Source organism: Methylomonas sp. AM2-LC (assembly GCF_039904985.1).
GTDB lineage: Bacteria > Pseudomonadota > Gammaproteobacteria > Methylococcales > Methylomonadaceae > Methylomonas.
Genome location: NZ_CP157005.1, coordinates 3,691,884 through 3,749,554, shown reverse-complemented (window position 1 = coordinate 3,749,554; position 57,671 = coordinate 3,691,884). Strand labels below are relative to the sequence as shown.

The window sequence follows — 57,671 nt, the reverse complement described above, 5'->3', positions numbered from 1 at the left end:
CGATATCGCCATGGGCTCAACCCTAACAGGCGCGCCTTTTGTTGTTAAAGACAAAGTGATTATTGGTAGTGCAGGCGCAGAGCTAGGCGTACGTGGCTATGCGACGGCCTACGATATTAAAGACGGTAAACAAGCTTGGCGCGTTTATGCAACAGGTCCAGATGAAGATTTAAAGCTAGCCAAAAACTTTAATAGTGCAAACCCGCATTATGGTCAATTTGGGCTGGGTCAGAAAACCTGGGAAGGTGATGCCTGGAAAATAGGCGGAGGTACCAACTGGGGTTGGTATGCCTATGATAGCGATTTGGAAATGCTCTACTACGGTTCTGGCAATCCTGCGCCATGGAACGAGACCATGCGTCCTGGCGATAATAAATGGACCATGACCATCTGGGGACGTGATGTTAATACTGGCGAAGCTAAATTCGGCTATCAAAAAACCCCGCATGATGAGTGGGATTATGCCGGTGTTAACTATATGGGGCTGTCCGAACAATTAGTTAACGGTAAATTGACCAAGTTATTGACTCACCCTGATCGTAATGGTTTGGTCTATACCTTAAATCGCGAAGACGGTACCCTGGTTAATGCCTTTAAGATTGATGATACGGTCAACTGGGTGAAAAAAGTCGATCTAAAAACGGGTCTACCCATACGCGATCCTGAGTATTCGACACACATGGATCATCAAGCAACCGGCATTTGTCCATCAGCTATGGGATATCACAATCAGGGTATCGAATCTTATGATCCTGAGAAAAAACTGTTCTTTATGGGAACCAACCATATCTGTATGGACTGGGAACCTTTCATGCTGCCTTATCGTGCCGGTCAGTTTTTTGTTGGCGCTACTCTAAATATGTATCCAGGGCCAAAAGGCACACTGGGTCAAGTTAAAGCCATGAATTCGGTCACTGGACAGATAGAGTGGGAAGTTCAGGAAAAATTTGCGGTATGGGGTGGAACCACAGCCACTGCCGGAGATTTGTTGTTCTATGGAACGCTGGATGGATATATCAAGGCGCGTAATACCCGCACTGGAGAGGAACTATGGAAATTTAAACTGCCTTCCGGTGTGATTGGTCACCCCATTACCTATAAACACAATAATAAGCAATATGTTGCTATTTATTATGGTGTCGGTGGCTGGCCGGGTGTCGGTCTGGTGTTCGATTTGGCCGATCCAACAGCGGGTTTGGGTGCAGTAGGTGCCTTTAAAGAGCTGGCACATTATACGCAAATGGGTGGTGGTGTGATGGTGTTCGCCCTTTAAAACGGTTAGTGGGTTTTAGCCTGCTTTTTCTAGAACCTAATGCGGCGGGTACTCGCTACTCGCCTTACGCTGGATGATCAATCAATGAAAAAACAAACAACTAGTTACTTGGCTCTGTTATGTCTGGTTATGGCCGGATTTAATCAAGCTCAGGCCGAAGATAAACCACTGAAAGTTTGCAGTGCCGAAAATGAAATGCCCTATTCCAATAAGGATGGGGAGGGCTTTGAAAATAAATTGGCAAAATTTATTGCTCAGCAATTGGGTAGAAAACTGGAAGAGGTTTCCTGGAAAGATCCACGTTATTTTATTCGCGACTTTGTGGATAAAGGACTGTGCGATGTGGTAATGGGTGTCGATCAAGGTGATCCACGCGTATTAACCACAGAGCCGTATTATCGTTCCGGGTATGTGTTTATCAGTCGCAGTAATGATAGTTTTGATCTGCAAAATTGGGATAGCGAGGTATTGCGCAAAGCACAAAAGATAGCGTTTGTGCCAGCAACACCCGCAGAAACCATGTTGCGGGCAATAGGCCGATACAACGATATGTTTAACTATCAGCAGGAATTGGTTGGCTATAAATCTAAGCGAAATGAGTATGTTAAATACGAGACCGATAAGCTGGTAAATGAAGTGGCTTCCGGTAAGGCTCAACTGGCTATTCTTTGGGGACCTGCTGCGGCACGCTATGTCAAGGCTGCTTCGACACCGTTAACCATGACGGTAATTCCTGATAACAATAAGCGGGCTGATGGTGAAAAAGTCGGCTTTCATTACAGCACTTCGATTGGCGTGCGTAAGGGCGAAACAGCCTTGTTGGCGGAATTGAACAAAATCATAAAAAACAAGCAGAGTGAGATTGGCGAACTGTTGGCGGCGGAAGGTATTCCGTTACTAAATGAGTCAGGCGACACTTTGTCCATGAACTAATAGGAATCTTTGAATAATGAAATTTACGACCTTTGTGACTAGTGCCGTAATGATGCTATGCGTAGCGTTCATTCCACAAGCTCAAGCGGATATTACCCTGCGGAACGCATTGACCGGCGAAGTATTGGATTTAAGTTTTGCCAAAAAAGGCGGTGCCGTCGAACCTTTCAAACATTTTTTGCAAAGTGGTAAAAACCCTTACAACACTGATGATGCAGCGATCAAAAAAGGTGAAAGCCTGTATATGACCGGTTGTTCTGGCTGCCATGGGCATGAAGCCGAAGGCAAATTGGGGCCTGGTTTAGCTGACGATTATTGGACTTATCCAAGAGCAGCAACTGATCAGGGCTTATTTGAAATATTGTTTGGCGGTGCCAACGGCATGATGGGGCCACAGTATGTCAATTTTACCTCTGACGATTTACTGCACATCATGGCATTTATACGGCACATTTATAAAGGCGATCCTAAGAAAGCCGAATGGTTGAAACACTAACGAGGACATCAGCATGAAAAAAATATTGATTTTAAGTATGGCATTGCTAGCGGCCGGTTTATCGGTTTCTGCCTCTGCTTACGATGGCACAAAATGTAAAGAACCCGGTAATTGCTGGGAACCCAAGCCCGGCTATCCTGACAAAGTTGCGGGAAGCAAATACGATCCAAAACATGATCCGAACGAATTAAATAAACAAGCTCAAGCCATTAAAGAAATGGAGGCACGCAATCAAAAACGTTGGGAAACATTAAGTAAAACCGGCAAATTTGTATATGACGTCGAGTCTAATTAAAGGCCCACTACTCGTTTTGACTTAAGCGTAGGAATGCAGAAGTCAAAGATAGGTCATACCCCTTTGGCCTATGCTCTTTCAGGGGTCTGTAACAACGGATCTTGTTACGGTCACCGACCCAGTTAAGACTATTAAAACTCATACTCCGGTAAATCGATGAGGATACGCCGGAGTTTTTTATAAGAGCATGAACACAGAACATCAACTTAGTGATTGGCGCCATAAAGCGTTGCAATTCGAACAACAAATTAACCGAACCGTTATCGGTCAGCACTTGGCTGTAAGGGATTTGGTAACGGCTGTTTTTGCCCGCGGTCACGTTTTACTGGAAGGTCAGGTTGGCGTGGGTAAAACGACGCTGCTACGAGCCATGGCGCAAGGTTTAGGAGGACAGTATCAACGCGTCGAAGGTACCATCGATCTGATGCCGTCGGATTTGATCTATTACACCTATTTAAAGAGTGATGGCAGGCCCTGTGTCGATCCGGGACCCTTGCTTAAACAGGGGGAGCAACTGTCTGTTTTTTTCTTTAACGAAATTAATCGCGCTCGTCCACAGGTACATTCCTTGCTGTTGCGGGTGATGGCAGAACGTAGCGTCAGCGCTTTCAATCGAGAATATAGCATGCCACATGTGCAGGTATTTGCAGATCGCAATCGTGTGGAAAAAGAGGAAACCTTTGAGCTGCCAGCTGCCGCTAGAGATCGTTTTATGATGGAAGTGGCTATCGACAGACCTGATGACGACGCAGTGCTTGACGAGCTGATGTTTAATCCGCGTTATCACGATGTCGAAACTTTGGTGACAGGTGTCGACAATACTATTATCGCTTATTACATACTGAATGAGTTGGCGATTCAGATTCAACACTATGTGCAAACCAGTCCAACCTTACGTCGTTATGCGCTGGCACTGTGGAAAGCAACGACTCATCCACAACAATACGGTATCCATTTTAGCGATGTTGATATGCCGCAATTAATAAAAGCCGGAGCAAGTCCTAGAGGCATGAGCTTTTTAATTCGTGCCGCCAAAGTTAGAGCTTGGTTAGAAAATCGAAATATGCTGCTACCGGAAGACATGCAAGCCGTATTTGAAGTGACTATGGCACATCGAATTTTTCTAAATCCGATTTATGAATACCGCAAGGAGCAATTAATGCCGGACTTGATTAACGGGATTTTGAATGGAGTTGCAGCTCCATAATTTTTTTGTCCAGTGACAAGATAACTGTGTGCCCGTCATCGGTACCTTAATTAATAAGCTGGCTTGCAACAAGTAGACTAATAACAACAATGAACACAAGCAACTTGATTAAAAATGCCATTCCTCAATCCGGTCTGGGTCACTGGGCCGAAACTTATTTGACTTGGTCCGGTGTTGGCTTAATAGGCTCGTTTATCGCCAATATTCTGGATAAAGAAGCAAATTTATCCTATGCCGCTTTTTATACGAGTGCCGTCAATGATGCCATAGGTTATAACTTTTGGGTTTTGTTGTCGGTGATTGGTGTATTACTGTTCCTCATTACACTACCCATGATTTATTTAAGTACTTTTTTTCCGAAAATACTTGGCGTTACTGATCATGCTCGTCGGCTAACCTATACTTTTTTTTTGGTAGCCTTTGATGAGGGTTGTTTAATGATAGGTATCTTGACAGCCAATTTTTTACATACCAGCGAACGAATCAGCTTGCTGGCGACAAAATCTTTCTTGTTCAGTAACGTGGGATTTTTTTCGATTTTAGTGCTGGCGTTTATTAATTCACTACTCTGGCTATTAGGCGAGTCTATCTATAACCGTAATGATAAAGCGTATTCTGGCATCGTCAATATTATACTCAATTCACCCGTTAGATATTTAGCTCCACTTTATCTGATGGTGGCTGGCGTGGCTCTTTATCTGATTATTAAGCAATAAAATCCAATGACTCACCGCATTGACACATTCCAGTATCGGCTAGCGCATCCCGGTTATAGTGTATTTCCAGGTGCGCATCCTGGGCAGTTGGCAGGTAGCGGTCAATTATTCAAACGTCATGAACCACTTTTAGCGGTTCCTGATCCGCGTCGTATTGATCTTAGAGCGAGCTTACTAGATCCGTTCAACCGCTATCGGGTGCGGGTGTTTCAGCAATATAGCAAGTTAAGCGTGTATGTGATTGCCGACTTATCGGCTTCGATGGCTTATTCTGACAAACAAGGTAAATTAAAGGTTTTCGCTGATTTTGTACTCTCAACGGCACAGTCGGCGCTACAAATGGGGGATGGTTTTGGCTTTATTGGTTGTGGGCAAAACTTAGAGCATCGTTGGTTGTTGCCAGCCGGATCTTCGTTGGTGCAGGTGCAAAAACTGACGAGTCAATTTGAGACGCTACCAATCTATACCAATGCCGACAGTTTATTGCAATTAGCACCTTATTTGCCGAGTAGGCGTTCATTATTATTTTTGGTCTCCGATTGTCATTTTTCTTTGGCGCGCTTGCGGCAAATATTGCAACCCTTGACGTCGCATGCTGTGGTGCCGTTGGTATTTTGGGATGAACGAGAATACACCTCCTTACCCAATTGGGGACTGGTGAAGTTTAAGGATAGGGAAAATAAAGAGTTACGAACCTTGTTTATACGTCCTGCATTAAAACAACGCATCATTCAAGCGTTTGAAAAACGTCGAAAATTATTACAACACACTTTCCGGTCGTATGGGATGGAAGCCATGTTTCTCAGTGGAGCTTATAGCCCGGAAATGCTGACACACTATTTTCAACAGCATAATTTATGAAGACGTTAAGATTAATGGTGATGATTTGTAGTTTGCTGACGGGATGCTCTGGCTTGCTACAAGCGCCTATCAGCCATTTCGAATTGCAAACGCCCAGACCGTTTGGGTATCTGATCGGTGATGAAATTAAGCATAGAGTCATTCTAGAAACTCGCCAAGACCTGAGTTTGAACTTCAATAGCGTTCCTGCTCAAGGCGAAGTTAATCGCTGGTTACATCTTAATAAAGTGACGGTTAGTCGACAAAATGAGGGTCGGGAAACGGTTATCGATTTGAGTTATCAAGTATTTTACGCGCCAGCAGAAGTTAAAATGCTAACCATTCCTGGCTATATCCTGCAATTTAATCAGGCCGGTAAAATTGTCGAACAGCAGATACCCGAATGGCATTTTACATTGTCGCCACTAAAAGAGTTGGCGGTGAGAAAGGATAATGATGGTTATCAATATATGCGACCAGACGCCCCTCCAAGGTATTTGGCAACGCAAAGTCTGTGGATGGGCGTGTATATCAGTCTGGTTTGCGGGTGTAGCACGGCAGTTTATCTGGCTTATTTGTACGGTTATCTGCCGATACTATCGAGACAGCGTATTTTTAAACGCGCTTGCCGCCAACTTGCCAATTTGTCGGAAAGGGAAATGGGTCGGTCGCTGGCTGTGGTTCATCACGCGTTGAATACACTGAATGGGCAACCCTTATTTCCACATCAGCTCAAAGAGTTTTACCAACGACATCCTGAATATCTGAGCATTAAGCCTAAAATAGACTGGTTTTTCAATCTCTCCAATCAAGTCTTGTTTGCGGGTTGGCAGAAATTTGATGCTGGCGAATGGTTGGAATTGAAAGACTTATGTCGTTTATGCCGGGAAATAGAACGGGGTAGCCGTTGAGTAATCTGGCTTTTGAAACCCCCTGGGCATTGGCGGGTTTGTTGTTGATGCTGATTCCCTGGTTTCGATCAGGTATACAGGCGACATCTTATAGCTGGTTGGAAATGCTGCCGAACGATGCTGTGTCGCAAGTTTTGGCAATTCTGCTGCGGCTGATTGGCATGTTGGCGATAGCCGCAACAGTGCTGGGTTTATCGGGCTTGTATCTAAAAGAGCAGAAAATTGAGCGCATTGGTCATGGAGCGCATATCGTGTTGCTGTTAGATCGCAGTAATAGTATGGACAATACCTTTGCCGGCAAAACGCCCAGTGGTTCTGAACAGTCGAAATCTACGGCCGCCCGCCATCTGCTCACTGAATTTGTCGATCATCGGCAGCACGATAGGATAGGTATTGCCGAATACAGTACCTCGCCATTGTTTGTGATGCCATTAACCGAAAACAAACAGGCAATTCATGCAGCCATTGATGCCACATCAGCAGCGGCTTTGGCGTATACCAATATCAGTAAAGGCTTAAGTTTAGGTCTATCGATTTTCGATCAGCAACCGCTCACGGGTTCGCGCATTATTTTATTGGTGTCGGATGGAGCGGCCGTGATTGATCCAGATAGCGAAGTTGCACTGAGAATACTCTTTAAACAACAGCAAGTTCGCTTGTACTGGTTGTTTCTGCGTACTGAGAACAGCCCTGGAATTTTTGCTGAACCAGAAGATAGCCGCGACGACAATGCTCAATCTATGCCGGAAAGGTATTTGCATCTGTTTTTTTCTAGTTTGAATATTCCTTATCAGGCTTACGAAGCTGAGAATCCGGATGCCATGCAAAAAGCCATAGCAGATATCAATCGACTGGAGCAATTGCCTTTGCATTATCAGGAGTCTATTCCCAAAAAAGATTTGACTGGGTTGTGTTACGAATGGCTTGCGGTATTGCTGTTGTTTTTACTAGGCTTGAAATTGTGTGAGGTAAGGATGTGATTAGAGCGTTAAAGCATAAATTGATTTGGGTGTTTTTGTTGGGAAGTTTGATGATGACTGCTGTTCAGTTGTGGGGTGTGTGTCGACTGCATCGTCAAAACCAGTGGATAGCCGAACTGACTAGTGGTCACGACATTGCCGTCGATAATCTGGTTACCGCCGCCCCTGAAGTGCGTTTGGCTCGTTCGATGTTTTTGCGGCAAAAGCAACGCTATAACGAAGCACTGGATACGCTGAGTCTCATCGTTTCACAGGGGGACACAGAATTGCAGTCACTCACTCGCTACAACCTAGGTAATGTCTATTTGGCCCAAGCAATGGTGGAAGTTGAAGCTGGTCGCGTTAATCAGGCTCTCCCGTTACTGACTTTATCCAAGCAGGCATATCGCCAGGCCCTGACTTTGAATAGCCATTTTTGGGATGCTAAATTCAATCTGGAATTGGCGATGCGTTTGCTACCTGAGTTTGATCGAATTAGCAATGGTCAGCCCGATGATAAGCAAGCACAACCCTCGCAGTTATGGACGACGCTACCTGGATTTCCCAGAGGCTTGCCCTGACAGATGCGCTTTTCAGTTTAGTCTGTCTTGCGTTTAGATTATTAACCAAATAACGCTTTGCAATTTTAGGATACTTATATCAATGATTAACTGGATTAAAAATACAGTCGTTCCTATTTTTCTTGTACTACAGGGTACTGCAATTGCCGATACTGTTTATGTTACATTGGAAAAAGACAATTCCATAGCAGTAGTGGATGGTGTTACTGGCAAACTGAGTCAAGTTGTCGAGGTTGGCTTACGGCCGCGTGGCATAGTACTCAGCAAGGATAAGACGCAACTTTATGTTGCTGTTAGTGAAGAACATACCATTAAGCGCATTGATATAGCATCGATGACAATCGTTGGTGCATTCCCAGTCGATAAAGATCCGAAAACCTTCGCCATGTCGCCGAATGGTGATCGACTATATGTCACGAATGATGACGATAACCAGCTTACCGTGATTGATATCCCGCAAAATAAGATTATTAAACGCATACCCATAGCAAAGGAACCCGAAGGTGTTTCAGTCAGTCCAGATGGACACTGGATCATCACTACCAGCGAGTCCGACAATGTTGCGCAGTGGATAGATGCAAATAAGCTCGATATTGTTGATAGTTCTAAGGTAGAAATGCGTCCTCGTTCATCATTATTTACCCCTGACGGTCAGCAATTATGGGTGACATCTGAGAGGGCGGCCGATCTGACCGTGTTTGATGTTGCAACCAGACGAAAAGTCAAAACGATACGCTTTGAAATTCCTGGGATAACATCTGAAACAGTCAAGCCGGTGGGTATACGCATCGATAGCAAACAGCGCTTCGCATATGTTGCCCTGGGGCGTGCAAATCGTGTGGCGGTAATCGATGCCGACACTCTGCAAACACGGGCATACATACCGGTAGGACAACGGGTGTGGAATCTGGAATTTTCAAACGACCAGAAGAGGCTTTATACCGCAAATGGACTCAGTGGTGATATTTCCATTATTAATCTGGAAAATCAACAGGATGTTAAATCCATTGCAGTCGGTCAGTACCCTTGGGGTATTGCTGTTAAACCCTAAGATATGCATCTTAATGTCGGTATGCTATAAATTCAACCAAGCAGAGTACCTTACCTTGAAAGCAATCCTTAAAGATTTTCGCATTGGCTGTGTTGTGTTGTCAATGTTGGTTTTATTGGTTATGACGCTATATCCCAGTCACTCACAAAAGAGTCCGATATATAAGGTGATGTTTATTGTTGATATCACCCGCAGCATGAATGCGGAGGATTATCAAATGGATGATAAGCGTATCAGTCGCTTAGAATTTGTCAAACGTAGTCTTAGTAACTTGTTGGTACGTTTGCCTTGTCAATCACAGGTAGGCTTGGGTATCTTTACCGAACGACGTTCAGCTATTCTGTTTGAGCCAGTGGAAGTTTGTACTGGTTTTAATGAACTTAACAAAAGTATTGCTGCTTTGGATTGGCGCATGGCATGGGCGGCAGATAGCCGTATTGCCAGTGGCTTGCTGAATACCTTACAGCAACTGTCCAATAAGGAAACGACGCTGGTATTTATTAGCGATGGTCAGGAAGCGCCACCAGTCAATTTACGCTATCGTACCGATTTTGCCGAAGTTAAAGGTAAAGTGAAGGGTATCATTGTGGGGGCAGGTGGCTTACAACCAGTCACCATACCTAAATTCAATCATAAAGGTCAGCCTAGCGGCGTTTATGGTGCAGATGATGTTCCCCAGCGCTCTTCATTTGGCGAACCTGATCTCAATCCGGAGAAAATTGAAGGCTACGATGCTAGAAATGCACCTTTCGGTCGGGCTGCTGCCAAGGGAATTGAGCATCTTAGTGCATTGCATGAAAGTTATTTGCTTCAACTTGCCGCCGAAACGGGGTTGCAGTATCACCGCTTACAGGATAGCGACGAATTATGGCATGCCTTGCAAATACCAGAGTTTGCATTACCGACACCCGTTGAGGCAGATATTCGTGGCTATTATGCGGCGGCAGTGCTGATCTTGTTAATCGTGTTTCATTTCTAAATAGCCTCGCATTTGCTTAATCCAAAAATTAAAGCATTTAACCTTCCGCATTTTGCTTATAAAAATGCCGTGTTTCCTTAGGTAACTCCACGTCAAACAGTAGCTGTATTGTTCTGCTGTAATTCTGCGTTTTACAACTAAGACTTTTGCTCTCTATAAGAAATTTTCTATTTTTACGTGGTGAATTTAATGCCTTGATACTGGGGGTATCAGTGGCTGAATGGCTATTGTGACGAGTCTGTTTGCTACGCTAAATTGAACAAGAATTAATTAAACTATGTTATTTAACCTAAAAAAATAAGAAAAAATAGGTGATATCACCTATTTTTTTCTAAGAAAAAATTACAAAATTTTAATTTTCGTGTTTTTTAAAGAAAAAATCTAGATTTTAAAGTTAAATAAAATTAAATATCAATAACTTAAGTTTTTTTGGTGTAAAGGTGGCATGGAGCATGCTTTGCATTTAATGACTTTGATAGAAGCGGGGGGCTTTGAGCTTAATTGGAAGGCGCCAAGGTCATTAAATTGAAAACAATAAAAATCTATATATGGAGTTCATTAATGAAATTAAGTTCCAAAAACCTTAAATTTACCCAATTGAGTCTGGGTATGGCCTTGCTGTTGGGTGCTGGTCAGGCCGCATTGGCTCACACAGGTATTTCCAATACCATTATGAGTGAAGCAAATGGTTATAGTAATACCATTACCACTCATGGCTGTACAGTAATCGGAGCATCTAATCCAACCGTATCTCCTGTTGTTGCACAAAGCGTGGTGATTCCTACGCAAAATCCGATTGTTAGAAGCAGTCTGGATACAAAAACCCCCATCAATCTGGGCGACTATACCAATAAAACCAGTTTGAAAAACTTGTTTCAACTAATCCAAAGTCACGATGTTTATACTCAACAAGTCGAACAAAATGATGCGCCAAATTCTGGTGGTAACGTTATTGGATGGGTTTCCACTAAAGGTACTTTAGGTCAGTATTTGTATGGTCTGACACCCTTCCGCGTTTCTGCAATTGCTATTAATCAAGCGTCTTGCGTGAAATCCATAAAAGTTAATTTCGCCATTGCAGAAATCTGTAATAAAAATAGCTGGCCAGCTGGTCAAGCAGCACCTTCGGTGCCGGGTGTAAATCTGTGGTTTGATAACGATCCAACCAGTGATTTGTATTCTGGTGGTTTGTTTGGTGCGTCCACTGATCAAGGTGCAGATAATACCATTGCGGCTGCTTCTGCAACTTTAACTATCAATCGTGATACCACGCTGAAACCTTATCCATCAAACTGTGCTGGTGCAGGTGGTACCGATCCATTATTTGATATTTTAGTTTATCCAGGTTCACAAGACATCAAAAAACTGCAATTCCCAGGTTGGGGTACTGCTGATCCAACGTACTTCTATTAATTGAAGTAATGGCTTAATAGCTACTCATACTTGTAATGTGTTGAGTCGGTTCAGTACTGATAAGTTCTTAGCCGACTCACATATGAAGAAAGTTTTTAAAGTCTAATGACCAATTTATATGGATGAATCCCCAATGAAAAAACACCACCCTATTTTATTTTTAGCAGCAGGCTTGTATGCCATGTTGTCCAGTTCGGCCCAAGCTGCGATTGCCGTTGATTTAGGTTCGCTGGCAATGAATGGCTATACGTCGTATACCGGCGAGATTGATACAGCTAATCAGATTGATAATTATACCTTTACTATTTCCAGCCCTGAAACAGTGGAGTTATACACATCCTCAGCCTCACCTTTTAATCCATTTTTGACTTTGTGGAAGGTCAACTCAGATGGAACGGATGCGACTTTACTGACAAGCAATGATGACCGGGCTACTGCTAATTTTTTTGAAACCAATAATGGTAAAGATGCGCAAATTTTTAGCAATTTAGTCGCAGGTACCTATGAAATTTCTGTTACAGAATCAGGTAACTTTGCAGCCGGCACACTTTTATCTGCGGGCTTTACCAATGGTGGACAACAAAGTGCCAATTTTTATAGCTACGATATTAATTTGCAAGCCAGTGCAGCAGTGCCGTTGCCTACTACGGTTTGGATGTTCGGCTCTGCTTTGATGGGTTTATTAGGTGTTTCAAGAAAAAAACGCTTCATTTAAATAGCACTGTTTTTGAAATCATTAGCTGTTTTATTTGTATACAAAACAGGGAAGCAGGGGTCAGTTTAAATTTTAAAAATAAACAAACTAATTAACCGTGAGCTGGTAATTAAGCCACCTCACGGTTTTTGCAGTTTTTGGTATGTGTGTAAACGCTTAAGAAAAACAGCAAGTAATCTACTTGCATCCTTTAATATAACGAGTGAAGAGGAATATATGAAAACTAAATTAGGCGCTCTGGTTTTACTTGGGCTTTCTAGCGGTGTAGCTCAGGCGGATATAACCGCCAATGGTACGCATGTTTCTACAAATGTTAATCAACGCGAAGAGTTTTTTGTAACTGCCAGTACTACGGCCACCGACAATATTTATATTCAGTCGCAAGCTTCAACGACAACTACTCCCGCTGATTGGAGTGGTACTTATATGGATGGCTACCTGAGTGTGTGGCAAGAAACGGGGTCAAATTGGACATTGGTGGCATCAAATGATAATGCTCCCAGACAGGTGGCCTTTGGTCCTACCACTATTTATAATCAGTCAGTATTGGGATGGTCGTCATACGATAACTTCGGACAGGGGCAAGCCGATCCGGGCTTGTCAACATCTCTGGTTGCAGGCAATACCTATATGATTGTGCAATCTAATGCAAACGATACACCACTAGGTACCATAATTCCATTAGGACAATCCTTGACCAATTACTTTAGTGGAAAAGACGATGCAACCGGTGGCGGCGGTGGTACTTATACTTTTACGAATAACTATACACTGACTGTTACAGGTACAAATGCTGCCTTTACCACCGCACCCACTAGTGCAGTACCGGTGCCAGGGGCTATCTGGTTGTTTGCTTCTGGCATAGCAGGCTTAGGTGTGTTTAGAAAAAAACAGTCCATCTAATGGTTGCAATTTAACCTTGTTTCAAAGCTGATAACAGTTGTCTAAGAGAGTAAGTTTTGATTAATTGGATACTCGCGGCATGTGGTTTTTTTCTGGTTTCTGCTGCTGTTAATGCTGACCAGGAAAAAACCACCAGTATTCGGTTTTTTTCTACTCAAGTGACGGGTGCAGAGTTGAATCTGATTGTTTATGATTCAAATTTAGCCGATGTGCTGGTTGTGATTTCCGCAAAAATCGGAATTGCCGTTCATTATTCAGTGTTGCCTGCTGAGTTGATAACTGCTAGCTGTCATGCCAGTGAATTGAAACAATTGTTGAATTGTTTGCTAGGTGATCAAGCCAGTATTGTTATGCGTTATCAACAGGATACTGGATCTGTTATTACTCCTGCAGTAACCAGGGAAATCTGGTTACTGCAAACGCCTGTTGTATTAGGAGTCGCTAAGCAAGTGCCTGAGTCTATTTCAAATTTACCCAGAGTGATTGATAGCAATACAGCAATCAATCACTTGTTGGAACAGGCAAAACAACCCGAACAAAAAGCACAGGCCATAAGCGGGTTGGCACTGGCGGGTGAAAAGAATGATGTGCGTGTCCGGCAATTATTAAAAGAGGCCATGACAGATGAAAAGCCCGAAGTTAGAGCGCAGGCTGTGTTTGCACTGGCAAAACGAGAAGGGGATGCTGTGCAGGCTGAACTTAGTCAGGCATTGCTGGATGACAGTGTTGATGTGCGTTTAATGGTGGTTGATAGTGTAGGTAACAACACCACTCTATTACAGCAAGCGGCACAAGATACTGATCCGAATGTACGGCAACTGGCAAACATGAAATTACAGTCGTTCGCAAATGCAAATTAATACACAAGAAAATTACAAATAGTGACTATGCGCAGCATCGCTCAGTTTGTTGGTGGTGAGCTCAGTCGAACCATGAATGGACTGAGCGATCCGATAGAGGGATTTATACTGACTGTTTGCTAAGTGCTTAACTTGTCATTTTAATTTTATTTAAATTAACAAATTAAAAGTGGAAATAATAATGAAAAATATAAAAATACTTGCTTCACTCGTTTTGGCGCTAAGTAGTGTTAGTGGTCAAACTTTTGCGCATAACATAACGGGTGGTCTTGGTATTGCACCATATAATGGTAATAACGGCGCAAGCGATACCGATTTATATCAAATTAGCTGTTTTACTGATACTACCGAGCCCTCACAACAACCAACGCATAAATTATACGTAAATATTATCAATAATAGCGCTACCGCCGGTGCTTTAAGTGCGCAAGCATTTCAAATTAATAGTGTGCAACCTTATTCAGTTAACACTACAGATCTTATCGGTGGTGATCTAACAGGTAGCCCAGATACTTATTTGGTTAATCCGCCTAGTGTTGGTGATGGCGATAAAACTTATTATATAGCAGTAAACCATACCAATAAAGTGGCGTCTAATTACCTATTAACTTTCCATTGTTTGGACGCTAGTGGGGTGCATACCGGAACCGATATTCAAAGTATACAAAATCAATAATCATAAACCTTAGCACACCCGATTATTAAATGTAATTGGGTGTGCTGAGTGTCTGGGTTTATTTAAACTATTTATATGCATAATATCGTTGCCTTATATGCCTAATAAGAAATTACCCTTAGCAAGGATTTTTGGATTGCTCTGTATCCTGTTAATAAATTTAACGGGCTGTACACCTATTCAGCCTTGGGAGCGAGGTAATCTAGCCAAACCACAAATGGCACTTGATCCTGATCCACTTCTTAATGGCATGCGTGCCCATAATTACAGTAGTCGTGAAGCAGCACCTGGCGCTAGTTTTGGTAGCGGTGGTGGTGGTTGTGGCTGTAATTAATCTATAAATTTGCATTAACTGAGTTCATGAATAATTCTCTGCGGCTGGGGCCATTATTGGCTAAACCCGTGTTAGCCAATCACAAAACTTTAAAAAAATTTACTGCGTCGGCATTGGCTTTACCCGGCATATTTATGGCAGTTTCTTGTCTTGCCGATGATGAAACAGAGTTTCAATACAGTCATTATCAGGAAACTAAACGAAATTTATACGGCCAAGCAGCCAATAATAGCAATCCTATTGAAGTGGATAGTTTGAATGGGGCTGCTAAATTTAATTTGAATGATCGTACTCGCTTTGGTTTTAATTTTACTCAGGATACTTGGGGCGGTGCTACGCCAATCAGTACAGCGCCATTTAGTGTGGGGCTTAATCATGTAGCAATCACTAATCATATTGCTGCAGGGGCTTCACCGTACATACAGGCATTGGGTGGTGCGCATATCGACCTAAATACGGGTAAGGTTGTTAAAGCCTTTGGCGATCCGAATCCAGATACCGGCATACAACCGTATATTAAAGATACGCAACTGGTGCAGACCATTGCTTCTGCATCGCCTGAAACACGCAAACAAGGCGATTTTAAACTCAGTTACGACTGGGATGAATCGCAACTGGATATCGGTGGCGGTATCTCTCTGGAGCGCGATTATACATCGCGTTATGGCAATATTGGTGGACGTTGGGATGTTAATCAAAAATTAACCAGCCTTAATTATGGTCTTAGTTATACCAATAGCGATACCAATGCCTTAATGAATCATGATAGTCAATCGTATATCTTTTCCGATTATTATCAGGGTACGGGGCAAATGAAATCCATATCCACTGCGGCCGGTACCGAACAGCGCCTGCAAAGTAATCGCCAGGATTTTGCTGGCAATCTAGGTTTTTCACAAATTCTGAATAAAGATGCCGTTTTCCAGACAAATTTGGGATTTAGTCAGTCCAGTGGCTACTTGGCAAACCCATATAAAGTTGTGGAAACATTTTTCATCGATAGAGGGGCTATTCATCCACCTGGATATTGTGATTTTAATCTATGTGATACCCCGCCCAATGTTGTAGCGGCGGTTGGTTACGCTTATCTGGAAAAGCGCCCTGATGTGCGCAATCAGTGGACAGTTAGTAGCCGTTATGTGCAATATATTAAGCCGCTGGATGCTGCTTTGCATTTTGAATATAGTTTTTCCAGTGATGATTGGGGTATTAAAGCCCATACCTTTTCTTCTGATTGGGTGCAGCCTTTAGGGGGTGGGTGGAGTGTCACACCTAAGGTGCGATATTACTCTCAGGATGCAGCCAGCTTTTATACCCCTTATCTATTTGTAAATCAGGTTGATGCTGGTGAGAAAGCAAACAGTCTTAAATTGCCTGCAAATTACTCCAGTGATCAGAGGCTTTCAGCATTTGGTACTTTAAGTGGTGGTATATCAGTAAGTAAACAATTTGCTAAAGGCATAACTTTCGAGACAGGATTTGAATATTACACCCATGCTGGGTCTCTAAAACTGGGTGGCGGTGGAGAGGGTGATTATGCCAATTATCGTTATTATGTCGCCAATGCTTCTTTAAAGTTAAATATGTCCGCAATTGCCTCAGCAGCCAAGGCGGTGAGCTCTATGGCAGAAGGTTCAATTCCGGATATGGCAGAAGACAGGTCGCAAAACGAAATAGATGTGCTTGATCCACATCGCTACCATCGCTCATCGGGCCATCAGCATGGAGCGCCTATCCCGGCAGGGGTGATGTTTGGGCATATGCTGCATAAGCCCGGTGAGTTTATGCTGGGCTATCGTTACATGTATAGCACTGAAGCGGGCAATATGCTGCATGGCACAAATACTATTCCAGATAGCACCATAGTCAGCCAGGCTTGTGGGGCGGTGCGTAGTGCAAATTGTTACCTGACGCCTAATAATATGAATATGCATATGCATATGCTGGATTTAATGTATGCTCCAACCGACTGGTTGAACCTGATGCTGATGCCACAGTTCGTCGATATGAATATGGGCATGCGTGGTTTGGCAGGTGCCCCCACACCAACCAGTTTATTGGAAAATCACATCGAACATCATATACAGGCCGGTCACAGTACCGGTGGCGTTGGCGATACGGGATTATATTCGCTATTCAAGCTATACAGCGGTCAAGGCCAACATATCAATCTGACATTGGGCGCTACCGCCCCAACTGGCGATGTTGGCATCAAATTGTTGCGTAATCATCAAGCTGATAGTGGCTATATACACTATGGCATGCAATTGGGTAGTGGTACCTGGGATTTTAAACCCAGTCTTACTTATACCGGGCAACTGGATGATTGGTCCTGGGGTGCGCAAATTTCAGGCACCAAACGTTTACAAAGTATGAATTCCTCTGGATTTGCGTTTGGTGATATTTTTCAATCCACAGCTTGGGGCAGTTATTCCTTATTCGATTGGCTTTCGGCGTCGGTACGCGGCGTATATACCTCTCAGGGTGCGGTTAGAAATCAGTTTAACGGTTTAAGTGATCAACTGGGGCCTATGGACTTTCCCAGAAATTACGGTGGCAGATATTGGGATTTGGGTCTGGGTATCAATGCTAGTGTAATCGGTGGTTCGCTGGCGGGAAATAAATTGTCTTTTGAATGGTTGCAACCGATAAGCACCGATGTTAATGGCTATCAATTAGATCGAAATGGGGCGCTGTCTGCCACTTGGGGATATGCGTTTTGATGGTTTATTTATTGATGGGACTAGCGTTTTAACGTTGATCCCATCAAAAAGGGCAATGGTTTACTCGTTTTGTAAAGATTGAATATCTGTACCGGTATGCTGATTATTACTATCCTGGCAATGATATTGCAATAAATAGGTGAGGGGGGTGTCAGAATTGTGATGAACAAATACCAAGTAATCACCGTTACCTCCCGGTAATAGGAGTCCTGGACTGGGAGTGTAATCACCGCCAATCGCATCACTAACTGATTTACTCAGTCCATTGCTATCGCCTTTTTTATACACCACTACACTTAAGGGATCATTAGATTTAACATTATTTCTGATGGTTACATACAGATGATGAGTGGTTTCCGTGGCGTTTTCTTCGGCATTGGAACAGCTGATGGAGAATAAATCAGTGGCACCGGCTCCCGCTTGTGCAGTTAGATTGCCTTCAAAATCATGTGCATAACAGAGTGTAGTGTAGGTTAGGGTACATAAAAGTATAGTCAGGGTAAGTATTTGAAATGGAATACTAAGTTTAGTCATCGATTTTCCTTCTAGTGGGGGGCAAAAGTAATGTTGATTTAAATGGGTTTAGTTTAGTCAATGGCTAGTAAGCGAAAACCATGCTCCATGCTGTTCCAGCTAAGGTAGATTTTGTGTCCATCATCAAGCAATGCCGGGTAACTTGATAGCGATTCAGTTTCTGCCAGCTGTGTTGGTGCTGACCAGTTTAAGCCTTGGTTTTCAGAATGCATTGCCATAATCTGCGTTTTTATGCCGTCAAACTCTTTCCAGATTAACGCGACTTTTTTACCTATTGCCAGTACCTCTGCTCTGGCGGGTAATTTGTCTGGGTTGCCAAAGCTTAAGGGATTAGAGAAGGTTTTGCCCTGATCGTCAGACCAAGCATAAAACAAGCCTTGCCGTCGGCTGCCCAGCGTAAACCATGCCATGTGATAGCGCCCTGTTTTGCTTATGGATAAGGCGGGGCCTTGTGTAGGGCATCCTTCAAGTTTCCAATTGTCAAAACTGACCCGCCAGGTTTCAGCTGTTTCGATTTTTGCATCGGGTTTAATTAATCCCAGATCGCGGATTTGGTCTGGAAAAACAAAACGCGCCAATATTAAAGCTTGATCATGGTTGTCCAAGACCATAGCGGTTCGACAGCATGAACAGATATTTTTAGCAATTCGAAATTCTGAAAGAAAATCGATATTTTTATGGGTATTGGCTGAGGTGTAATAAATAGACAGATCGCCACCTCCTTGTTGTTTATATTCGTTTCGGTCACGCACATCGTGCCAAAGAAAATGCACTTTACCCTGTTTGGCAACTAGCATTTCTGCTTGGTAATGATAATTTAAATCAGCTTGCAAACTGATTTTTATGGGATCACTAAAGTGTTTGCCGTCATTTGACTGACTGAAAAATACTGTGCTTTTCTGTTTGTCGTCGGCGGAATATAAAACATAAACTTTTCCCTGTTTATCAACAGAAATGGAGGGTGTATTTTCATCCCATACATTAATATTTTGCGGCTCAGAATTTACCCGGACAGGATGGCTAAATGTCAGGCCTTTATTAGTTGAATAATCCACAACCATATAATTTTGTTGAGGTGATATTCGCCAAAGTTGATTGTGCCTACCAAATGCAGCAGCAGTATAGATACTTTGTTCTCTATGCGCTTGGTCCGCATTAGCCAAGTTTGTAATACAACTGAGAAAAACACTAAAACTAAGCTTTAGTAATAAATTTTTCATAATGGAAGATGCTGCGTAGGTGTGTGGTTTGAACTGTTTGTGCATTTATTATGCAAAGGTTAAAAAAATCATAAAAATAATGGAAATTAAGGCGGTAGTGGATATTTAAATTAATACTAAACTAAGCAGTCGTTATAAAGTAATGGTCTGTGTTTTTATGCGTAGTTTAATTGGCAAATTATCGCTTGCAAATGCGGCAAATCGCCACAGTAAGAATTGTATGAAATTTATGTATTTTATTGCTATTTTAAAGTAAAATATACAAATAAATTTAATGTTTTTATTAGAGCATAATTTTTGATTTTTTAATTTATTTATTTGCTTAAAATAAATTTTTTACGTATTGATTGTTATGTGTCGTTGGGCATTTTTTTGAATATATTTAATTTTTTTACGTAAAGATTAGTTTGCGTGGTATGTGTCGATTCAATAAGGCTAATTATCCCAGATTAATGCGTTTTTATTTGGTTATAAAATATTTTAAATTATTGATTTTTAATATAAAAAACAATGTTTCATGGTTAACTATTTTAAATAAATTTTAAGAATTTAATGGTATTTTTTATTCAATATTAAATTCATTGTTACTAGCCGTTTTTTACTCGCTAGCATCTATTTTCAGACCATTAAAATAATAAGAGGTAAATATGAGTCCTTCATCGGCATCAAATTTTGGGCGTAGCAGTTTGTTTGTGACGGTCTTTCTCACCGGGGCTTCGGTAATGGTTATCGAATTGTTAGGCACACGCATGCTTGCGCCTTTTTATGGAACCAGTCTGTACGTCTGGTCGTCACTGATTTCTGTAACCATGATTGCACTTGCCTTAGGTTATTACATAGGTGGCAGGTGGGCTGATAGTGCAAAACGGACTGGCTTGGCTTTAATTATTGCTATGGCAGGCTTGTTAACCTTAATGATACCTTGGTTAACCCGGCCCATTTTATTAGCGACCGATCCACTCGGTTTGCGCGCCGGTGCCTTTGCCAGTGCGCTTATCCTATTTTCGCCAAGTCTTACCTTGTTGGGCATGGTCGGCCCTTTTGCTATCAAAATTGCTACTTCACGTATTGAAAATATTGGTAATAGTGTGGGGTCGTTTTATGCGATCAGTACCTTGGGTAGTGTGGTTGGTACTATGTTATTGGGTTTTTTCCTGTTTCCCATGTTAGGTTCGCGAGAAATTTTAGTGGGTACCGGTATTTTGTTGTTTGTTCTGGCTTTTATCGTGGCCCTGTTAGAGCGCAACAAATTAGGCACCTCTGTGGCAATTACCCCCATTGCTATATTGATTGCGCTTGGCTTGAGTATCATGCCAAAAATTGTCGGTGCCGGCCATGTATTTAAAGGCGGCAGTAACTTTCAAATACAGTCAGAACACGAAAGTTTGTACGGGTGGGTGCGTGTTATTGATCAACCCGCAAAAGACTTGCGTTTATTAACCTCTGATGCTTCGGCTATTGGCGCAACCAGTATCGCCACGGGTGGGAACCGTTTAACTTATCAGGATATCGTGGGTTTGATTCCGGCCATTAAACCTAATATGAAACGCGCTTTAGTTATTGGCTTGGGAGTAGGTCACATGGCGAAAGTTTTGTATGAACGTTACGGTATTGTGACCGATACCTTAGAAATCGATCCTGCTGTTTCAGATGCGGCAACCCAATATTTTGGCTTTAAGCCAACCGGAAAAGCCATCATTGGCGATGCTCGCTATGAAATACGCCATTTAAGTGGTCCTTATGACTTAATTATTCACGATTGTTTTACCGGTGGTTCAGAACCCAGTCATTTACTTACCGTCGAAACTTTAAAACAATTACAGTCACTGTTAACAGAGCAAGGCATCTTGTCACTTAATTTTGTGGCATTTTCACAGGGCGATAAACAAGCTTCACTGGCATCAGTGGCAAAAACCATTGCGGCCGTTTACCCCCATCAAACCACTTTTATTTCAGAACCGGGCAAAGATTTTAACGATTTTATTTTTCTGGCTTCTGATCAAGTATTAGATTTGGAAGCAAAATCCTTGCAACCGGCACAAGTTAATTGGCTGAAAGATAGGGTTTTTGCAGTTGATCAATCTAAGGGTATGGTTTTAACCGATAACTTTAATCCGTTGGAACATATGCAAACCCAAAAAGCCGAGCATTACCGGAATATGATCGTTGAACTATTAGGTCCACGGCTTTTGGTGCGTTAAGAAAATGGGGTAACGCGATAACTGGTAACTGCCAATGTGACAGCCTCATGAGGCACATTAGCTTCAGAGTAATGTGCCTCATGATCGAAGGCAAAAGGGGGGCAATACGGCTTTGCCTATTACCACCTATTCCAGCATGTCGCGTGGATTATTCCTTTTACAGTAAATCTAAAATAGCCTTTTTCTTTTCCGCATATTCTTCCTCTGTGATAAGTTCTGCGGCAAACAATTTTTTAAGCTGAGCTAGTTTTTCCATAGGATCAGCCGCAACGGTTACAGGAGAAGGAGCGGCGGGTGCTGGTGTAGTGGCGGCTGCTTGGGCGGGTGGCGCATTAAATGCCTGAGCCAGATTCTGGCCGAAACTGATGCCCGCGCCCAAACCCATACCCATGCCAGCACCGCCGCCTTCGTTTCTGGCTGCCTCGCGCATGGCTTCCAGTTGTTGCACATGTGCGTAATCCAGTCCCACTTCTTTGGCGGCCTGGGCTTCGGCGGTCATATCGGCAATACGGTTAATGCGTTTTAAGGTATCTTCATCAAAGTCGGTACCCTCTATACGAAAATCGGTAATGCTAAAACCCAGTTCCGCAAAGACCAGCTCCAGTTTTTCTTTTACACCTGCTGCAATCTCTTCACGATTGGCATCTATCTCTAGATAACCAAAATGACTGGTGGCCAGAAAGTCCGTTAATGGCTGGCTAAGCCGGGCCACTATGACCTTGCGCAGATCATCAGTGGTAAATGCGGCTTGGCTGCCGACCACATTAACAAAAAAACTAGCCGCAGACTGGATACGATAACTATAATTACCAAAAGCGCGTAAACCAACAGGAAATTTATAGGTAGGATCCAGGTATTTGATCATGGAGGTAGTACCCCATTTTTGATCAAGTATCACGGTTTTTCTGTAAAAATAAATACCGACTTTATGTTCGCTTTCAAAGAATTGCATTACTTTTGTAATGGTGGTCCAGAAAGGAATGTTATCGGTTTTGAGATTATAGGAACCTTCGGTGTCGAAAACGGCTTGAACTTTACCCTGATAGACAAAAATACAGCCTTGTCCGGGCCCCACTATCAGGGTTGAAGCATTTTTGATTTCGTCGCCGTTGTCTGTCCATTGTTCAAACAAGGCGTTGGCTGCTGGGTTTTGCCATTCAATAACTGATCGAAACTGGCGTTTTAAACCGTCAAAAAGTCCCATGATTTACCTCTCAGTATCGTTTTTTTAATACGCTTGATTATATAACACAGTACTTAAAAACAATGAAAAATCAATTGACAACAGAGTTTCAAACGCGCTTATGGCATGCAGTTAAAGCCATAGAGCAGGATTCTCAAGCAGAAGTGGTGGTGGTGTTAAGGTCCAGTTCCGATAGTTACGCGTCTATTCCTCTGGTTTGGGGGCTTTTTGCCGCTTGGCTCGCCCATACCTATATGATTTACGCGCCTGATTTTTTCGAAAACTGGTTGGTTTACTATATACCAATTTTTGCCTTTGCTAGTAGTTATGCATTTGCACATTTACCGTGGATAAAACGCATTTGTAGCAAAAAAAAGACCTTGCAAAAAAAAGTAGAAATTATGGCTCGCGCGCTTTTTCAAAAAGGCGGCATACAGCATACTCGCTCTAAAATAGGCGTGTTGATTTATTGTTCTTTTTTGGAACAAACTGTGACTATATTGCCTGATCGAGGTTTGGAAATGGCCATTCCGGCTGAGGAATGGCAAGTATTACGTCACCAGTTTAATCAGATTTTTAGCGAGAAAAATCCTATGCTTGCGCTATTGTCCGCGTTACAGCATACCCAGACACTGTTTGCAAGCTATTTGCCTGTGCAGGCCGGTGATATTAACGAATTGCCTGATGTAATGGAAATAGATTTATGAGACTGATACTGCTAATACTGTTGATTGCAATTGGCAGCTGTGGCTGGTTGGACATAGCACAAGCACGGCCCGGTGGTGGACATTCCAGTAGTTCCTCTAGCTCTTCGCATAGCTCTTCAGGATCTGGTTTTTCTTGGGGTAGCCATAGTGGCAGTAATACTAGCGGCTTTAGTAGTGGTAGCAGTAATAGTGAGGAAATTACTCATCCCATGTCATCTTTACTGGCTTTGGTGATTGTTATCATTATTGTCGTTGCCATTGTCATCGTATTAAAAAATATGAGTCGATCGCAAACGTTTGTTGTTATGCCAACTTTAGAAAATCGCAGCAGACAACAATTGGGTGTTGCTCAACAATTAACCTTGCTTAAACAAAGCGATGCTAATTTTTCCGGCATCCTGTTTCTGGATTTTGTGCATTCTTTATATAGTAAGTTTTATAGTTATTCCACCCATCCCGAATTTAGCTATCTTAGCCCTTTTCTCAGTGTAGACTTGCAACAACATTTTCAGCAAAATGCGCCATGGCAAATTAATGAAGTGGTCATCAATGGTATAAAATGGCTTGAATACACTAAGCAAGGAACCGAAATGGAAAGCCTTAGTGTGCATATCGATGCCAACTATACACTGCACCTCCAAGGCAAACACACCCGCTATGCAGTGCAAGAGCGCTGGCAGTTTCTTCGCCAACAAGGGGTGCTTTCTGCGGAACCGGAAAAAATGCAAACCCTGTGCTGTCCACACTGTGGTGCACCTGCACATTTTACCGATGCGGGTAGTTGTGAATACTGTGGTAAACAAGTACAAAAAGGCGGTATGCAGTGGTATTTAGGTAAACGTGTCGTGCTTAGCACCACTGCATTAAGTAGTAACGAGTTGGTTGCCTATGCGCAAGAACAAGGCACGCAATTGTCCACGATCAAACAGTTGGATTTAAGTGAACAAATGCAGCGCTTTCAGGAATTACATGCATATGGCGATTGGCCGGCGTTCTGGCAATCTTTTGAAACGGAGATAGTCAGAGCATATTTTTTGACTATTTATCAACATTGGAGTCAACGAAACTGGCAAGCCGCTCGGCATTTATTATCAGACCGACTGTACGAAGCGAATGTGTTTTGGCAGAATTTATACGCAGAACACGATTGGTATAACCGTTTGGACAATCTGCAAATTGAACGCGTGGTATTGGTAAAAATTGAAACGGATAAGTATTACGAGGCTATTACAGTACGAATTTTTGCAGCATGTAACGATTATACCGAAGATGCTCAAGGCAAACTGTTAGGCGGAAATAAAAAAGAGTTACGCCATTATTCTGAATATTGGACACTGGTGCGGCGGGCAGGCATAGTACAGCATAGCAAGCCTTATAGTCTTAGCCAATGTCCGCAATGCGGTGCACCTGCTGATAATATGGGGCAGACTGCAGAGTGTGGCTATTGTGGTAGTAAAATTAGTACGGGCCAATTTTCTTGGGTATTATTTCTGATCACGCAGGATGAGGTGTATGAGGGGTAAGCACCATTAATGGCTGGGGCGGCCAGCAAAAGCCAAAATAATTAGAAGTAGGCTTGCTATCTTTGTCATTACCAAAAAGATACCAAAATAATAAACTGTGCTTTACAATGAATGTCAAAAAGACTTCGGCTGATAAAGGCATCACTTGATATGAAGAATTTCATGCTGCAAAAACTACTATCAACTCCCCATTTAAAACTGATTGCAGCCATCTGTTTACTATTGCTGGGTTTGATCGTTTTTGCCACACCCTTCAAAATACCCGGCGGATTTCCTTTTGCTGCCAAAGCAATTCCATCTTCTGAATTGCCAAAAAATCAAGCTCTCTTACCGGTAACTTTTATAGACAAAACCTTAGAAAAGGGCTTGAACTTCATTCAACAACAAGGCGATGAAGTATTGGCCGGTATCGACGAATCACTGGGTTCTGGCGCTTGTGCGGCCGATTTTAACCAGGATGGCTGGGTCGATCTTTTTTTGGTTAATGGTTCTGGACATACCCGTTATTATGGTAGACCTTACTGGTGGCAAAAGCCGCAAGGTAATGCGCTGTATTTAAATCAGGGTGGCGTCAAATTTATCGATGCAACTGCTGCTAGTGGTTTGGAAAAAATGATCTGGGGTATGGGCTGTTTAGCCGCAGATTTTGATAATGATGGCGATTCTGATCTGTTAGTGACAGGCAAAGAAGCCAGATTGCTATATAAAAATAACGGTGATGGCACTTTTACTGATGTGAGTGCTGATAGCGGTATGATGGGTCAAAGCTGGTCAACCTCTGCCGCAGCTGTTGATTTTAATCAGGATGGTTTGCTGGATATCTATCTGGGAAATTTTATCGACTTTAAAAAGGGCAAAAAAACTTTCGAAGCAAACAGTCAGTTTGCTACCACCAAAAACCGCACATTTGATGCTAGTCTGTACGAGGCACAAGCCAATCAACTCTATCTAAATACCGGGAGTTTTAAGTTTAAGGAAATGGCGCTTGCCGCAGGCGTAGCTGATGCAGATGGGCGCACATTGGATGTGAGTTGGCAGGATATTAATAACGATGGTTTGCCCGATATTTTGGTCAGCAATGATAAAGGTACTGGCTCCAATACCGCTTTTCTTAATATAGATGGACAGCATTTTGAACCCGTTTCAGAGGCTTTAGGTTTGCGTTCCGCCTTAGGTAATCGTGGGATTGCCTCTGGTGATCTCAATAATGATGGCGAGATCGATTTTATTTTTGGCAGTAGCATGGGCGAAACCACTATCGCTTTGATTAAGGCAAAGACCGCTACGGGCAAGTTTCAGTACAAAGATTTGGCACGTGATTTTGGTATAGGGGCAAATCAATTTCTAAATTTGTCTTCCTGGTCGCCAATCATACAAGACTTTAATAACGACGGCTTCAATGATGTGTTTATTGCGGGTGGTTTAGTAGAGCCCGATGCTGATGCCAGTAAAGTTTCGCAGGGGCAGCATAAACAACTCTTGCTAAGTAACGCACAACATTTTTTTACCGATGTTAGTGATGTATCGGGTATAGCCTTACAAGACAATCAGTCGGCCAGAGGGGTTGCCGCAGCCGATTTTGATAATGATGGCGATATTGATCTATATGTTGTGCATAACAATGATTTAGGCCAGTTTTTGCAAAATGATGCACCACCACAACATTGGTTGGGCTTAAAGTTAATTGGTCAGCAGTCAAATCAGGATGCTATCGGTGCACAGATAGAACTGACTTATGCGGGTGGGCGTCAAACCAAAACGGTAGTGAGTGGCGAAGGCTTTCTTTCTGATAGTGATAAACGTGTCGTGTTTGGTTTAGCCGCAAATAACCAGATTGATCATGTCAACATTCACTGGCCGAGTGGCAAGCAACAAACATTAACGGGTTTAAGTGTCGATCAATATTGGCAAATAAAAGAAAATAACCCTGCTGCTCAAGCATTGCCTATCATCGCAGCAGCACCAGTAACTCAGGAGTTGAAACTAAAGCAGGGTGTGAAAGTTCCGGAAGTACGCGTAAGTTATATACAGCTTTTGTCACAATCCGATTTTACCGATCAAACCTGGCAAGAACTTAAAATAGCCAATCTGGATGCCGATGCGCAAGTGCGTTTGGCTGTGGTAAATGCGGTCTCTAAAGTAAATACTGTGCCAGGCTTAAACATACTGATACAGGCCTTAGAAGATCCACAAGCCAGTAATGTGGTAGCTGCTATTTCTGGCTTAAGAATATACGAAGATGAGACGTCGGTACGTTGGTTACTCAGAAAGTTTTCCCATCCTGATGCCAGCGTCAGAATTGCCTTGGCAGATTGTTTTGCTTATTTTTTTCAGGAAGAAGAGGCGGTGGTGCATCGGAAATATCTGGCTGTACCGTATTTGATCCGTTTACTGGATGATCCTGAGCCTCAAGTTAGAGTTGCTGCTAGCCGTGCGTTGGCAAATGCCGAACGTTTTCGAGGGGTGCATACCTTGTTGAGTCATTTGCAGGATGCAGAGCCGACTGCAAGAGCGGAAATTGTCCGTACACTGGGGTTGATTCGTCAGGGGCAGGCTTTACCTAAACTGACTGCCTTGCTGCAAGACCCTGCCCAGCCCGACTCAGTTTTAGCCAATGTCTTTATCGCCTTAAAGCGTCTAGGTGATACCGAGAGTTTACATACATTGGACGCCTATGTCATGGCGCAGGCACCGTTTTCGGCCATACCCTTAGAAAAGCGTTTGGGCGTTTTTGCTGCTTTGATGAGTCAGGACCAGGAAGTACTGGTTTTCGATCCCCTACAAGTAAACACTATGGCTGAAGTTGCTTTTAAAGCTTTTAGCAATCGATCTGAGCCAACTGCATTTACTTTGCACTGGTTGACTATTTTACGACATAGCAACACAAAAGCGATCTCTGACTGGTTAGAAAATCAAAGTCGTTCGTCGGATGCCAATATTCGATTACTGGCTTTTCAAACCCTTTTGACACAGAAAAATCTGGATCGCGATGTATTGTTAAGACGTGCCTGGGCTGATCATGAGGTACCGATACAAATATGGGCCTTGAACGGGTTATTGCAAAATAAAGCGCTCTTTGTGAACGATGATTATCGCAAGATTTTAGCTGCACCTGCCTTAAGGGATGTAGCATTAAAGTGTTGGTTAGATCAGGGTATAAGCGGCGATGTAGACGCTCTTAAAGCAGTCTTGCTGGCTGACAAGTCTACCAATAAGGTTAAAAGTGCGCATACAGTAGTCGAGCAGTCAGAGCCTGAAACAGATAAACTATCAACGATTGAAGCCAGTAGCATTGGACAAGTTTGTTTCAATAAAAATACGGATGTTCAAGCTTTTTGTCCGCTGATTTTATTTGATAAAAATGATGCGAATTCCCGGCAGATTGCAGTTAAATTGTTGCGTGATGAAAGTTATCCATTAGCTTTACGTGAAGCTGTGTTAAAAGCATATAACGGCAAATTTGATCCTGAAGCCATTAATGTATTGTATAGCCTAGTGCAAAATAAAAATGAACCGTTGCGCCGAGTAATGCTACAAAAATTATTTGCGCTGGATTCAGATGCGCTAGTTGGGTTTGCCGAAAAGTTTGCCAAAAATGATGCTGAAGACGCTTGGTTGCGTTTTGAGGCGATCGTATTTTTAATCCACAAAGGGCACCTGGAAGATCAGGAAATACTGTATCGTTAACCGGATAAAGTCATGAACGATGTCAATGATAGTCAATTAAATACTGAGCGAAAATTAGCAAAGCCAACTGTTGCAGCAGCTGTGGTATTAGCGCTTAGCGGGTTTGTTACTCTAATTTGGTCTGAGTTTTCAGTATTTACGCAATGGACTTATTTGCTGCATACCTTGTTGGGTGTTGCCGTCACTGCCTTATTTGCACCTTATGTATGGGTGCATTTTCGTCGCACTATAGGGTTACGCCGTTCCTGGTTGACTTTTTCCGGTATTATCTCAGTACTGGTGTTCCTGACCGTAGCGGGTTCGGGGATTCATATTGCGTTGACAGGGCAAACTGAGGCTTTAGAGTGGGTGTTGCCACTGCATGTTTGGTTGGCTAGTGGTATCCTGCTATTGGTGATTGCACATATACTGCTGCATACTTTTACCTTAAGCGAGCGGCGTAAAAAAAGCGAACCTAACCGATTTCCTTCATTGGGTGGGGGATTGCAAAATGCAGTACTCTACAGCACCTTATTCAGCGTTGTTCTGGTGGGTGTGGCTGGCGGATTATACCAGTTAAGACCTAATCCGTATCAAGATAAAGCCGCCATAGAACCCTATGTAAAAAACTATGGTGAGCATCCGTTTCGACCCAGTCAAACTGAAACCGGCAGTGGTAGTTTTTATGATGCACGCCGTATTGGTGAGTCTGAGCGTTGTGCCAGTTGCCACGAACAGATCGCAGAGCAATGGAAAGCGTCTATTCATTCACAAGCAGGTTCAGATAAGACTTATCAAACCAATATAAAACTACTTTCCGAGAAAAAAGGCATAGAAGCTGCCCGCTATTGTGAGGGCTGTCATGCTCCTACCGCCTTAATGAGTGGTCAATTAAGTAAAGGTGGTATTTTGGAAACGCCTGGTCATTTACAGGAAGGGGTTAGTTGCATGACCTGTCATGGCATAGATCGGGTCGAACACACCAAAGGGGTGGCCAGTTATCGATTTACGCCACCAACACCTTACTTATTTAATGCATCATCAAACACTTTAGCGACTGGCATACATAATCTGCTGATTCGTTTGAAACCAGAGCAGCATAAAGCTGATTTGGCACGTACCGTGTTGGCAACCCCGGAGTTGTGCGCTACCTGTCATGCGCAGTTTATGGACAAAGATTTTAACAATTGGGGTTGGGTGAAAATGCAGGACGATTATACCGCCTGGTTAAACGGCCCTTATTCCGGGCAGACACGGCAAACCTTTGCTCATGCCGAACTGCGTCGTTGTCAGGATTGCCACTTTCCTTTACAACCCGGTAAAGACCCGACAGCAGATAAGGCAGGTATGATTAAAACCCATTTTAATATTGGTGGGAATACCGCTATACCTTGGGTAACGCAAAATCATGCGCAATTAGAACGTACCCGCGAATTTTTAAAGGCCGACAAAATGCGTATTACTATCGATAATCCTAATCGTAGTGATGCCACCGAAACTGCCAAACATCTGGATTTACAATTGATCTCATCAACGGAAGCACCTGCTTATTATTATTTGGGAGAAGATGTCACTTTGAAAGTGGCTGTAACCAATGCGCAAGTCGGCCATGCCTTTCCCGGTGGAACGTCTGATATTAACGAAGCGTGGATACATTTCTTAGTTGAAGACGGGCAAGGACGAAAAATATATGAATCCGGTGCCTTAGATCGAGAGAATAACGTTGATGCAAATGCCTATTTTTATAAATCGGTGCCTATCAGTCGTACCGGAGAGGCTGTCTGGCGTCACGATCTATTTAATATGGTTGGTGATAGTTTTAAGCGTGTTATTCCGCCAGGTGCCAGTGATGTCACTAGCTACAGTTTTAAAGTAGCGGATGATGTCAAAGGGCCATTGATTGTTACCGCCAGTCTAAAGTATCGCAAATTAAATAATCGCTACGCTAAATGGGCGTTAAAAGATGACAATGTGCAATTGCCTATCGTAGAGATGGCTAGTACCTCATTAGTTTTGCCGATTAAAATCAAGCCGGAATTAGCGAAAGTTGAACAATAACGCTAAGACATTGTTTATTACGATTAGCGGGGTAACACACAGATAAGGAGGGCCTGGATTTTTCTTGGAGCCATTTGTTGTTGGTCTTCGCCTAAAGTTTATCAGCTACTGCTATCTGATGGCAGGGGAGAGGTGTTGCCGAAGCCAGGTAATTAATCAGGGCGGGGTTTGTGAGATTAAATTCAAATTTACTGTGAATAATCTAACTGATTATGAGCGTTTTAAATAGTATTATATCAATACTATCAGTTCTCTATGAGATTTAAGCCCAATAATCAGGTTTGAAAAACAATGTTATTCAAGGCTAGAAGAACTCGAAATGCTGTGTACAAAAGTAAGATCAGTTTTAGTAAAAGTATTGGTCGCTATTCAGAGTCGTTTTTTGTAATTAGATTCAATGAATTTATAGGAATAGGCAGAATGAAGTAAAGCGCGTCAGTCGCCATTGATGTGCCGTCTGGTGTTGGCAGATTCAATACAGGTTCGCTTTTAAGCTGAATAGTTGTAAGTATTAAAAGTTGGCTTTGTTGTCTATTAGCTAAAGGTTGGTTGGCGCTTTTAGTTGACTTTGATTTGCCCAGTTTTTTGGTATTGAGAGCGTTAATTAATAATTACCTTAGTTTTTTTATTAAAATTGCTTTTATCCTTATCTGTTTATGGGTTATGCTGCCTTTTACGAATGTGAGCTGGTACACAATAATTCGACAGAGTTAATGTGTTAATTATGTGTAGCAGATTTTTAAAAAAGTTCAAAAATTGTGACAAAAGTGCTATTGCAATCACAAAAATTATAGAGTAGTCTTTTGTTAAATTCTCGTGGTTTTAGGTTAAATAACATGAAAAACAAACAGATCGGACGGATGCTTGGACTCGGATTATTGCTGGCTTTGCCTTACTCGGTGTCAGCTGCGACTATTACAAATGGCAGTTTCACGGCTGGCGTTGGGCATTTGGATGGTTGGGCTGCCCTTACCAATGATACGGGTTCAATAACAGCGACGGGTGATGGCACAGTGATCTTGGCTACGGGTACAGGCAGTAGTTCATCAATTCCTGCTACCTTAGTACAAGGTGATGATGGTAGTTTTAGTTTTAGTCATCCACTGGTTATTACCTCTAACGATTTGAGTTTAAATTTTAATGCGGTATTTAGCCAAACTCCTATTTCCGGAGCTACAACCCTAAAACCCTTGGATGAGGTTTTTAATGTCTGGTTGTATGACGCCAATAGTCCAGCGAGTTATTTATTAACCAGTATTGATGCAAGCACCAAAGTAAGTAGTTTTTCATTCGGTTTGTCTGCTTATCAAGGTCTGTCGGTGGCTCTATCCTTTGAATTAAATCACAATTTTGATGGATATACCTCGCAAGTGGCCCTAAGTAATGTAGGTATTAGCAGTGCAGTACCTGAGGCCGAAACGGGCTTGTTATTACTGTCGGGTCTTGCTGGCGTGATGGGTTATTCCAGAAAACTAAATCGTAAACAACAAAATAAAAGTTAATTTCGATCACTGCGCTGCTGTAATGCTTTATTGTCAGGTCCTGCTTTAAAATTAAGCATTATTCAGCAGAGTGTAAATACATATAACGAGTAGTTCAACGCCTCTGGAATTTAGTGATTTGAGGTAGTTGGCAATGTAGAGATGAGGAGTCTTGGATGTCGGTATATCAGCACGCTAATCCACAACTGCGCTGGATAGGCATCGTCGTATGGCCTGTCGCTCTAATGCTGTTTATATTGTTGCTGACATTATTGCCGCAACCGAGTCAAGCTGCCGCAACCACAACGCAAATCTGGCAGGCGCTGGCTAATAATCCAGTAACGGTGAGCTTAACCACTCCCGTGCGAAATCGTCGTAGCGCTGATGCCACTCTGAATATCAATCTCACCAATAGCAGTGCGCAAACCATTGCAGGTCCACTACGCTTGGTGATCACCGATTTGTCGCCAGCCAACGTCAGTATTAGTAACGCCACTGGCGTGGATGCAGCGGGCGAACCTTATTTTGATTTGACAGGCTATGTAGGTAAAAGTTTTACACCGGGCGGTAATGGCCAAATTAATGTCATCGTCAAAGGTGGCGGACCCGCCATCTTTACCTTTAATACCCGTATTGAACAACAAATTACCCAGACACAGCCCTTAAGCGTCAATATTACCAGTCCGGCTACACTCTTGACGGTAGGTAGTACCCCGCAACTGGTTACCGGTACGGTTTCCGATCCCACTGCAACGGTGACGCTCAATAATGCGCCCGTGACGAATACCAATGGTACTTTTCAAGCCAAAGTAAATTTGACGCAAGGTAGCAATACGATTGCTGCGCGTGCTATGGATAGTAAAGGTAACGATGTTACCGATATTATTTCCCTGTCCTTGGACATGACGCCACCCTATATTACAGTGTCCGCACCGCAAAATGGCGATACCGTGCGCACCAGCACTATTGCGGTGTCGGGTTTAATCAATGATATTGTGCGCGGTACCGTTGCACAGAATCAGGCCAGTGTTACGGTGAATGGCATTGCCGCGACTATTTCAAATCGCAGCTATCTGGCGCAAAACGTACCGTTAGCGGTGGGCTTGAATACTCTGGTGATTGTGGCATCCGACAATCTGGGTAATACCAGTAACCTGAGTCTCAATGTCACTTATCAACCCACTCAACCCCAACATATTGAGCTGGTTAGTGGTCAAAATCAAACAGCCGTTATCAATACCGCGTTACCTAAACCATTAAGCGTAAAGCTATTGGATGCTAATGGTAAACCGGTGGTCAATAAACCCGTCGTGTTTCGCATCACGCAGGGTGATGGTGTGGTCGGGGTAGGCTCGGCAACACCGGGTCCTGGTACTTTGGTGAATACCGATAGTAATGGTATTGCCAGTACGAATTATCAATTGGGTAGTCGTTCCGGTGTAGGAAATCAAAAAGTTAGAGCGGCAGCTGTGGGTTTTGATGGTGAAGTATTATTCTACGCCACGGCCAATGTGGGTGCGCCCAATAAAGTCACCATTAATAGCGGTAATAATCAACGTGGTGGCGTGGGTCAACCTTTACCCGAACCCTTGGTCGTGGCGGTGGTGGATCAGGGTGCCAATGTGGTAGCCGGTGTGCCGGTCATCTTTCAGGTTACGCAAGGTACTGGCAACTTACAGAACGGACAGACTAGCGTTAAAGTAGTGACCGACAGCGATGGACGAGCGGCGGCCGAGTTTACCTTGGGTAAGGAAACCGCGCTGGATGGACAACACGTGACGGCCACGCTGGTAGGCACCAATTTATATGCGGGTTTTACCGAATCAGCCTTAGCTGTAGGGGCAACCGGCAAGACCACGATTAGTGGTGTGGTGCTAGATAATCAGAACTCACCGCTGTCAAGTGTTACGGTGCGGGTAGATGGTACCAGCAGCGAAGCCTTAACCGATGCACAAGGCCAGTTTACCATTACCGATGCGCCAGTGGGTGCGGTGCGACTGATTGCCGATGGTAGTACCACGACGGTAACGGGTGAATGGCCAACACTGGCTATTAATATAGTCACTATCGCTGGTGCCAATAATCCGTTGGCAGCACCGATTTATCTGGTGAAACTGAATACCGCTACCGCGCAGACTGTGGGTGCCAAAGATGTCACCTTTACTTTACCGGATGTGCCTGGCTTCTCCTTGTTTGTTAAAGCGGGTTCGGTCACTTTTCCGGATGGCAAGAAAACCGGTCAAATATCAGTAACACCAGTCAACGCATCCAAAATCCCGATGGCACCGCCAAATGGCATGCAACCACAGTTTATTGTCACCATTCAGCCGGTAGGTGCGCAATTTGATCCGCCAGCACCGTTAAGTCTGCCCAATGTGGACGGACATGCGCCGGGCGCGCAAGTGGAAATGTATTCCTACGATCACGATCTGGAAGAGTTTGTGGCAATAGGCTTGGGTACTGTCAGTGCGGATGGCACGGTAATCAGCAGTAATCCCGGTGTGGGTGTGGTTAAAGCTGGTTGGCATTGTGGCAGTCAGCCTAATGGTTCGGGTTGTACTCATCAGTGTGGTGAATGTGCGACTTGTGATGCGAGTTGTAATTGTAATTGGGACAACAGTAAGTTACCCACATCAATCACCAATACCGTTGGTGATTGTAAAAAACCTGGGTGCCAAAATGGTCCAACCCAGGTTCCTGATTTGACTGACAAACCCGACCCTAATGCTGCGCCCGATAATATTTGCAAAACTTGCGACAATACGGGCATAGTACCTGATCCATCTAAAGATGGAACAGCAGCAGCCAGTGGTGCTGCCTGTACGCTTGCTGGTGCATTACCGGGGGTTTGTAATAATGGTTCATGCGTTTGTGCTATACCCACCAATTTTCATCAAACTGGTGTTAGTCAAAATGCTAATGGGGTATTGCATTTCGATTATGCCTGGGATTCGAGTACAGGACATTTATCCGATCTTTCTGGCTGTACTATTAGTGAAAAAGTTGAATATCCCGGAGCAAGCCCCTATCCATGGCCAAGTCCACCCTGGACAGGGAGTACTCAGAATCCAACCATACTCAGTGTGCCTGCTTCAGATGGAACAGCACAAGATAATCATAGTAGTCTAGGCTTTTTGGCTCCTTATGTTGCCGCTAGTTTTAGTGCAACACAAAATTATCGTTACACTTGTGCATGTGCTAACGGAGGAAGTCCTGTGGTGATTAATGGACCTATCACGATTAGTCGATCAGTGACGAAGAATGCGAATAATACTTATAAGTATACGATTACAAAAAGCGGTTCTTCTAATGTAATTAATCCCTTACCTTAAATCTGGGCAGGACAAAATTTGGACGTATATATGAAAATGCAAAGTAGTCGTTTTTTATATGTTAAAAAAATTAGGTGTTTTGCGATTATGTTGATCATAGCTGTTACTGCTGGAAATGTATATGCAGCACCAACACCATCAGTAAAAACGTCACTAACCTTGCAAAATCCGCTTATTAACGAAAATGAACCGGTTTTTTTAAACTTTACTATTACCAACGATAGCAATGAAGATATAGAAGCAGATTTAGGCTTCAATAAAACGGGTAACTTTATGTTTTCTATTGTTGAACCATCAGGAAGCAAACAATCTGATCTGGCACTTAGTCAAGAAGGTTTTGGGCGAGTTGGAAAAGTATTAGTATCCAAAAACTCAAGTTATAACCAGCAATTATTGCTGAATGAGTGGTATCAGTTTGTTGCGCCAGGTAAATATATAATAATTCCTAAGCTTACAGTTACTTTAAAAGCTAAAAGCAATAATAGCTTGAAAACTTCGCCTATAGAGACATTGATCCTGGATATACTTCCCAAAAATGCAGAAAAGTTGAAAACTGTTTATCAGGAATTATTGGATAAGATCAACACTGGACAAAACGCAACTGTGGAGCTGGATGCAATAAAGGCTTTAAGTTTGGCGAATGAACCTTTGATTATACCTTATCTTAAACAAATACTTAATAAAAGTAATAATTTTATTGAGTATCCCATTCAGGGGCTTGAGCGCATTGGAAGCCGTGAAGCAATTGACGTACTTTTAGATAAATTTAAAACAGGAAACTCTGAAAGCAAAGCTATGGTTAAGGCCGCGTTAGTTAATATTAAGACAAAGATTACTGATCCTGAGCTTAAAAAGTTGATATCTGATGCAGTAAAAGATGGTTAATTAAGTAGATTATGCATAGTTCTCCCGTGGTATTTTTCCAGTAAAGTGAGCTAGTTAGCATTTTCTTGACAGAGTTAATGTGTTAATTTTTGTATTACAGGTGGCTAGAAAAGTTCAAAAATTGTCACAAAAGTGTTATTGCAATCACAAAAAATATGAGTTACTCTCTTGTTAAGGTATCTGTTAGGTATCTTTTAGGTATTTTTTAGGTTCGATTAATTTTTAGGTTAAAGACATGAAGGGCAAACAGATCAGACAGGCATGTGGGCTTGGGTTAATGCTGGTACTGCCTTATTCGGCGTCAGCGGCGTCTATTACGAATGGCAGTTTCTCGGCAGGTGTTGGGCATTTGGATGGTTGGTCAGCTATTACCAGTGATGCCGGTACTATTAATGCACCTGGTGATGGCACGGTGATCTTGGCTACAGGCGATGGAACGACCTCTGCTATTCCTGCAGTTTTGGAACAAGGTGATGATGGTAGTTTTAGTTTTACTAACCCACTGGTTATCACACCTAACGATCTGAGTTTAAGTTTTAATGCAGTGTTTAGTGAGTCGCTTATTTCTGGTGCATCTGCATCTAATCCAGCAGGTGAAGTATTTAATGTCTATCTGTACGATGCCAATAGTCCAGCCAGTTATTTATTAACCAGTATCGATGCCAGTACTGCGGTGACCCATTTTTTATTTGATTTGACTGCTTATCAAGGCTTGTCAGTTGCTTTGTCCTTTGAGTTAAATCACAACAACGATGGCTATACCTCACAAGTAGCTTTAAGTAACGTGGATATTGCTCAGCAGACAAGTGCCGTTGTTCCCGAGGTAGAAACGAGTTTGTTATTTCTGGTGGGTCTTGGCAACGTAATCGGTTTTTCTAGAAAAGTGAACCGTAAAAAAAATAATAGTTAAATTCGATTAATGCTTTGCTGTAATGCTTTATTGTTAGGTCTTGGTTAAAAATTAAGCGCGTATACAGCACTGCGATAGCGGATATAAATACAACACGAGTTGTTCATCTCCTCTGATTATTTAGTGATTTGAGGTAGTTGACAAAGTAGAGATAAGGAGTCTTGGATGTCAGTACACCAGCAAGCTAATCCACCATTGCGCGGGATAGGCATCGTCGTATGGCCTGTTGCTTTAATACTATTCATGCTGTTACTGACAGTATTGCCGCAACCGAGTCAAGCTGCCGCAACCACAACGCAAATCTGGCAGGCGCTGGCTAATAATCCAGTAACGGTGAGCTTAACCACTCCCGTGCGAAATCGTCGTAGCGCTGATGCCACTCTGAATATCAATCTCACCAATAGCAGTGCGCAAACCATTGCAGGCCCACTACGCTTGGTGATCACCGATTTGTCGCCAGCCAACGTCAGTATTAGTAACGCCACTGGCGTGGATGCAGCGGGCGAACCTTATTTTGATTTGACAGGCTATGTAGGTAAAAGTTTTACACCGGGCGGTAATGGCCAAATTAATGTCATCGTCAAAGGTGGCGGACCCACCATCTTTACCTTTAATACCCGTATTGAACAACAAATTACCCAGACACAGCCCTTAAGCGTCAATATTACCAGTCCGGCTACACTCTTGACGGTAGGTAGTACCCCGCAACTGGTTACCGGTACGGTTTCCGATCCCACTGCAACGGTGACGCTCAATAATGCGCCCGTGACGAATACCAATGGTACTTTTCAAGCCAAAGTAAATTTGACGCAAGGTAGCAATACGATTGCTGCGCGTGCTATGGATAGTAAAGGTAACGATGTTACCGATATTATTTCCCTGTCCTTGGACATGACGCCACCCTATATTACAGTGTCCGCACCGCAAAATGGCGATACCGTGCGCACCAGCACTATTGCGGTGTCGGGTTTAATCAATGATATTGTGCGCGGTACCGTTGCACAGAATCAGGCCAGTGTTACGGTGAATGGCATTGCCGCGACTATTTCAAATCGCAGCTATCTGGCGCAAAACGTACCGTTAGCGGTGGGCTTGAATACTCTGGTGATTGTGGCATCCGACAATCTGGGTAATACCAGTAACCTGAGTCTCAATGTCACTTATCAACCCACTCAACCCCAACATATTGAGCTGGTTAGTGGTCAAAATCAAACAGCCGTTATCAATACCGCGTTACCTAAACCATTAAGCGTAAAGCTATTGGATGCTAATGGTAAACCGGTGGTCAATAAACCCGTCGTGTTTCGCATCACGCAGGGTGATGGTGTGGTCGGGGTGGGCTCGGCAACACCGGGTCCTGGTACTTTGGTGAATACCGATAGTAATGGTATTGCCAGTACTTCTTATAAATTAGGTAGTCGTTCCGGTGTGGGTAATCAAAAAGTTAGGGCGGCTGCGGTTGGATTTGATGGCGAAGTATTATTCTACGCCACGGCCAATGTGGGTGCGCCCAATAAAGTCACCATTAATAGTGGTAATAATCAACGCGGTGGCGTGGGTCAACCTTTACCCGAACCCTTGGTCGTGGCGGTGGTGGATCAGGGTGCCAATGTGGTCGCCGGTGTGCCGGTCATCTTTCAGGTGACGCAAGGTACTGGCAGCTTACAGAACGGACAGACTAGCGTTAAAGTAGTGACCGACAGCGATGGACGTGCAGCGGCTGAGTTTACCTTGGGCAAAGAAACCTCGCTGGATGGACAACACGTAACCGCCACGCTGGTAGGTACCAATTTATATGCGGGTTTTACCGAATCAGCCTTAGCCATAGGCGCAACCGGTAAGACCACGATTAGTGGTGTGGTGCTGGATAATCAGAACTCACCGCTTCCAAGTGTTACGGTGCGGGTAGATGGTACCAGCAGCGAAGCCTTAACCGATGCACAAGGCCAGTTTACCATTACCGATGCGCCAGTGGGTGCGGTGCGACTGATTGCCGATGGCAGTACCACGACGGTAACGGGTGAATGGCCAACACTGGCAATTAATATAGTCACTATCGCCGGTGCCAATAATCCGTTGGCAGCACCAATTTATCTGGTTAAACTGAATACCGCTACCGCGCAGACAGTGGGTGCCAAAGATGTCACCTTTACTTTACCAGAAGTACCTGGCTTCTCCTTGTTTGTTAAAGCGGGTTCGGTCACTTTTCCGGATGGCAAGAAAACCGGTCAAATATCAGTAACGCCGGTCAACGCATCCAAAATCCCGATGGCACCGCCAAATGGCATGCAGCCACAGTTTATTGTCACCATTCAGCCGGTAGGTGCGCAATTTGATCCGCCAGCACCGTTAAGTCTGCCCAATGTGGACGGACATGCGCCGGGCGCGCAAGTGGAAATGTATTCCTACGATCACGATCTGGAAGAGTTTGTGGCTATAGGTTTGGGTACCGTCAGTGCGGATGGCACAGTAATCAGCAGTAATCCTGGTGTAGGTGTAGTTAAAGCCGGCTGGCATTGTGGTAGCCAACCCAATGGGAGTGGTTGCTGTACTAATCCAGGTAAATGCCAAAAAACGGATGCAAGTTGTAATTTAGTAAATTTACCTAATGTGCCAAACATCAAAGGTAATTGTAAGGCGCCACTAGATTGCCAGTCATATCAGAACGATGACAGCAATGTCAGTATATGTAACACTTGTGTATTGGGCGTACCTGTTCAAAAACCATTAGGCCCTGCTACTACCGATGCTATGACTTTTGATTTTAGTGGACCATTAAAACCGATTAACGATGATTTAGATAAATTGAAATCTGTTGGTGTGATTTTAAAGTTGAATTTATTACAGGTTAAAGGAAGTGTCGTTGATACCCCATGCTGTAATCCAGATACGGGTATGGGGCATAAAATACAAGGATCAGTAAACGGTAATTTTGGTGGGGCTAATTTGCAAGTCAAAATATGGCCCCCAGGACCAATTCCAACCTTTGATTCAGGTGTTATTGGGTCAGCGGGTATTGCCTCAATCCAGTTCAAAGCCACATTTATTGGCGGTATTTTTGCTGGGGTTTCGGCAAATGTGAATGGTGAAATGGGTTACAAAAAAGATACCTGCTCAAAAGATCCAAATGATAATGCAGGATGTTTTTATGGAACTTTAAATACCACATTAACACCTAATTTAACTGCAACCATTGGCGGAGATGGTTCTTTAACAACTACCTGTTTCTTCTGCGAAAAAGAAACTGTCAAATTGGCAATTGCAGTTAATTTTGGCAACCTTACTTGGCCATGGAATATTTCTACTGTTGGTTATAACCAGGCAAATTGTAGTGCCGGTTTGACTGGTGGATTATTAGACATACAACCGATAGTCTTTAATTCAACCTTGAGTGTTACTGGCAGCTATAGCGATAGCTCAAATAATCCAGTTTCAATTAATAAAACTTTTACATTCCTGACTTGTAAGGCTTCACTTGCAAGTGGCATTTCATGTACGTATTAGAACTTTTATTCTGAGGAAATATAGATGAAGATGCCAAAAAGTACAAAAAAGCTATATTACTGTTTGTTTAGCATAATCAGTATATTTATTTATAGCGCTAATATTGTAAAAGCCAGTGAAACGCATAGTGTCTATCTGCCGCTTATATTTAATTCGGAAGTCAATACTTATAAAACGAGTGCTTGTCTTAAGGTTGTTGAAGTTGCTTATCCGGATGGAAATCGTTGGTGGGAACAAGGTAGTTCCATTACAGTAAATTCACCAGAAGACGCTTTTAGAAATGTAATCAGTGCAATCTTAAAAAAAGATAAGGCGGAGTTATTTAAATGGTCACATTCAACTTTAGGGCACGATACCCAAGAATTTGATAGCCAAGCTGCTGCGTATTTCGCTCAATTCGAAAAATTGCAATTAGTATCTGCATCACGTTCATATCGATTTGATGGATTAGCCCTAGTTTATGTAACCGCAAAATTAGCTGATGGCAGACTGTTTAGTTTTCCGTTGTCTTTTGCAGAAGATAATAAAGTCTATAAGTTCTTGCCATATCGAAGTGAAATAGTTTCTTATCGTTTGGTAACTGAATGGTTAAGTGTTAATACTAGTGGGCAAGCAGATGGGTTTAGCTATTGTGATGACAAAACTATTAAAAATGCCACATATAAAGTTCAACTAGTTCCACCAACTGAAACAAGCAAAACAGATCCAATAAGTGAATTGTTTTTGCATGGAGCGAGTATCAATTTAAAAAATCCCCAGAAAGGTTTAGAAAAAGATGTAGTTGATCTTTTGGCTCGTATGAAGAAAGCTGATTTTGCAAAGCCAAAAGAGTTAAATGGTTTTTTAGGTAATATGACCTTAGAAGGTGCAAATCGTTTAAAGGAATGGTTGAACACGGCAAGCATAGCGGATAAGGAGAGATATAAAAATGAATTATTTAATGTAACTCCTATATTTATATTTGATGCGTCACCATTAATTGTTACTTATGTCAAATGGGGTGCGAGGGTTCAAACCATGTACTTTACCTATAACGAAAAGCATAAATTGGTTTGGACTAACTCATCTCACATTAGCTTAATAGATAAAGTATTTAAAAATGGAGTTTTATTTGATGATGCTCAATTAGATAAGCCATTTGAGAATTATAAAATACAATAAAACTGTACATTAGTTTTTTTGAGATTATGTTGATACATTTTATTTGATGAAAATTAAAATACCAAACAGTTTGCCTTATGAATTTGATAGTTTTAGAGTATGGCGTGGGGTTCTAAAAGGATTAATAACATTTCAATTTGTAATTATTATTCCTGGCATTATTTACTTTATTGTAATTAATGATATGGCTGGGATGCTTTGTTTAGTAGTGACAGGCGTATTCTTGCTTTTAGGTACTGTTCCTGTTGCTAAGCATAGTGAAGGCGCTAATGGGACTATCAATAAAAATGGAGTTTTGATTTGGCCTAACAAAATTTTTAGAAAAGCCGGTAAAGAAACTGGCAGGTTAATATCATTGAATGATTTTTCTGCTATTAGTGTTGTTCTTCGGCCACCAGCTCATGATAGTAATCTGGAAACCGCAAGAGTGATGCTTACTGCAAAGCAACGTATTGATGACATTATCCTTGATACAGGTACTATTGATGAAGGTAAAAAGCTGGGTATGGCACTACATGAATTACTAGGCTTGCCATATCAGGAACTTAATGGGGTTAATAAATTATCTGAATTTATTGCCCGTAGATAAATGCAATATTTTTGCTAACAAAAAATTTGATTTTAGAGAGTTAGGAATTTATAGGAATTTAAATGTTTTATGTCGATAGTATCTGCGAATTTGAGAGTTGTTTATGACAATACTTAAGCGTATTTTGCTGATGTGCTTAATTTGTTTATATACCAAATTGGGATATACAGAAGAAAAGTGGGTGGCAGATGAAATTTTTTTGCAAATGTCCGAAATGAAGCAGCAAATTCAGCAATTGCAACAAAAAGTAACTCTATTAGAACAGCAACTTGCTGTACAACCTTCTGTTGCACCCATTGCATTTCCAGACTCAGACAAGATGAGCGAAGGGAAGCAGCAGGCTACCATTGGAATTATCGAGTTTTCAGATTACGAATGTCCTTTTTGCGGCAAACATTATCAGGGTGTTTTACCCAAATTGCGTGAAGACTATATAAATAAAGGCATTGTTAAATACGTGATGAAAGATTTTCCACTGGAATTTCATACACACGCAAAACAGGCCTCTTTGTCCGGACGTTGTGCTGCCGAACAGGGTAAGTATTGGGATATGCACAATTTAATTTTTGAAGCACGTGGTCAAGTGACTGATCCGTTTATAAAAACTGCAGTGACGCAGCTTGGTTTGGATAGTGAAGCATTTAATAAATGTCTGGCACAACCTGAGCAATTAGAAAGTATTAAGAATGATATTGCACTGGGCACGAGTTTAGGTGTAACAGGCACACCGTCGTTTTTGGTGGGTATCATAAAAAATAAGCAACTTATAAATTATAAACGTTTGGTTGGCGTACAGTCTTACGAGACTTTTGCTAATACTATTAAGAACTTAAATAAGCCCAATTAAAGGCTACTAGGCGAGACGGGATTTGGAGATCAAGATGATGAAACGACATATTAATCAATCGTTCTTGGCAATATTGTTGGCTTTAAGCCTCAGTTTAATGGGTCAATCGGCTGTTGCAGCCAATGTGCTTGACCAGAACTGCGTTGTCAATATTCTTAACCGCACTATTCAAGTGAATAGTGATGGTAGTTGGTCTATGCCAAATGTACCGTCGACTCAAGGCCAGGTTAGGGCGCGAGCCACCTGTACCAAATTGGGAGAAACCTTCTCGGGTTCCAGTGATTATTTTACCGTGGTGCAAAACGGTATTGCCCCAGTTCCAGAAATTAAATTCGGTAATATAGATCCGATTCCGGTCAGTATGGCAATTACCAAGCCTACAGTGACTACCATCACTCATGTTGGCGGAACAGCGCAACTACAAGTAATGGCTACTTATCCAGATAACACTGTACTGGATGTGACAGCTGCGTCTAATGGTATTAATTACACATCTAGTAATCCGGCCGTTGCTACTGTAAATTCCAGTGGCTTAGTAACAAGTCTGGCTAGCGGAACTGTGTTAGTCACTGCGCGTAAAGATGAGGTCGCGGCATTTATACTGTTTACCATTGCCACTACAGGTGATAGCGACGGTGATGGCGTACCCGACGACTATGAGTTGGCAAATAAAATGAACCCGCATGATCCTCTGGATGCACAGGAGGATTTTGACAGCGATGGTTTAACCAACCTGCAAGAATATAAAATCGGTACTAATCCCAATAATCCAGATACTGATGGTGATGGCATTAATGATGGTGATGAGGTTAATGGCACATTCTCGGCCAATCCACACCACTATAAAACCGACCCGCTAAAAGCAGATTCTGACGGTGATGGCGTCAGCGATTTTGATGAGGAAGAATCGGGCTATGATCCAACCAATGCCAGTGATGGCGGTGGACGAATTTTCGCTTCCATCAAGGTGACGCCGCCCAATCCAACCATGACTTATAACACCATGTATAACGAGGCCAATCTACAATTAAAAGTGATTGGAACACGTTTGGATGGTACTACCGCAGATATTACTAAAAGCTCAACCGGCACCACTTATAGCTCCAGTGATCTGAGTGTGGTCAGTTTTGGTGGTGTTGATGGTTTAATTTTTGCTGGTCAATCAGGCACAGCAAAACTTACTGTCAAAAATCATGGACAATCCATCACTGCGACTGTCAATGTTGGATCATTCAGTCCTGTTGCACTCTCCTATATAGGTATTCCCGGTTATGCCAATAACGTGGATATTTCAGGGGATTATGCTTATGTGGCAGCTGGTAGTGCTGGTTTGCAGGTCGTTAATGTTTCTGACCACTCCCATCCAGCCATAGTGGGTAGTATTGACACTGCCGGAACTGCTCTGGATGTAAGGGTGGTTGGTACGGTAGCTTATGTCGCGGATGGTACAGACGGTTTACAAATTTTTGATGTTACCAAACCAAGCAGCCCGGTGCTTATTGCTTCTTACCCTACCGCTGGGTTTACTCAGGATGTTAAGGTTGATAATCAATATGCTTATCTAGCCAATGGTACGGGCGGTGTGCAAATTGTCGATGTGCATGTACCTTCCCGGCCTTTATCGTTAGGCAGTTTAACAGAACTGGGGGAAGTATTTGGTGTTGATGCCCAAGGCACAACCATGGTCGCAGTAGCAGGTCAATCCTTTTATGTAATTGATACAACAGATAAGCTTAATCCAGTCACACAGGGTAGTATTTCCATCGGCTCCGTGAAAGATGTTGCTATCAATGGACAATATGCCTATGTGGCTGCTTATACTTCAGGATATCGCTTAATCGATATTTCAGTACCAACCAGTCCCAATATTATTGGTGAAGATGCCAGTTTTTATCCAAACGATGTTGAATTAACCGACAGTTTTGCATTCTTTTCCGAAGTTAGATTTGTTAATGCCGCACCTTATGTGAACATTGATAATCCAGCTGTTTCCAGTTATCAGGGTTATGTTGATTTTAAACAATTCAACGACAATAACGGTACCGGTCTGGCATTGGATTCCAACTATGTTTATTTGACAGATTCTGCAGATATTGCCGATTGGGGTACTACTGGCAGCACTAATCTGATGATAGGGCAATATCGTTTGATTGAAGATAATGGTGGTGTTCCTCCCACTATCCAATTTACTAGTTTGCCGCAAGACTCGGTGGCAGTTGAGGGTAAAACCATCAATTTACTGGTTGATGCAACTGATGATATTGGTGTTAAATCAGTCACTTTTTCAATTAATGGTAATGTGGTGTATGTGGATAGCTCTCGTCCCTATGCATATCCACTTTATGTGCCTTATGGCACCGTCGGTAATACCATTACTGTATCAGTAACTGCTACTGATTTCGGCGGTAATGCCACACCGACACCAACGCTAAATCTGTTAGTCGAACACGATACTGATCGGGATGGTTTAAGTGATATTCAGGAAAAAGCGCGAGGTACAAAGCCAACAGTTGCAGATACTGATGGAGATTTGTTGTTGGATGGCGACGAAGTAGACAGAGGCACCAATCCACTGAATGTCGATACTGACGGCGATCAACTGACTGATGGTTCAGAAGTACAAAATGAAACCGACCCTTTAAATCCAGATACTACTCCACCTACAGTAGCATCAACAACGCCGGTTAATCTGGCAACCAATGTACCGGAAAATAATCCGATCATTATTACTTTTGATGAACCCTTAACGCCAAAATTTGTTAAATCCGGCACCGTAACCGTGTACGAAGGCCTGTTGGAAGGGGCCGCCACTATTCCTGGTAGCGTTACCTGGTCAAGCGATGGCCTACAGGTGATATTTACACCAACCAGTATTCTAGGGCATAACACCGATTATAAAATAGTCATCGATAAAGTGCGCGATTTGGCAGGTAACCGCTTGGTGGCACCCTATACGTTCCAATATAAAACGGGTTACACAGTGGATAACACTGCGCCTACTGTGTTAAGAGTTGATCCTGCAGCCAATACTACCGATGTGCCGGTCAATACCGAGATTGGGGTTGTGTTTAGTAAACCAGTCGATAGCAAAACAGTAACTTCCCAAACTGTCTTGCTGCACGACAGTACAACAGGTGAAAATATTCAGGGTATTATCAATCTGAGTGGCGATGCGCAAAGCCTGTATTTTATTCCGAATACTGCGCTTGCTGTTGGGCGGCAATACTATATTTCTGTCACTAACGGTATTAAAGATTTATTTGGTAATTCACTGGGTTATTCTAATTTTTACTTTACTACTAATTTCCAAAGTGACTCTACGGGGCCACAAATTGTCGGTTATAGTCTTGCCAGTGGTCAGAGTAATGTGCCTACTAATCCGCAATTGCAGGTGCAGTTTAATAAGGTAGTCAGCGATTTAAGTTTGGGTTCTATAACGTTAACCCAAAGTGGTGCCGGGGTAACCATAGTTCGTCAATTAAGTAGTGATCACAAAACCCTAACCTTGAAACTTTTACAACCTTTGCTGGCTAATAGCAGCTATAAGTTACATATTGAAGGCGTGCAGGATTTAAGCGGTAATTTGTTACCCAATTCCGCAGATCTTAATTTCTCTACAGGATCTACCGCAGATCAGGTAAATCCATCATTGGTTAATTATAGCCCAGCCTACAACGCTGGAAATGTGGGGCTTAACAGTAAAATGGTGATGACATTTAGTGATCGCTTGAATCCACTATCTGTTAATGGTGATACGGTAGCGTTATATGATCAGGCAATTGGTCAGCGCATCCCTGCAACTACTGCGCTCAGCAGTGATGGTTTGACGGTTACAGTAACTCCAAGCAGCTCTTTATTACCCAATCACCAATACTATATCTATATCTCTAACTGGGCGCCTTTATATAGTCAGTCTGGATACCAAGTCTATGGTACGAGTTGGTATTTCCAAACCGGAACAGTGTCGAATGTGTTACCACCTGTCATTAGCGGCAGCAATTTACAGGATGGTGCTATCGGTGTCAGTTTGAACGAAAAACTGCGCTTCGTACTGGATACACAGGTGACTAGCGCCAGTGTAGCAAATGGCATTACTTTACAGATTAATGGTGTAACTGTCCCTGGTACAGCCACTTTGGGTAGTGATAATGAAACCATTACCTTTACCCCAACAACAGCGTTAACAGCCAATACCAATTACACGGTGGTCATTTCTGGATTAACCGACTATGCCGGTAATAAACTAGCGCCTGTGACGGAAAAATTCACTACGGGTACTAGCACGGATACTTCTGCGCCTTCGTTCTATGTGACGCCGAGTTCCAATGCGTTTGGTATTAGTGTCAACACACCAATTATCGTTACCTTCAATAAAGCAATTGATCCGACTACCTTAGGTGGTATTTATCTCACAACTAACGGCTATAGTGGTCAGATAGCCGGTAGTGCCAGCTTGAGTAGTGACGGTAAAACGGTAACCTTTACCCCAGCTGGGCCATTACCCGCCAATACGCAAATCTATGTGAATGTTTATGGAGTATTGGATTTAACGGGTAACGCAGCCAACAGTTATGGCTATTTCTCTACCGGAGCCAATACGGATACCACTAAACCCACTTTGCTCTCTATCACACCAACTGATGGTTCGGTGGATGTGGCTAGCAATAATCCGATTGTGTTGACATTCTCGAAATCACTAAATCGCAGTACGGTTAATAATCAGTCGCTAGGCTTGTTTGTGAATGGCGGCATAGTGCGTCCGAATATCAGTTATTCTGCGGATAATCGCACTATCATCTTGAGTAACAACATTCCTGCCAGCAGTACAGTATCGGTGGTGATGACGCACGATATTCAGGATATGAATGGCAATGCGCTGGCGGATACTATCAAAGTATTTACCACAGCAGCGACTACAGATTACAGTCGTCCCAGTATCATTACTGTTTATCCTGGCAATAGCTCTTATCAGGTTCCGGTTAAAAACAAAGTGGTGCTGTACAGTAATAAACCACTGAAAGCCAGCACAGTACAAGGTGCATTGCACATCTCACAAAATGGGGTGTTGATTACCGGTACCACGCAAGTATTAGGCGATGGCAGTGCCATAGAGTTTACACCTAAGCAACCTTGGAGCAAGCAAGCACTGGTGGAAGTCTTCTTGGACAGCACTGCTACCGATTTAAACGGTGATGCGTTGTATAGCTATCATAGCTCGTTCCGTACTGTCGATGACCCAGCCTTAACTGCGCCTACAGTGGTTGCTATTAATACCAATAATGACATTGCTCTGCCGTTGAATGGTGTGATTGATCTGCAATTTAATGAACCGTTAGACCCTGCTACAGTGAACAGTAATACCTTTGTGTTGCATGATTCAAACAATAGCAGTTCACCACTACCCGTTACGGTGTCGTTGTTGAAAGGCAATATGCTGGTACGATTGACACCTGACAGTGCGTTGCAGGCGGGTCATTACTATTATTTCGGAGTACTCACGGGTGTGAAAAACGCCAGCGAGGTAGCCAGTACCTATAATAGTGCTTATTACTGGGCTTTCACTGCCGGTCAGGCGGTGGATGCCATGACACCACAAGTGCTATCGCTAAATCCAAGAGACGGGGCCAGCAATGTGGGTATCAACAATCATGTGGATATTAGCTTCAACGAAGCGATTAATCCACTCAGTATGCTGCCCGATAATGCGGATATACCGCTGGCTCAAGACACTGGCGGCGATGCCCGTACTTACTCGCTGAATTTTAGCAATGGTAATACCCAGGTAAGTTATGTGCCACATGAACCTTGGGCAGCTGCAAGCACGGTGACCTTAACCGTCGCAACACCACAGGATTATGCAGGTCAAACAGTGCAAAGTGTGACGCATACCTTTACCACAGCCAATGGCCCTGATTACAGTACGCCTACTGTGAGTAACTGGGGATTTGTAAACAATGCTACGAATATACCTGTTAACGCGGTATTTAACGTGAAAATTAGCACGCCGGTAGATCCTATCAGTGTTAACGCCAGTACATTTTATTTGTACGATAGTGTTACAGGTCAGCATATGGCTGCCAGTATTGCTGCTAGCAGTGATGGCTATACTTTAAGTCTAGTGCCAAATCAAGCTCTGTCAGTGTATCGTACTTATTATTTATATGTGTACGGTGTACAAGGTGTTAATGGCAATGCTTTGTATCAATCGCAAACGCTCACTACCGGAACTGTCACAGATACCGTAGCACCACAAGTCAGTAATTACAGTTTTAATGATAGTCAAACCGGTGTTGCTACCAATGTACAGTTACAAGTGCAATTTAATGAAGCGGTGAATGGTTTATCGTTGAGTGGGGTTCAACTGTTGCAAAACGGTGTAGTAGTGCCCACCACACCGCAACAAAATGGTGATCATACTATCGTCAGCCTGTTGTTAAATAAACCCTTGTTAGCCAATACAGCTTACACCTTGCAAGTGCAAGGTGTACAGGATATGAGTGGCAATGTGTTGGCAAGTACCGCCAAACGCAGTTTTACTAGCGGTAGCGGTGTAGATTTGTACAATGCTAGTGTTGTTACCTATAGTCCAGCCTACAATGCAGGAAATGTGGGTCTTAACAGCCAGATGGTAATAACCTTCAATGACCGATTGAATCCGTTGAATGTGAATGGTGATACGGTTGCTTTGTATGATCCGACGACTAATCAGCGCATCTCTGCAACGACTTCGCTCAGTAGTGATGGTTTGACGGTTAAAGTAACCCCAAGCAGCTCTTTATTACCCAATCACCAATACTATATCTATATTTCTAACTGGGCGACTTTGTATAATCAGTCCGGTATTTATGTCAATGGTACGAGTTGGTATTTCCAAACCGGAACAGTGGCGAATGTGTTACCACCGGTCATTAGTGGAAGCAATATACAAAATGGTGCTACCGGAGTCAGTCTGAACGAAAAACTACGCTTCGTACTGGATACACAGGTGACTAGTGCCAGTGTAGCAAATGGCATTACTTTACAGATTAATGGTGTAACTGTCCCTGGTACGGCCACTTTGGGTAGTGATAATGAAACCATCACCTTTACCCCAACAACAGCGTTAACAGCCAATACCAATTACACGGTGGTCATTTCTGGATTAACCGACTATGCCGGTAATAAACTAGCGCCTGTGACGGAAAAATTCACTACGGGTACTAGTACGGATACCTCTGCGCCTTCCTTCTATGTGACGCCGAGTTCCAATGCGTTTGGTATTAGTGTCAATACACCGATTATTGTGACCTTCAATAAAGCCATGGATCCGACTACCTTAGGTGGTATTTATCTCACGGCTAGCGGCTATAACGGTCAGATAGGTGGTAGTACCAGCTTGAGTAGTGACGGTAAAACGGTAACCTTTACCCCAGCTCAGCCATTACCGGCCAATACGCAAATCTATGTGAATGTTTATGGAGTATTGGATTTAACGGGTAACGCAGCCAACAGCTACGGCTATTTCTCTACCGGAGCCAACACTGATATCACTAAACCCACATTGCTTTCTATCACACCAACTGATGGTTCGGTGGATGTGGCTAGCAATAATCCGATTGTGTTGACGTTCTCGAAATCGCTGAATCACAATACGGTTAATAATCAGTCGCTGGGCTTGTTTGTAAATGGCGGCATAGTGCGTCCGAATATCAGTTATTCTGCGGATAATCGCACTATCATCTTGAGTAACAACATTCCTGCCAGCAGTACAGTGTCGGTGGTGATGACACACGACATTCAGGATATGAATGGCAATGCGCTGGCGGATACTATCAAAGTATTTACCACAGCAGCGACTACAGATTACAGTCGTCCTAGTATCATTACTGTTTATCCTGGCAATAGCTCTTATCAGGTTCCGGTTAAAAACAAAGTAGTGCTGTACAGTAATAAACCACTGAAAGCCAGCACAGTACAAGGTGCATTGCACGTCTCACAAAATGGGGTGTTGATTACCGGTACCACGCAAGTATTAGGCGATGGCAGTGCCATAGAGTTTACACCTAAGCAACCTTGGAGCAAGCAAGCGCTGGTGGAAGTCTTCCTGGACAGCACCGCTACGGATTTAAACGGCGATGCCTTGAATAGCTATCATAGTTCGTTCCGTACTGTCGATGACCCAGCCTTAACCGCGCCTACTGTGGTTGCTATTAATACCAATAATGGCATTGCTCTGCCGTTGAATGGTGTGATTGATCTGCAATTTAATGAACCGTTAGACTCTACCACAGTGAACAGTAATACCTTTGTGTTGTATGATTCAAACAATAGCAGTTCACCAATACCCGTTACTGTCTCGTTGTTGAAAGGTAATATGCTGGTACGACTGACACCTAACAGTGCGTTGCAGGCAGGTCATTACTATTATTATGGAGTATTCACGGGTGTGAAAAACGCCAGCGGGGTTGCCAGTACCTATAATAGTGCTTATTACTGGGCTTTCACTGCCGGTCAGGCGGTGGATGCCATGACACCACAAGTGCTATCGCTAAATCCAAGAGACGGGGCCAGCAATGTGGGTATCAACAATCATGTGGATATTAGCTTCAACGAAGCGATTAATCCGCTCAGTATGCTGCCCGATAATGCGGATATACCGCTGGCTCAAGACACTGGCGGTGATGCCCGTACTTATTCGCTGAATTTCAGCAATGGTAATACCCAGGTAAGTTATGTGCCACATGAACCTTGGGCAGCTGCAAGCACGGTGACCTTAACCGTCTCTACACCTCAAGATTATGCCGGTCAAACTGTGCAAAGTGTGACGCATACTTTTAAGACTGCCAATGGCCCTGATTACAGTACGCCTACCGTCAGTAACTGGGGCTTTGTAAATAATGTAACTAATGTACCCGTTAACGCCATATTTAACGTGAAAATTAGTACGCCGGTAGATCCAATCAGTGTTACCGCAAGTACATTCTATTTGTACGATAATGTTACCGGTCAACATCTAGCGGCTAGCATTGCGGTCAGTAGCGATGGTTATACTTTGAGTTTGGTTCCCACTCAGGCGCTTACTGCTTCGCGTACTTACTATCTGTATGTGTATGGTGTGCAAGGTATTAATGGCAATGCTTTGTATCAATCGCAAACGCTCACTACCGGAACTGTCACAGATACCGTAGCACCACAAGTCAGTAATTACAGTTTTAATGATAGTCAAACCGGTGTTGCTACCAATGTACAGTTACAAGTGCAATTTAATGAAGCGGTGAATGGTTTATCGTTGAGTGGGGTTCAACTGTTGCAAAACGGTGTAGTAGTGCCCACCACGCCACAACAAAATGGTGATCATACTATCGTCAGCTTGTTGCTAAACCAACCATTGAAGGTTAATACAGTCTATACCTTGCAAGTGCAAGGCGTGCAGGATATGAGTGGCAATGTGTTGGCCAGTACCGCTAAACGCAGCTTTACTACCGGTAGCAGTGTGGATTTATACAATGCCAGTTTGGTAGCGTATAGTCCTGCCTATAATGCTACTAATATCGGTATTAACAGTCAGATGGTGATGACCTTTAATGACCGATTGAATCCGTTAGCAGTGAATGGCGATACTATTGCCCTCTATGATACTGCAACTAATCAGCGTGTAGCTGCCAGCAGAACATTGAGTGCTGATGGTAAAACGGTGACGCTAATTCCAGCCGCTTCATTAGTTGCTAATCGCACATACTATGTTTATATTGGAAATTGGGCAACTTTGTATAATCAGTCAGGCAATTATGTCAATGGCAATAGTTGGTATTTCACAACAGGGGCAGCGGCCAGTCAAGTGACTCCTAGTATTAGTTCCAGCAATATTCAGGATGGTGCTTCCGGTGTAGTAGTTAATGGTACTTTTACATTCAAATTGAATGAACCAATCAGCAATCCAAGCGTTGCAGCCAGTATACTGTTACAAGCAAATGGTGTTACTGTACCTGGTACTGCATCATTGGGTAGTGATAATGAAACTATTACCTTTACGCCTGCGGTAGTTCTGGCTGCCAATACCAATTACACCTTGCTGATATCGGGGTTGACCGATTATGTGGGTAATGCATTGACTGCGGTTACTGAGCATTTCACCACTGGAGCAGCTATTCCAGCGAATATATCGCCAACATTTTATGTGACACCCGGCTGGAATTCTTTTGGTATTAATATTAATTCGCCAATTTTGGTGACTTTTAATAAACCTATAGACCCCACTACGCTGACTGGTATTTATCTGACTGCCAATGGTTATTCCGGTAATATAGCGGGTAGCGCTAAACTCAGTGCTGATGGCCTCACCGCTACAATTACACCAGCCGCACCATTACCCGCAAATGCGCAGGTTTATGTTAATGTTTATGGCGTACATGATCTGGCCGGTAACAACATTAACAGTTACAGTTATTTCACTACGGGCGTTAATACCGACACCACGGCACCACAATTGCTGGCTATTACGCCAACCGATGGTTCCGTGGATATCGTTGATAATGCACCTATCGTACTGACTTTCTCCAAATCGTTGAATCAAAGTACTGTTAATAGTCAATCATTAGCTTTATATGCAAACGGGAATATTTACCATCCTAGTATTAGCTATTCTGCAGACAATCGCACGGTGACTTTAAATACTGCTATGCCTGCCAGCAGTGTGGTATCGGTGCTATTAACGCATGACATTCAAGATTTAAATGGTAACGCTCTGGCCGATACTGTAAAAGTATTTACCACGGCAGTAGCTAGTAATAATAATCGCCCCAGCATTATCACTGCGTACCCAGGTAATGGCGCTAGCGGTGTATTAACTAACAATAAAATTGTATTGTTCAGTAATAAACCATTGGATCAAAATACCGTATCGAGTGCATTACAAGTTACGCAAAATTCTGTTGTGGTACCGGGTACCACTCAGGTATTGGGTGATGGCAGTACGATAGAGTTTACCCCAACTAAAGTTTGGAATAAGCAATCGCTAATCCAGGTAACTTTAAGTAGCAGTGCGACTGATCTAAATGGTGATGCTCTATATACCTTTACTAGCTCTTTCCGCACCATAGACGACCCAGCACTCACAGCGCCTTATGCGGTGGCTATCAATACTAATAATGGCGTTAATCTGCCGATTAATGGTGTTATTGATGTGCAATTTAACGAGCCACTTGATCCTAGCACGGTAAGTAATTCTATTTTTGTGTTGAATGATGTTACCAGTTCTCCCAATCAACAAGTACCTGTTACGGTTACAACCTTGAAAGGCAATATGGTAGTTCGCATGAAACCGACTGCCAATCTACAACCTGGACATACCTATAATTACGGTGTGTTGAGCGGATTAAAGGATGCCAGTGGTGTCGCTTCTACCTATAACTATGCTTATTACTGGGGATTCACTGCCGCTCAAACAGCTGATAGCATCGTGCCACAAGTGACGGCGCTTAGTCCAATTAACAGCGCTAGTAATGTGGGTATAAATGCCCATGTGGATATACGTTTTAACGAAGCGATAGATCCCATCAGTATGTTACCTGATAATGCTGATACACCCTTAGCGCAAGACCCTAGTGGCAATGACGCACGTAATTACTCGCTTAATTTCAGTAATGGCAATACACAGGTTAGTTATATTCCGCATGAACCTTGGGCAGCCAACACTACTGTTAAACTAACAGTATCTAACCCAGAAGATTACGCTGGTCAAACAGTACAAACAATTAGTCATACGTTCTATACGGCTAACGGTCCTGACTTTAGTCAACCTGTTGTAAGTAAGTGGAGTTTCGCAGCTGATGGCACCAATGTGCCTGTGAATACACTATTCAAAGTACAGATGAACAAAGCCATTGATCCGGTCAGTGTCAGTTCTGCCAGTTTTTATCTGCATGATACCGTGCTTAATCAGCACGTGGCTGCCACTATTGCTGTGAGCACCGATGGCTCCACGTTAACTTTAGTGCCAAATCAGGCTCTGGCTGTGGATCGCAAATATTACTTACAGTTGTACGGTGTGCTTGATCTGAATGGCAACAGTACTGGTACGCCCTATCAGTATCTGACAACCGGTACTGTTGCAGATACATTACCGCCACAAATAAGCGGCTATAGTCTAAGCAATGGTCAGATCAATGTGCCAACCAATGCGCAAATACAGGTAAAATTTAATAAACCTCTCAGTGGCCTGACACTGGATGGTGTGTTATTACTGCAAAATGGCGCATTGGTTGCCACAACGCCACAACTGAGTGCCGATCATACGGTACTAAGCTTGTTGCTGGCTGAACCTTTGCATGCCAATACCAGTTATACCTTGCAAGTATCTGGTGTACAGGATACGAGTGGTAATACTTTGGCGGCTACTGTTAATCGCAGCTTTACCACGGGTAGCGGTGTGGATTTACGCAACGCAAGTTTGCTGAATTATAGTCCGGCGAATAATGCGGTTAACGTTGGAGTTAACAGTCAGATGGTAATGACTTTTAATGACAGGCTAAATCCGTTAACCATTAACAATGACACCATCGCCATCTATGACCCAAATACGCAACAACGCATAGCCGCGGCCAGTAGCTTGAGTAGTGATGGTAAAACAGTCACATTGACTCCAGCCACTCCATTAAATGCCAATTATCGTTACTATGTCTATATTTCAAACTGGGCGTATCTGTACGATTTGGCAGGTAATTCAGTGCCTGCATCCAATTGGTATTTCCAAACCAGCTTTGTCAGCAACCTGTTGCCACCCGTCATCAGTGGTAGCAATATTCAAGATGGAGCCAGCGGTTTGGCGCTCAATACCCGTCTGCGTTTTGTGCTGGACGAACCTGTTACTAATGCCAGTGTCAATGGAAGTGTTATCTTACAATTGAACGGTGTTACCGTTGCTGGTACCGCTAGTCTGGGTAGTGATAATCAAACTATCACTTACATACCGACGTCACAGTTGGTAGCTAATGGCAACTACACCTTAGTGGTTTCCGGGCTAATCGATTATGCAGGTAATAGTCTGGCTACCGTGACTGAACACTTCAGTACTGGCAATAGCACTGATACCACTTCACCGACTTTCTTTGTGACACCGGGTTGGAATGCATTTGGTATTTCGGTTAACAATCCATTGACCATTACCTTTAATAAGGTGATTGATCCAACCACTTTAGGTGGTATTTATCTCACTGCCAGTGGCTATAGCGGCAATATTGCCGGAAATGCCAGTTTAAGCAGTGATGGTAAAACAGTGACCTTTACACCACTATCACCTTTACCGGGTAATACCCAAATTTATGTGAATGTGTACGGCGTGTTAGATTTGATCGGTAATACGGTAAACAGCTATAGTTATTTTACAACGGGTGCCAGCACTGATAATACGCCGCCAAAATTGTTGTCCATTACGCCAACGGATGGTTCGGCCGATGTAGCGGATAATAGCCTTATTGTGTTGACGTTCTCAAAATCGTTGAATCAAAGTACGGTTAATAATCAAAGTGTGGCGCTGTTTGCTAATGGTGCGATCCAGCGTCCAAATATTAGCTACTCTGCGGATAATCGTACGGTCACTTTGAGTAATAATGGTTTACCGGCATCCAGTATTGTTTCTGTGGTGTTGACTCATGACATTAAGGATCTGAACGGTAATCCCTTGACCGATATGGTGAAAGTATTTACTACCGCAGCGGCAAATGATTATAGTCGGCCTAGCATAGCATTTGCGTATCCAAGCAATAGTGCTTCTGAGGTGCCAACCAAAAACAAAATTGTGTTATACAGTAATAAACCCTTAAAAACGGCTAGTGCTAAAAATGCACTGCATGTTTCTCAAAATGGGGTATTAGTCACTGGTAGCACGCAAGTGTTGGGTGACGGCAGCACCATAGAGTTTACCCCTGCTCAACCTTGGAGTAAGCAAGCGCTGGTGGAAGTATTTATGGATAGTACTGCTACCGATATGAATGGTGATGCACTGAATAGCTTCTACAGTACCTTCCGT

The 57,671-nt window shown here is 43.0% G+C and carries 36 protein-coding genes (2 of these 36 cut by a window edge); 33 read left to right on the top strand and 3 right to left on the bottom strand.

Annotated features, from left to right (window positions below; translation table 11 throughout):
* From ABH008_RS16675 to ABH008_RS16585, 19 genes are all read left to right on the top strand, one after another.
* Window positions 1-1,273, top strand: partial view of a methanol/ethanol family PQQ-dependent dehydrogenase gene (locus ABH008_RS16675; RefSeq protein ID WP_347986739.1) — the 3' portion only. 536 nt of this gene lie to the left of the window's left edge; 1,273 of the gene's 1,809 nt are visible here — the last part of the coding sequence; its start codon lies off the left edge, out of view; it ends in the stop codon at window positions 1,271-1,273.
* A gap of 84 nt (window positions 1,274-1,357) precedes the next feature.
* Window positions 1,358-2,206: a methanol oxidation system protein MoxJ gene (gene moxJ / locus ABH008_RS16670; protein WP_347986738.1), complete on the top strand. Its 849-nt coding sequence runs from the start codon at window positions 1,358-1,360 to the stop codon at window positions 2,204-2,206.
* A gap of 16 nt (window positions 2,207-2,222) precedes the next feature.
* Window positions 2,223-2,702: a cytochrome c(L), periplasmic gene (gene moxG, locus ABH008_RS16665; RefSeq protein WP_347986737.1), complete on the top strand. Its 480-nt coding sequence runs from the start codon at window positions 2,223-2,225 to the stop codon at window positions 2,700-2,702.
* A 13-nt stretch (window positions 2,703-2,715) separates the two neighbouring features.
* On the top strand, window positions 2,716-2,997 hold the full coding sequence (locus ABH008_RS16660) for a methanol dehydrogenase [cytochrome c] subunit (RefSeq protein ID WP_347986736.1): 282 nt from the start codon (window positions 2,716-2,718) through the stop codon (window positions 2,995-2,997).
* A gap of 187 nt (window positions 2,998-3,184) precedes the next feature.
* Window positions 3,185-4,204: a MoxR family ATPase gene (locus ABH008_RS16655; RefSeq protein WP_347986735.1), complete on the top strand. Its 1,020-nt coding sequence runs from the start codon at window positions 3,185-3,187 to the stop codon at window positions 4,202-4,204.
* Between the two features lie 89 nt (window positions 4,205-4,293).
* Window positions 4,294-4,920 (top strand): MxaP protein, encoded by a 627-nt coding sequence (locus ABH008_RS16650; protein WP_347986734.1) that lies wholly within the window; start codon window positions 4,294-4,296, stop codon window positions 4,918-4,920.
* A 6-nt stretch (window positions 4,921-4,926) separates the two neighbouring features.
* The gene (locus tag ABH008_RS16645; RefSeq protein WP_347986733.1) at window positions 4,927-5,781 is read left to right on the top strand and encodes an MxaS protein; all 855 of its coding nucleotides are present in this window, start codon (window positions 4,927-4,929) and stop codon (window positions 5,779-5,781) included.
* The gene (locus ABH008_RS16640; protein WP_347986732.1) at window positions 5,778-6,671 is read left to right on the top strand and encodes a nonribosomal peptide synthetase MxaA; all 894 of its coding nucleotides are present in this window, start codon (window positions 5,778-5,780) and stop codon (window positions 6,669-6,671) included. The genes ABH008_RS16645 and ABH008_RS16640 overlap by 4 nt, the downstream gene beginning before the upstream one ends.
* Window positions 6,668-7,651 carry a vWA domain-containing protein gene (locus tag ABH008_RS16635; RefSeq protein ID WP_347986731.1) on the top strand — a complete coding sequence of 328 codons (984 nt, stop codon included), beginning with the start codon at window positions 6,668-6,670 and terminating at the stop codon, window positions 7,649-7,651. Before ABH008_RS16640 ends, ABH008_RS16635 begins: the two co-directional genes overlap by 4 nt.
* A gap of 50 nt (window positions 7,652-7,701) precedes the next feature.
* On the top strand, window positions 7,702-8,211 hold the full coding sequence (locus tag ABH008_RS16630) for an MxaK protein (RefSeq protein WP_347986730.1): 510 nt from the start codon (window positions 7,702-7,704) through the stop codon (window positions 8,209-8,211).
* An 82-nt stretch (window positions 8,212-8,293) separates the two neighbouring features.
* Complete coding sequence (locus ABH008_RS16625) at window positions 8,294-9,262, top strand: PQQ-dependent catabolism-associated beta-propeller protein (RefSeq protein WP_347986729.1); 969 nt, start codon at window positions 8,294-8,296, stop codon at window positions 9,260-9,262.
* A 55-nt stretch (window positions 9,263-9,317) separates the two neighbouring features.
* A complete protein-coding gene (locus ABH008_RS16620) occupies window positions 9,318-10,241 on the top strand; it encodes a vWA domain-containing protein (RefSeq protein ID WP_347986728.1) in 924 nt (307 codons plus the stop codon).
* Between the two features lie 561 nt (window positions 10,242-10,802).
* Window positions 10,803-11,654, top strand: coding sequence for a hypothetical protein (locus tag ABH008_RS16615; protein ID WP_347986727.1), 852 nt, complete (start codon window positions 10,803-10,805; stop codon window positions 11,652-11,654).
* Between the two features lie 133 nt (window positions 11,655-11,787).
* Window positions 11,788-12,369: a DVUA0089 family protein gene (locus tag ABH008_RS16610; protein ID WP_347986726.1), complete on the top strand. Its 582-nt coding sequence runs from the start codon at window positions 11,788-11,790 to the stop codon at window positions 12,367-12,369.
* A 216-nt stretch (window positions 12,370-12,585) separates the two neighbouring features.
* The gene (locus ABH008_RS16605) at window positions 12,586-13,272 is read left to right on the top strand and encodes a hypothetical protein (RefSeq protein WP_347986725.1); all 687 of its coding nucleotides are present in this window, start codon (window positions 12,586-12,588) and stop codon (window positions 13,270-13,272) included.
* A gap of 56 nt (window positions 13,273-13,328) precedes the next feature.
* Window positions 13,329-14,132 (top strand): HEAT repeat domain-containing protein, encoded by an 804-nt coding sequence (locus tag ABH008_RS16600; protein ID WP_347986724.1) that lies wholly within the window; start codon window positions 13,329-13,331, stop codon window positions 14,130-14,132.
* A gap of 181 nt (window positions 14,133-14,313) precedes the next feature.
* On the top strand, window positions 14,314-14,808 hold the full coding sequence (locus ABH008_RS16595; RefSeq protein ID WP_347986723.1) for a hypothetical protein: 495 nt from the start codon (window positions 14,314-14,316) through the stop codon (window positions 14,806-14,808).
* Window positions 14,809-14,905: 97 nt separating this feature from the next.
* A complete protein-coding gene (locus ABH008_RS16590) occupies window positions 14,906-15,142 on the top strand; it encodes a DUF4266 domain-containing protein (RefSeq protein ID WP_347986722.1) in 237 nt (78 codons plus the stop codon).
* A gap of 26 nt (window positions 15,143-15,168) precedes the next feature.
* A complete protein-coding gene (locus ABH008_RS16585; RefSeq protein ID WP_347986721.1) occupies window positions 15,169-17,865 on the top strand; it encodes a DUF3570 domain-containing protein in 2,697 nt (898 codons plus the stop codon).
* 60 nt (window positions 17,866-17,925) lie between these two features.
* Here ABH008_RS16585 and ABH008_RS16580 read toward each other — a convergent pair whose 3' ends face one another.
* Together ABH008_RS16580 and ABH008_RS16575 are read right to left on the bottom strand one after the other, a co-directional pair.
* Window positions 17,926-18,399, bottom strand: coding sequence for a hypothetical protein (locus ABH008_RS16580; protein WP_347986720.1), 474 nt, complete (start codon window positions 18,397-18,399; stop codon window positions 17,926-17,928).
* Window positions 18,400-18,452: 53 nt separating this feature from the next.
* Window positions 18,453-19,619, bottom strand: coding sequence for a sialidase family protein (locus ABH008_RS16575; protein ID WP_347986719.1), 1,167 nt, complete (start codon window positions 19,617-19,619; stop codon window positions 18,453-18,455).
* A 647-nt stretch (window positions 19,620-20,266) separates the two neighbouring features.
* On the opposite strand from ABH008_RS16575, the gene ABH008_RS16570 reads away from it, so the two are divergent.
* Entirely contained in the window at window positions 20,267-21,820 is a 1,554-nt protein-coding gene (locus ABH008_RS16570) for a fused MFS/spermidine synthase (RefSeq protein WP_347986718.1), read from the top strand.
* A 157-nt stretch (window positions 21,821-21,977) separates the two neighbouring features.
* On the opposite strand, the gene ABH008_RS16565 is transcribed toward ABH008_RS16570, so the two are convergent.
* Window positions 21,978-23,024: an SPFH domain-containing protein gene (locus ABH008_RS16565; protein ID WP_347986717.1), complete on the bottom strand. Its 1,047-nt coding sequence runs from the start codon at window positions 23,022-23,024 to the stop codon at window positions 21,978-21,980.
* A 62-nt stretch (window positions 23,025-23,086) separates the two neighbouring features.
* Between ABH008_RS16565 and ABH008_RS16560 the strand changes: the two genes are divergently transcribed.
* The 13 genes from ABH008_RS16560 to ABH008_RS16500 all read left to right on the top strand — a co-directional run.
* A complete protein-coding gene (locus tag ABH008_RS16560; protein ID WP_347986716.1) occupies window positions 23,087-23,710 on the top strand; it encodes a hypothetical protein in 624 nt (207 codons plus the stop codon).
* Window positions 23,707-25,233, top strand: a complete 1,527-nt coding sequence (locus ABH008_RS16555; RefSeq protein ID WP_347986715.1) for a TIM44-like domain-containing protein — start codon at window positions 23,707-23,709, stop codon at window positions 25,231-25,233. The genes ABH008_RS16560 and ABH008_RS16555 overlap by 4 nt, the downstream gene beginning before the upstream one ends.
* A gap of 162 nt (window positions 25,234-25,395) precedes the next feature.
* Complete coding sequence (locus ABH008_RS16550; RefSeq protein WP_347986714.1) at window positions 25,396-28,920, top strand: FG-GAP-like repeat-containing protein; 3,525 nt, start codon at window positions 25,396-25,398, stop codon at window positions 28,918-28,920.
* A 12-nt stretch (window positions 28,921-28,932) separates the two neighbouring features.
* Window positions 28,933-30,957 carry a multiheme c-type cytochrome gene (locus ABH008_RS16545; protein WP_347986713.1) on the top strand — a complete coding sequence of 675 codons (2,025 nt, stop codon included), beginning with the start codon at window positions 28,933-28,935 and terminating at the stop codon, window positions 30,955-30,957.
* Window positions 30,958-31,793: 836 nt separating this feature from the next.
* Window positions 31,794-32,459: a hypothetical protein gene (locus ABH008_RS16540; RefSeq protein ID WP_347986712.1), complete on the top strand. Its 666-nt coding sequence runs from the start codon at window positions 31,794-31,796 to the stop codon at window positions 32,457-32,459.
* Between the two features lie 155 nt (window positions 32,460-32,614).
* Window positions 32,615-35,770 carry a carboxypeptidase-like regulatory domain-containing protein gene (locus ABH008_RS16535; RefSeq protein ID WP_347986711.1) on the top strand — a complete coding sequence of 1,052 codons (3,156 nt, stop codon included), beginning with the start codon at window positions 32,615-32,617 and terminating at the stop codon, window positions 35,768-35,770.
* A 30-nt stretch (window positions 35,771-35,800) separates the two neighbouring features.
* Entirely contained in the window at window positions 35,801-36,655 is an 855-nt protein-coding gene (locus tag ABH008_RS16530; protein ID WP_347986710.1) for a hypothetical protein, read from the top strand.
* A gap of 235 nt (window positions 36,656-36,890) precedes the next feature.
* Window positions 36,891-37,565 (top strand): hypothetical protein, encoded by a 675-nt coding sequence (locus ABH008_RS16525; protein ID WP_347986709.1) that lies wholly within the window; start codon window positions 36,891-36,893, stop codon window positions 37,563-37,565.
* A gap of 165 nt (window positions 37,566-37,730) precedes the next feature.
* Entirely contained in the window at window positions 37,731-41,069 is a 3,339-nt protein-coding gene (locus tag ABH008_RS16520) for a carboxypeptidase-like regulatory domain-containing protein (RefSeq protein ID WP_347986708.1), read from the top strand.
* 24 nt (window positions 41,070-41,093) lie between these two features.
* Window positions 41,094-42,230, top strand: coding sequence for a hypothetical protein (locus ABH008_RS16515; RefSeq protein WP_347986707.1), 1,137 nt, complete (start codon window positions 41,094-41,096; stop codon window positions 42,228-42,230).
* Between the two features lie 46 nt (window positions 42,231-42,276).
* Window positions 42,277-42,819 carry a hypothetical protein gene (locus ABH008_RS16510; protein WP_347986706.1) on the top strand — a complete coding sequence of 181 codons (543 nt, stop codon included), beginning with the start codon at window positions 42,277-42,279 and terminating at the stop codon, window positions 42,817-42,819.
* A 103-nt stretch (window positions 42,820-42,922) separates the two neighbouring features.
* On the top strand, window positions 42,923-43,666 hold the full coding sequence (locus ABH008_RS16505; protein ID WP_347986705.1) for a DsbA family protein: 744 nt from the start codon (window positions 42,923-42,925) through the stop codon (window positions 43,664-43,666).
* Window positions 43,667-43,700: 34 nt separating this feature from the next.
* A protein-coding gene (locus ABH008_RS16500) for an Ig-like domain-containing protein (protein ID WP_347986704.1) crosses the window boundary here: on the top strand, window positions 43,701-57,671 show its 5' portion. The gene runs 1,680 nt beyond the window's last position; only the first 13,971 of its 15,651 coding nucleotides appear in the window; its start codon is at window positions 43,701-43,703; its stop codon lies beyond the right edge, outside the window.

Bases quoted from the DNA above. Each gene is read 5' to 3' on its own strand.
- ABH008_RS16525 (WP_347986709.1), top strand. From the start codon at position 36,891: ATGAAGGGCAAACAGATCAGACAGGCATGTGGGCTTGGGTTAATGCTG.
- ABH008_RS16555 (WP_347986715.1), top strand. From the start codon at position 23,707: ATGAGACTGATACTGCTAATACTGTTGATTGCAATTGGCAGCTGTGGC.
- ABH008_RS16615 (WP_347986727.1), top strand. From the start codon at position 10,803: ATGAAATTAAGTTCCAAAAACCTTAAATTTACCCAATTGAGTCTGGGT.
- ABH008_RS16580 (WP_347986720.1), bottom strand. From the start codon at position 18,399: ATGACTAAACTTAGTATTCCATTTCAAATACTTACCCTGACTATACTT.
- ABH008_RS16605 (WP_347986725.1), top strand. From the start codon at position 12,586: ATGAAAACTAAATTAGGCGCTCTGGTTTTACTTGGGCTTTCTAGCGGT.
- ABH008_RS16540 (WP_347986712.1), top strand. From the start codon at position 31,794: ATGAAAAACAAACAGATCGGACGGATGCTTGGACTCGGATTATTGCTG.
- ABH008_RS16530 (WP_347986710.1), top strand. From the start codon at position 35,801: ATGAAAATGCAAAGTAGTCGTTTTTTATATGTTAAAAAAATTAGGTGT.
- ABH008_RS16655 (WP_347986735.1), top strand. From the start codon at position 3,185: ATGAACACAGAACATCAACTTAGTGATTGGCGCCATAAAGCGTTGCAA.
- ABH008_RS16630 (WP_347986730.1), top strand. From the start codon at position 7,702: ATGATGACTGCTGTTCAGTTGTGGGGTGTGTGTCGACTGCATCGTCAA.
- ABH008_RS16575 (WP_347986719.1), bottom strand. From the start codon at position 19,619: ATGAAAAATTTATTACTAAAGCTTAGTTTTAGTGTTTTTCTCAGTTGT.
- ABH008_RS16505 (WP_347986705.1), top strand. From the start codon at position 42,923: ATGACAATACTTAAGCGTATTTTGCTGATGTGCTTAATTTGTTTATAT.
- ABH008_RS16625 (WP_347986729.1), top strand. From the start codon at position 8,294: ATGATTAACTGGATTAAAAATACAGTCGTTCCTATTTTTCTTGTACTA.
- ABH008_RS16560 (WP_347986716.1), top strand. From the start codon at position 23,087: ATGAAAAATCAATTGACAACAGAGTTTCAAACGCGCTTATGGCATGCA.
- ABH008_RS16545 (WP_347986713.1), top strand. From the start codon at position 28,933: ATGAACGATGTCAATGATAGTCAATTAAATACTGAGCGAAAATTAGCA.
- ABH008_RS16550 (WP_347986714.1), top strand. From the start codon at position 25,396: ATGCTGCAAAAACTACTATCAACTCCCCATTTAAAACTGATTGCAGCC.
- moxG (WP_347986737.1), top strand. From the start codon at position 2,223: ATGAAATTTACGACCTTTGTGACTAGTGCCGTAATGATGCTATGCGTA.
- ABH008_RS16515 (WP_347986707.1), top strand. From the start codon at position 41,094: ATGAAGATGCCAAAAAGTACAAAAAAGCTATATTACTGTTTGTTTAGC.
- ABH008_RS16520 (WP_347986708.1), top strand. From the start codon at position 37,731: ATGTCAGTACACCAGCAAGCTAATCCACCATTGCGCGGGATAGGCATC.
- ABH008_RS16650 (WP_347986734.1), top strand. From the start codon at position 4,294: ATGAACACAAGCAACTTGATTAAAAATGCCATTCCTCAATCCGGTCTG.
- ABH008_RS16510 (WP_347986706.1), top strand. From the start codon at position 42,277: ATGAAAATTAAAATACCAAACAGTTTGCCTTATGAATTTGATAGTTTT.
- ABH008_RS16585 (WP_347986721.1), top strand. From the start codon at position 15,169: ATGAATAATTCTCTGCGGCTGGGGCCATTATTGGCTAAACCCGTGTTA.
- ABH008_RS16565 (WP_347986717.1), bottom strand. From the start codon at position 23,024: ATGGGACTTTTTGACGGTTTAAAACGCCAGTTTCGATCAGTTATTGAA.
- moxJ (WP_347986738.1), top strand. From the start codon at position 1,358: ATGAAAAAACAAACAACTAGTTACTTGGCTCTGTTATGTCTGGTTATG.
- ABH008_RS16660 (WP_347986736.1), top strand. From the start codon at position 2,716: ATGAAAAAAATATTGATTTTAAGTATGGCATTGCTAGCGGCCGGTTTA.
- ABH008_RS16595 (WP_347986723.1), top strand. From the start codon at position 14,314: ATGAAAAATATAAAAATACTTGCTTCACTCGTTTTGGCGCTAAGTAGT.
- ABH008_RS16645 (WP_347986733.1), top strand. From the start codon at position 4,927: ATGACTCACCGCATTGACACATTCCAGTATCGGCTAGCGCATCCCGGT.
- ABH008_RS16570 (WP_347986718.1), top strand. From the start codon at position 20,267: ATGAGTCCTTCATCGGCATCAAATTTTGGGCGTAGCAGTTTGTTTGTG.
- ABH008_RS16610 (WP_347986726.1), top strand. From the start codon at position 11,788: ATGAAAAAACACCACCCTATTTTATTTTTAGCAGCAGGCTTGTATGCC.
- ABH008_RS16640 (WP_347986732.1), top strand. From the start codon at position 5,778: ATGAAGACGTTAAGATTAATGGTGATGATTTGTAGTTTGCTGACGGGA.
- ABH008_RS16590 (WP_347986722.1), top strand. From the start codon at position 14,906: ATGCCTAATAAGAAATTACCCTTAGCAAGGATTTTTGGATTGCTCTGT.
- ABH008_RS16535 (WP_347986711.1), top strand. From the start codon at position 32,615: ATGTCGGTATATCAGCACGCTAATCCACAACTGCGCTGGATAGGCATC.